Annotated in this window: 59 protein-coding genes, 2 tRNA genes and 1 pseudogene (1 of these 62 only partly in view); 18 read left to right on the forward strand and 44 right to left on the reverse strand. The window is 64.2% G+C overall.

The features are described 5' to 3' along the window. Position 1 precedes the first annotated feature (1 nt). Positions 2-77, forward strand: a tRNA-Glu gene (locus BW38_RS11390). A 63-nt stretch (positions 78-140) separates the two neighbouring features. On the opposite strand, the gene BW38_RS11385 is transcribed toward BW38_RS11390, so the two are convergent. Continuing rightward, the gene (locus BW38_RS11385; protein WP_032976173.1) at positions 141-557 is read right to left on the reverse strand and encodes a GNAT family N-acetyltransferase; all 417 of its coding nucleotides are present in this window, start codon (positions 555-557) and stop codon (positions 141-143) included. Positions 558-635: 78 nt separating this feature from the next. Here BW38_RS11385 and BW38_RS11380 point away from each other — a divergent pair, with 78 nt between their 5' ends. Continuing rightward, positions 636-1592 carry an SOS response-associated peptidase family protein gene (locus BW38_RS11380; protein ID WP_032976174.1) on the forward strand — a complete coding sequence of 319 codons (957 nt, stop codon included), beginning with the start codon at positions 636-638 and terminating at the stop codon, positions 1590-1592. Positions 1593-1601: 9 nt separating this feature from the next. On the opposite strand, the gene BW38_RS11375 is transcribed toward BW38_RS11380, so the two are convergent. Next, complete coding sequence (locus BW38_RS11375) at positions 1602-1982, reverse strand: response regulator (RefSeq protein WP_032976175.1); 381 nt, start codon at positions 1980-1982, stop codon at positions 1602-1604. Positions 1983-2120: 138 nt separating this feature from the next. Between BW38_RS11375 and BW38_RS11370 the strand changes: the two genes are divergently transcribed. Beyond that, positions 2121-2206 (forward strand) — tRNA-Leu (locus tag BW38_RS11370). 103 nt (positions 2207-2309) lie between these two features. Here the strand turns inward: BW38_RS11370 and BW38_RS11365 are convergent. Beyond that, the gene (locus BW38_RS11365; RefSeq protein WP_235189951.1) at positions 2310-3395 is read right to left on the reverse strand and encodes a retropepsin-like aspartic protease; all 1086 of its coding nucleotides are present in this window, start codon (positions 3393-3395) and stop codon (positions 2310-2312) included. On the opposite strand from BW38_RS11365, the gene BW38_RS11360 reads away from it, so the two are divergent. Next, the gene (locus tag BW38_RS11360) at positions 3394-3636 is read left to right on the forward strand and encodes a hypothetical protein (RefSeq protein WP_032976177.1); all 243 of its coding nucleotides are present in this window, start codon (positions 3394-3396) and stop codon (positions 3634-3636) included. The genes BW38_RS11365 and BW38_RS11360 overlap by 2 nt on opposite strands. 657 nt (positions 3637-4293) lie before the next feature. Here BW38_RS11360 and BW38_RS11355 read toward each other — a convergent pair. Both BW38_RS11355 and BW38_RS11350 read right to left on the reverse strand, forming a co-directional pair. Continuing rightward, positions 4294-6129, reverse strand: a complete 1836-nt coding sequence (locus tag BW38_RS11355) for a methyl-accepting chemotaxis protein (RefSeq protein ID WP_032976178.1) — start codon at positions 6127-6129, stop codon at positions 4294-4296. A gap of 254 nt (positions 6130-6383) precedes the next feature. Then, a complete protein-coding gene (locus BW38_RS11350) occupies positions 6384-6677 on the reverse strand; it encodes a hypothetical protein (RefSeq protein WP_032976180.1) in 294 nt (97 codons plus the stop codon). A 160-nt stretch (positions 6678-6837) separates the two neighbouring features. On the opposite strand from BW38_RS11350, the gene BW38_RS11345 reads away from it, so the two are divergent. Then, complete coding sequence (locus BW38_RS11345; RefSeq protein ID WP_032976182.1) at positions 6838-7926, forward strand: DUF5694 domain-containing protein; 1089 nt, start codon at positions 6838-6840, stop codon at positions 7924-7926. Positions 7927-7956: 30 nt separating this feature from the next. On the opposite strand, the gene BW38_RS11340 is transcribed toward BW38_RS11345, so the two are convergent. From BW38_RS11340 to BW38_RS11295, 10 genes are all read right to left on the reverse strand, one after another. Then, the gene (locus BW38_RS11340) at positions 7957-8196 is read right to left on the reverse strand and encodes a hypothetical protein (protein ID WP_025879248.1); all 240 of its coding nucleotides are present in this window, start codon (positions 8194-8196) and stop codon (positions 7957-7959) included. A 64-nt stretch (positions 8197-8260) separates the two neighbouring features. After that, positions 8261-10462, reverse strand: a complete 2202-nt coding sequence (locus BW38_RS11335; protein ID WP_032976183.1) for a PAS domain S-box protein — start codon at positions 10460-10462, stop codon at positions 8261-8263. Between the two features lie 199 nt (positions 10463-10661). Beyond that, a complete protein-coding gene (locus BW38_RS11330; protein WP_032976184.1) occupies positions 10662-13055 on the reverse strand; it encodes a Tex family protein in 2394 nt (797 codons plus the stop codon). 207 nt (positions 13056-13262) lie between these two features. Next, positions 13263-13478, reverse strand: coding sequence for a hypothetical protein (locus BW38_RS11325; RefSeq protein WP_025879252.1), 216 nt, complete (start codon positions 13476-13478; stop codon positions 13263-13265). A gap of 718 nt (positions 13479-14196) precedes the next feature. Next, on the reverse strand, positions 14197-14649 hold the full coding sequence (locus BW38_RS11320) for a hypothetical protein (RefSeq protein WP_025879253.1): 453 nt from the start codon (positions 14647-14649) through the stop codon (positions 14197-14199). After that, a complete protein-coding gene (locus tag BW38_RS11315) occupies positions 14646-14849 on the reverse strand; it encodes a PspC domain-containing protein (RefSeq protein ID WP_025879254.1) in 204 nt (67 codons plus the stop codon). The genes BW38_RS11320 and BW38_RS11315 overlap by 4 nt, the downstream gene beginning before the upstream one ends. A gap of 50 nt (positions 14850-14899) precedes the next feature. Next, on the reverse strand, positions 14900-15268 hold the full coding sequence (locus BW38_RS11310) for a YfeK family protein (protein WP_032976185.1): 369 nt from the start codon (positions 15266-15268) through the stop codon (positions 14900-14902). Next, positions 15265-16332 (reverse strand): class III poly(R)-hydroxyalkanoic acid synthase subunit PhaC, encoded by a 1068-nt coding sequence (locus tag BW38_RS11305; RefSeq protein WP_032976186.1) that lies wholly within the window; start codon positions 16330-16332, stop codon positions 15265-15267. The genes BW38_RS11310 and BW38_RS11305 overlap by 4 nt, the downstream gene beginning before the upstream one ends. 3 nt (positions 16333-16335) lie before the next feature. Then, positions 16336-17409, reverse strand: coding sequence for a class III poly(R)-hydroxyalkanoic acid synthase subunit PhaE (gene phaE / locus BW38_RS11300; protein WP_032976188.1), 1074 nt, complete (start codon positions 17407-17409; stop codon positions 16336-16338). A 22-nt stretch (positions 17410-17431) separates the two neighbouring features. Continuing rightward, on the reverse strand, positions 17432-18046 hold the full coding sequence (locus tag BW38_RS11295; RefSeq protein WP_025879258.1) for a phosphatidylcholine/phosphatidylserine synthase: 615 nt from the start codon (positions 18044-18046) through the stop codon (positions 17432-17434). Positions 18047-18391: 345 nt separating this feature from the next. On the opposite strand from BW38_RS11295, the gene BW38_RS11290 reads away from it, so the two are divergent. Then, complete coding sequence (locus BW38_RS11290) at positions 18392-19042, forward strand: class I SAM-dependent methyltransferase (RefSeq protein WP_032976190.1); 651 nt, start codon at positions 18392-18394, stop codon at positions 19040-19042. Between the two features lie 95 nt (positions 19043-19137). Here BW38_RS11290 and BW38_RS11285 read toward each other — a convergent pair whose 3' ends face one another. The 3 genes from BW38_RS11285 to BW38_RS11275 all read right to left on the reverse strand — a co-directional run bounded on the left by BW38_RS11285 (position 19138) and on the right by BW38_RS11275 (position 21172). Next, the gene (locus BW38_RS11285) at positions 19138-19626 is read right to left on the reverse strand and encodes an 8-oxo-dGTP diphosphatase (protein ID WP_032976191.1); all 489 of its coding nucleotides are present in this window, start codon (positions 19624-19626) and stop codon (positions 19138-19140) included. A gap of 40 nt (positions 19627-19666) precedes the next feature. After that, positions 19667-20179 carry a DUF1249 domain-containing protein gene (locus tag BW38_RS11280; RefSeq protein WP_032976192.1) on the reverse strand — a complete coding sequence of 171 codons (513 nt, stop codon included), beginning with the start codon at positions 20177-20179 and terminating at the stop codon, positions 19667-19669. 171 nt (positions 20180-20350) lie between these two features. Continuing rightward, entirely contained in the window at positions 20351-21172 is an 822-nt protein-coding gene (locus BW38_RS11275) for a pyruvate, water dikinase regulatory protein (RefSeq protein ID WP_025879262.1), read from the reverse strand. 145 nt (positions 21173-21317) lie between these two features. On the opposite strand from BW38_RS11275, the gene ppsA reads away from it, so the two are divergent. Both ppsA and BW38_RS11265 read left to right on the forward strand, forming a co-directional pair. After that, a complete protein-coding gene (gene ppsA, locus BW38_RS11270) occupies positions 21318-23696 on the forward strand; it encodes a phosphoenolpyruvate synthase (protein ID WP_032976195.1) in 2379 nt (792 codons plus the stop codon). 150 nt (positions 23697-23846) lie between these two features. Then, on the forward strand, positions 23847-24740 hold the full coding sequence (locus tag BW38_RS11265) for a mechanosensitive ion channel domain-containing protein (protein WP_025879264.1): 894 nt from the start codon (positions 23847-23849) through the stop codon (positions 24738-24740). Positions 24741-24815: 75 nt separating this feature from the next. Here BW38_RS11265 and BW38_RS11260 read toward each other — a convergent pair whose 3' ends face one another. The 4 genes from BW38_RS11260 to tadA all read right to left on the reverse strand — a co-directional run bounded on the left by BW38_RS11260 (position 24816) and on the right by tadA (position 28258). Beyond that, entirely contained in the window at positions 24816-25931 is a 1116-nt protein-coding gene (locus BW38_RS11260; RefSeq protein WP_032976196.1) for an alkene reductase, read from the reverse strand. A gap of 167 nt (positions 25932-26098) precedes the next feature. Next, positions 26099-26971, reverse strand: coding sequence for an EcsC family protein (locus BW38_RS11255; RefSeq protein WP_032976197.1), 873 nt, complete (start codon positions 26969-26971; stop codon positions 26099-26101). 114 nt (positions 26972-27085) lie between these two features. After that, positions 27086-27658 (reverse strand): oligoribonuclease, encoded by a 573-nt coding sequence (gene orn / locus BW38_RS11250; RefSeq protein WP_025879267.1) that lies wholly within the window; start codon positions 27656-27658, stop codon positions 27086-27088. Between the two features lie 75 nt (positions 27659-27733). Continuing rightward, a complete protein-coding gene (gene tadA, locus BW38_RS11245) occupies positions 27734-28258 on the reverse strand; it encodes a tRNA adenosine(34) deaminase TadA (RefSeq protein WP_032976199.1) in 525 nt (174 codons plus the stop codon). Positions 28259-28416: 158 nt separating this feature from the next. Here tadA and BW38_RS11240 point away from each other — a divergent pair, with 158 nt between their 5' ends. After that, positions 28417-28854: an acetyltransferase gene (locus BW38_RS11240; protein WP_032976321.1), complete on the forward strand. Its 438-nt coding sequence runs from the start codon at positions 28417-28419 to the stop codon at positions 28852-28854. A gap of 30 nt (positions 28855-28884) precedes the next feature. Here BW38_RS11240 and BW38_RS11235 read toward each other — a convergent pair whose 3' ends face one another. After that, complete coding sequence (locus tag BW38_RS11235; RefSeq protein ID WP_032976200.1) at positions 28885-29388, reverse strand: N-acetyltransferase; 504 nt, start codon at positions 29386-29388, stop codon at positions 28885-28887. 335 nt (positions 29389-29723) lie between these two features. Here BW38_RS11235 and BW38_RS11230 point away from each other — a divergent pair, with 335 nt between their 5' ends. Further along, positions 29724-30377, forward strand: coding sequence for a hypothetical protein (locus BW38_RS11230; protein WP_032976201.1), 654 nt, complete (start codon positions 29724-29726; stop codon positions 30375-30377). Continuing rightward, positions 30374-31693: an XVIPCD domain-containing protein gene (locus tag BW38_RS11225; protein WP_032976202.1), complete on the forward strand. Its 1320-nt coding sequence runs from the start codon at positions 30374-30376 to the stop codon at positions 31691-31693. Before BW38_RS11230 ends, BW38_RS11225 begins: the two co-directional genes overlap by 4 nt. A 61-nt stretch (positions 31694-31754) precedes the next feature. On the opposite strand, the gene BW38_RS0120650 is transcribed toward BW38_RS11225, so the two are convergent. From BW38_RS0120650 to BW38_RS11145, 19 genes and pseudogenes are all read right to left on the reverse strand, one after another. Continuing rightward, entirely contained in the window at positions 31755-32609 is an 855-nt protein-coding gene (locus BW38_RS0120650) for a hypothetical protein (protein WP_235189943.1), read from the reverse strand. 654 nt (positions 32610-33263) lie between these two features. Continuing rightward, positions 33264-34280, reverse strand: coding sequence for an XVIPCD domain-containing protein (locus BW38_RS11220; RefSeq protein ID WP_032976204.1), 1017 nt, complete (start codon positions 34278-34280; stop codon positions 33264-33266). A gap of 57 nt (positions 34281-34337) precedes the next feature. Then, a complete protein-coding gene (locus BW38_RS11215; RefSeq protein ID WP_032952144.1) occupies positions 34338-34874 on the reverse strand; it encodes a hypothetical protein in 537 nt (178 codons plus the stop codon). A gap of 321 nt (positions 34875-35195) precedes the next feature. Beyond that, positions 35196-35720 carry a DUF4189 domain-containing protein gene (locus tag BW38_RS11210; protein WP_051585002.1) on the reverse strand — a complete coding sequence of 175 codons (525 nt, stop codon included), beginning with the start codon at positions 35718-35720 and terminating at the stop codon, positions 35196-35198. 402 nt (positions 35721-36122) lie between these two features. Further along, positions 36123-36584 (reverse strand): DUF4189 domain-containing protein, encoded by a 462-nt coding sequence (locus tag BW38_RS21460; RefSeq protein ID WP_081794558.1) that lies wholly within the window; start codon positions 36582-36584, stop codon positions 36123-36125. Between the two features lie 212 nt (positions 36585-36796). After that, on the reverse strand, positions 36797-37315 hold the full coding sequence (locus BW38_RS21465) for a DUF4189 domain-containing protein (protein ID WP_081794559.1): 519 nt from the start codon (positions 37313-37315) through the stop codon (positions 36797-36799). An 11-nt stretch (positions 37316-37326) separates the two neighbouring features. Further along, positions 37327-38484, reverse strand: coding sequence for a type IV secretion system protein (locus BW38_RS11205; RefSeq protein ID WP_032976206.1), 1158 nt, complete (start codon positions 38482-38484; stop codon positions 37327-37329). Between the two features lie 75 nt (positions 38485-38559). Further along, positions 38560-39387 (reverse strand): hypothetical protein, encoded by an 828-nt coding sequence (locus BW38_RS11200; protein WP_051584992.1) that lies wholly within the window; start codon positions 39385-39387, stop codon positions 38560-38562. A gap of 25 nt (positions 39388-39412) precedes the next feature. Further along, positions 39413-41860, reverse strand: coding sequence for a VirB4 family type IV secretion/conjugal transfer ATPase (locus BW38_RS11195; protein ID WP_032976207.1), 2448 nt, complete (start codon positions 41858-41860; stop codon positions 39413-39415). An 84-nt stretch (positions 41861-41944) separates the two neighbouring features. Further along, entirely contained in the window at positions 41945-42253 is a 309-nt protein-coding gene (locus tag BW38_RS11190; RefSeq protein ID WP_032976209.1) for a VirB3 family type IV secretion system protein, read from the reverse strand. Then, on the reverse strand, positions 42246-42671 hold the full coding sequence (locus tag BW38_RS11185; protein WP_032976210.1) for a TrbC/VirB2 family protein: 426 nt from the start codon (positions 42669-42671) through the stop codon (positions 42246-42248). The genes BW38_RS11190 and BW38_RS11185 overlap by 8 nt, the downstream gene beginning before the upstream one ends. Positions 42672-43239: 568 nt before the next feature. Continuing rightward, positions 43240-43704, reverse strand: a pseudogene (locus BW38_RS22195) (lytic transglycosylase domain-containing protein); the annotation flags it as partial. A 15-nt stretch (positions 43705-43719) separates the two neighbouring features. Then, entirely contained in the window at positions 43720-44763 is a 1044-nt protein-coding gene (gene virB11 / locus BW38_RS11175; RefSeq protein WP_032976212.1) for a P-type DNA transfer ATPase VirB11, read from the reverse strand. Positions 44764-44776: 13 nt separating this feature from the next. Then, positions 44777-46024, reverse strand: coding sequence for a TrbI/VirB10 family protein (locus tag BW38_RS11170; protein WP_032976213.1), 1248 nt, complete (start codon positions 46022-46024; stop codon positions 44777-44779). After that, entirely contained in the window at positions 46021-46800 is a 780-nt protein-coding gene (locus BW38_RS11165; protein WP_032976214.1) for a TrbG/VirB9 family P-type conjugative transfer protein, read from the reverse strand. Before BW38_RS11165 ends, BW38_RS11170 begins: the two co-directional genes overlap by 4 nt. Next, on the reverse strand, positions 46797-47843 hold the full coding sequence (locus tag BW38_RS11160; protein WP_032976216.1) for a type IV secretion system protein: 1047 nt from the start codon (positions 47841-47843) through the stop codon (positions 46797-46799). The genes BW38_RS11165 and BW38_RS11160 overlap by 4 nt, the downstream gene beginning before the upstream one ends. A gap of 89 nt (positions 47844-47932) precedes the next feature. After that, a complete protein-coding gene (locus tag BW38_RS11155) occupies positions 47933-48379 on the reverse strand; it encodes a hypothetical protein (protein WP_025878721.1) in 447 nt (148 codons plus the stop codon). Positions 48380-48795: 416 nt separating this feature from the next. Beyond that, positions 48796-50475 carry a type IV secretory system conjugative DNA transfer family protein gene (locus BW38_RS11150; RefSeq protein ID WP_032976218.1) on the reverse strand — a complete coding sequence of 560 codons (1680 nt, stop codon included), beginning with the start codon at positions 50473-50475 and terminating at the stop codon, positions 48796-48798. Between the two features lie 36 nt (positions 50476-50511). Continuing rightward, a complete protein-coding gene (locus BW38_RS11145; protein WP_025878723.1) occupies positions 50512-50769 on the reverse strand; it encodes a hypothetical protein in 258 nt (85 codons plus the stop codon). 122 nt (positions 50770-50891) lie between these two features. On the opposite strand from BW38_RS11145, the gene BW38_RS11140 reads away from it, so the two are divergent. Continuing rightward, positions 50892-51344, forward strand: a complete 453-nt coding sequence (locus BW38_RS11140; RefSeq protein WP_032976219.1) for a phosphohydrolase — start codon at positions 50892-50894, stop codon at positions 51342-51344. 77 nt (positions 51345-51421) lie between these two features. Continuing rightward, a complete protein-coding gene (locus BW38_RS11135; protein ID WP_032976221.1) occupies positions 51422-52630 on the forward strand; it encodes an MFS transporter in 1209 nt (402 codons plus the stop codon). A 91-nt stretch (positions 52631-52721) separates the two neighbouring features. Here the strand turns inward: BW38_RS11135 and BW38_RS11130 are convergent, their stop codons facing one another. Then, positions 52722-53009 (reverse strand): barstar family protein, encoded by a 288-nt coding sequence (locus BW38_RS11130; protein ID WP_032976222.1) that lies wholly within the window; start codon positions 53007-53009, stop codon positions 52722-52724. A 177-nt stretch (positions 53010-53186) separates the two neighbouring features. On the opposite strand from BW38_RS11130, the gene BW38_RS11125 reads away from it, so the two are divergent. From BW38_RS11125 to BW38_RS11115, 4 genes are all read left to right on the forward strand, one after another. After that, positions 53187-53435 (forward strand): hypothetical protein, encoded by a 249-nt coding sequence (locus tag BW38_RS11125; protein ID WP_025878727.1) that lies wholly within the window; start codon positions 53187-53189, stop codon positions 53433-53435. A gap of 9 nt (positions 53436-53444) precedes the next feature. After that, the gene (locus tag BW38_RS22010) at positions 53445-53621 is read left to right on the forward strand and encodes a hypothetical protein (protein WP_200867503.1); all 177 of its coding nucleotides are present in this window, start codon (positions 53445-53447) and stop codon (positions 53619-53621) included. Between the two features lie 144 nt (positions 53622-53765). Next, entirely contained in the window at positions 53766-54035 is a 270-nt protein-coding gene (locus BW38_RS11120) for a hypothetical protein (RefSeq protein ID WP_032976223.1), read from the forward strand. 128 nt (positions 54036-54163) lie between these two features. Continuing rightward, a complete protein-coding gene (locus tag BW38_RS11115; RefSeq protein WP_032976225.1) occupies positions 54164-54412 on the forward strand; it encodes a hypothetical protein in 249 nt (82 codons plus the stop codon). Positions 54413-54450: 38 nt separating this feature from the next. On the opposite strand, the gene BW38_RS11110 is transcribed toward BW38_RS11115, so the two are convergent. Then, positions 54451-55986: an FAD-dependent monooxygenase gene (locus tag BW38_RS11110; RefSeq protein ID WP_032976226.1), complete on the reverse strand. Its 1536-nt coding sequence runs from the start codon at positions 55984-55986 to the stop codon at positions 54451-54453. An 82-nt stretch (positions 55987-56068) separates the two neighbouring features. Here BW38_RS11110 and BW38_RS11105 point away from each other — a divergent pair, with 82 nt between their 5' ends. Further along, positions 56069-56232: the 5' end (the start) of a TetR/AcrR family transcriptional regulator gene (locus tag BW38_RS11105; protein WP_081794560.1), read on the forward strand. Its footprint extends 541 nt past the window's final position; the window shows 164 of its 705 coding nt (coding positions 1-164); its start codon is at positions 56069-56071; its stop codon lies beyond the right edge, outside the window.

Genomic DNA, 56232 nt, shown 5'->3' on the forward strand with positions numbered 1-56232 from the left:
CGTCCCCATCGTCTAGAGGCCTAGGACATCACCCTTTCACGGTGGCGACCGGGGTTCGAATCCCCGTGGGGACGCCAATCTTTGAAACCCCGGCTTCGGCCGGGGTTTTTCTTTGCCTGCGATTCCCTGGTGACCGCGTTTCAGAACCGGCGATACATGCCGATCGAGGCTGGCGCGGTCGCCTCAAAGCCAAACTGCGCATACAGCCGATGTGCCTCGCCATCGGCCAACAGACTCACATACGCCGACGGCGGCAGGTTGCCCTGCATCCAGTCGCTCAGACGCTGCATCACCGCCTTGCCCAGACCCTGCCCCTGCAGGCGCGGCAGCACGGCGATATCGCAGACCTGCAGGTGGCAACCACCATCGCCGATGATCCGGCCCATCGCTACCAGCTCGCTGCCCTGGTAGGCACAGACACCGAAAACGGTATTGGGCAATGCCCGCGTCGCCGCCTCATGGGTCTTTGCACTGAGCCCGGCCAGCGCACGCAGCTGGCAGTAGTCTTCAACCGTCGGCACCGCCTGACGGAACTGGATCGTCTCTGGATCATTCATGCAACGTCTCCTGGAAGGTCGAGCTATCCTGCCGCATCCATGTCGCAGCCGCTGCGACCCATCTTCCGGCAGAGTCCAATGTGCTATTCCGCCCTGATCCGCGCCGACTACGCCAAGCTGGTGCGCGAGTTCGGCGCCGTCCTCTCCCTGGAGGAGTTCGCCGAACTCTATGCGCATGATCCCGGCAAGAAACGACCGAAAACGCCGAAAGCGATGGACGACGGATTTGCCGGTGCGCGCACCGAACTGGGCCGCGACATCGTGGCGAAGATCCAGCAATGGCATGCACAGGAGCGGCAACAGCTGCAGGCTGAGCTGGAGCGGCAGCTTGAGCGTCGCGACATCGCCAATGCAACCCTGGCCACCCGTCCCACGCAGAAAGCGCGCAATGACCTGCGCGTTGCCGGCAACCGCATCGACCGCGCGCAGGCACGGCTGGACGACCTGCATCGGGAACAGCTGCTGCCACGCGACAACCGTATTTTTCCTGGCACCTACGCGCCGGTGATGGTCAGCGAGAATGGCCGGCGCGTGATCAAGCCGATGCGCTATCAATGCCGGCTTCCGGACAAGCCCGCGCGCAACGATGTCCTCTATCCCGGCACCTACAATGCGCGGCGGGACAGCCTGGAAGGCTATTGGCGCGGGGCCTTCGGACTGCGCCACGGCGTGGTGGTGGTACAGGCCTTCTACGAGCACGTTCCTCGCCACACCATTGCCGGCCGCACCCTGCACAACGACGAGAAGGAACAGGACGTGGTGCTGGAGTTCCGCCCTGATCCGCCGCGCGACTTGTTGCTGGCCTGCCTGTGGGCGGAATGGGAGGGCCCGGAAGGACGCCTGTTGTCGTTCGCCACCATCACCGATGGACCGTCAATCGATGTTGCCGCTGCCGGCCATGACCGGGGCGTACTGCCGATCCGCGCCGAGCATCTGGACGCATGGCTCAACCCGGACCCGGACAACCTGCCGGCGCAGTACGCCATCCTCGACGACCGCGAGGAGATCCGTTATGTCTACGAAGAAGCCGCCTGAGCGGTTGGATCAGGCGTTGGCGCTGGAACGTCCCACTGCGCGGACCAATGCCTTGGACAGTTCCGCCGACAGATAGGGCTTGATCAACAGTACCCCCGATCGCATCGCGACCGGCAGTTGTTCGGCGGCCATGCCGGTGGCGAGCACGAACGGCACCCCGCGCGCGGCCAGCGCCGCAGCGACTGGTTCACTGGTCTCGTTGTGGGCCAACCGGTAATCCAGCAGGGCCACGTCAGGGTTGGCCTCTTCCAGCAGGCGCAGTGCCTCGGCAACGGACGCGGCAAGACCAACGACCAGAGCACCGGAATGCACCAGCTGCATCTGCAGCAGCGCCGCACTCATCTCGTCGTTCTCCACTACCAGCACCCGCAGGTCCTGCAACGCTGACATAGGCTATCGCTCCGTGCCTGTTAAGCGTTGCCAGTATAGCCAGCAGTCGGCCGATACCGACAATTTGAAGCCATTTCGGCCCTGTTCGCCCGCACCTCTATGAACGCCCGCCCGGCTCGGGTACACTAGCCCGCTGCTGCCGGTGTGGCGGAATGGTATACGCAGCTGACTCAAAATCAGCCGGGGGTGACCCCATGAAGGTTCGAGTCCTTTCACCGGCACCACAAGCCTTGCAACGCGAGGCTTCCAGAAGGAATGGCGGAATGGAGTCGTGAATCAGCCGACTCCGGCCAATTCTCCTCCCCACTTCCCCTCTCGATCGTCCTGTCACCGCCGCAGTTGCTGCAGCACCGCCCTCCCGTTGGGACGCAGATAGACGTCGCCGGTCTTGGTGTCCAGCAGGATGTTGAAATTCCGAAGAACTTCACTTCCGATCGTGCCATCGCCACTGGAGCCGTCTTCGTCGATGGTGAAAGACACCTTGGGCTGGTCCAGACGAATCCCCTGAATATCCGCCGAGGGAACGCGAACGTCGACCGCGCGGATCTTCCTGCCTGCGCTCCCACTGAACTGTGACGTTCCGATCTTCTTCGTAAGAACATCCTGGAGGTTGTGTCGGGAACTGTAGGAATACCCCAGGTCGATGGTCCCGTTGCTGCCGGTATCCAAAGAGAGCCACGCCTGGAGTGATGCGTTCTCCGCATGCAACGTCACTTCGACAGCGGGAATGTTGTCGATCCATCGCGTGTTCATCCTGGTGTATCCCGCCGTGCTGGGCAAAGTGCCATGCACGAACAGGGTCTTCTTGTCGTAGTCGATCTCGACAACGCTCCCCTCGAAGAATTTCCAGCCGAGAACTGCATCGAAGGGCCGATTCTGGTAGTCGATTACTGCGGCGCCCAACATTCTGCTGGCACCGCCGAGAGCGACCGTGTTGTTCGTACTGTAGTCAACCAACGTCGTGCCGTCCGCGCCGGTGTTTTCGGATTGATCGTCGATTTTCATACCAGCCAGTTCGCTTGTAGCGACCGACACGGCCATACCGTCCGCCCCCGTGTCCACCAGGAAACGGAGGGGGCGCGAATGATTGATCGTGCCTTCGGCATATATTCGATGGTCCTTGCCCAGCTCGAACGGGATCGCGATGGTCTCCGCGGAGACGGCAGGAGCCCCACAAAGGGCAGTCACCGCGAGAAGGGCAAGAAACCGGATACGGCAGATCCTGGACATTGGCAGTTTCCGTTGGGCAAGGCATGAGTCCATGCTCTGCCTTGGATGCGCCACCGGGCCAAATGGCTTAATGCGAAGCCTGGCTTGGCCGCGATCGCGAGCCGGCGTATAACGCAAAACTCCGGCATCAAGGAAGTTGTAGACTTCGGCTCCATGGAAAACGGGCGTTAAGGATTCGAGCATGGCCGACACCGGATTGTTCCTCCTCAGCGATGTTTTCGGGCAGGAAGACGACAGCGGCCGTCTGCTGCAGGTAACCCAGGTGGTGTGTCGTTGTCTGGAATGCTCGTGCCGGTTCACCGGGCGGCCCAACGAAGGCCTGATCGATCTCCCCGGTGGCGCAATTCTCAGTTGCCCCAAGTGCCCCAATCGGCAGGCTATCAGCCTGGCCAGATTCGCAGACTTTCTGCAGAAGAACGTTTGACGCTCGGGCGTCCAGCGCTTTGGCCGGTCCTGGTTGATCAAGCGGCGATTGCACAAGGGTCGACCAGCGTCCTCAGCCTGTCCGTTTAGGCAGAATCCATAGCGCTTCAGCTCCAAAACTCTTGCTGAATCCGCACTCTCGTCACAAGATCAACCCGCTCCACCCTGCAGCATGCATTGACTCTTCGGTACACGGCCATGCCAGACACAGGTCTTTTCTACGTTCTCAACATCGACCCGATGCGCGATCAGCAGGGGAACATCCAAAGCGTCATCGCAATCAGCGTCCGGTGTAACAGTTGCCAGCACGTCACTCACTCGACAGGCCCCGACCTCCAATCCATACCGGGCGGTACGCTGCTCGCTTGTGCCCAATGCGGAGGGCGCCAAGCCGTCAGCAACGCCCGCTTGGTCGAGTGCGATCACACCTTGGCCGCCAGAGCGGACTCATCAATCAGTCCGATGCCTGGGTAGGCCCTTCCCAGCCATCAAGGTACCTGGCTAAATCGTCGAGAACGTCGACCACGCGCTGCCGATAGGGACACGGTGACTGAGCAGTGACGGGCGAGCCCGGAGTTTACTGCCGTTCCAGAGCAAGCCACCGTTGCGTTGGCCGGGGCGGCCCGCGCCGCCTCATAAGCCAGCGCGCGCCGGCGCCCTACACCACCCGCAGCGCCGGGGAATGCACGCCATGACCATGCCCTGCCCCCGCGTGCACACGGAACCCTGCCACCGTCTGCAGCAGCTGCGAAGACTGCTCTTCCATGCTGCGCGCGGCCGCTGAGGCCTCTTCCACCAGCGCTGCATTCTGCTGCGTGCCCTGATCGATCAGATCCACCGCGTGGTTCATCTGCTGGATGTCATCGCTCTGCTGTTGCGCAGCCGCACTGATCTCGGTCATCAGGTCGCTGACACGCCGCACGTCGACCACGATCTCGTCCATGGTCCGGCCGGCGCTCTCGACCTGCGCCGTTCCGGCACCGACGTTGGCAACAGACGCATCGATCAGCTGCTTGATTTCCTTTGCCGCACCCGCCGAGCGATGCGAGAGCTCGCGGATCTCGGTGGCAACCACGGCGAAACCACGACCATGCTCACCGGCACGCGCCGCTTCCACCGCCGCGTTCAATGCCAGGATGTTGGTCTGGAAGGCAATGCCATCGATCACACCGATGATGTCGACGATGCGACGCGAGGAAGCATTGATCACCTCCATCGTCGAGACCACGTCATGCACCACCTGGCCACCCCGTGCGGCCACATCGGCGGCGCCGCCGGCCAGTTGGCTGGCCTGGCGCGCGTTGATCGCGGTGCGCTGCACGGTCTCGGCCAGCCCCTTCATCGACACGGCGGTTTCTTCCAGAGAGGCAGCCTGCTGTTCGGTACGCTGGGAAAGGTCGTTGTTGCCTTCGGCGATCTCGCTCGCACCGACCGCAATGGTGTCTGCGGCGAACTTGATCTGACCGATGATGGCCGCCATCGCCTCGACCAGCGCGTTGACGCCACCGCATAGCTCGGCGATCGGGCCCGTCTTGTCGGCCATGCCGATGCTCCGGGTCAGGTCGCCCTCCTTTGCCGACGCCACCACTTCGCGCGTCTGCGCGACGGCGTGCTGCATTGCCTGGCTCTCATGCACCTGTGCGGTGATGTCGGTGGCGTACTTGACGACCTTGAACGGCCGGCCACCGGCATCGAGGATCGGGTTGTACGACGCCTGGATCCACACTTCACGACCGCCTTTGCCCAGCCGCCGGTACTGGCCTGCGTCGTACTCGCCGGAGCCGAGTTTTTCCCAGAACCGCCGATACTCGACACTGGCCCGGTAGTCGGGCTCGACGAACAGCGAATGATGCTGGCCACGCACCTCTTCCAGCGTATAGCCGGTGGCGGCCAGGAAGTTCGCATTGGCCGCCAGGATGCGGCCATCCATGCTGAACTCGATGACCGCCTGCGATTTGTCGATGGCGGCCAGCTGCCCCGCCGATTCGGCTGCCTGCTGCTTCTGCGCGGTGATGTCGGTGGCGAACTTGACCACCTTGTACGGCCGACCGTGCTGGTCAAGCACCGGGTTGTAGGAGGCCTGGATCCAGATTTCGCGCCCGCCCTTGCCGAAGCGCCGGTACTGACCTGCATCGAACTCACCGCGGCCCAGCCGCGCCCAGAAGTCGCGGTATCCGGTGCTGCGCGCGTCCTCGGGATCGACGAACAGGGAATGATGCCTGCCCTGGATCTCATCCAGGCGATATCCCACTGCCTGCAGGAAGTTGTCATTGGCCTGCAGGATGGTGCCGTCGAGGGCGAACTCGATGACCGCCTGCACCCGGTGCAATGCGGCCACCTGGGCCTCAAGCTCGACGTGCCGCCGATGCTGCTCGGCCACCTCCGTGGCGCGGCGCTGCCTGCCCAACACTCCCTGCAGCGCGCGCAGGGGAGACCAACGGGTGAGCACTTCGACCGGCGCCTGAGCACCTTCCATGGAGCCTGAAATAAGCATCGTCTGATCCTCGGTGTCCGGGTAGCGGTTGCGACCCGCCGGGCGGGATGCCCGGCGGCAACTTCGATTGCCTGGGACTGCAGACGCCGGAAGGCGTCACTCGAGCGACTGGCAGGAACAGTACGGCAGCTGCGATCGTCATCAAACAGCGGCGGAGCACACGGCACGGGCCGCCCATCGGAGGCAGCCTCGGGTCCGGCGGCGGGAGCCTGCAGCGGGCTCCAGAGAAGGTAACGGCGCGACGGCCAGCAACTTTAGGGGGCCAGCCCCTGGTCGGCAGCGCGCCGCAGAACCCAGCGCAGCAGTATCGTTGCCAGCACCGCCGGCAGGTAGCCCAGACTGCCGCAGACGACCAGCAGGGACGGCCCCGCCAGCGGCCCGCCGCCGCCCAGGATCCAGCTGCGGGTAGCGAGGATGTACAGCGCGAACGGCACCAGCAGCAACGGTGCCAGCCGCAACAGCTGCCACCGCCACCTCCCCGGCCCGATCCAGCCGGCCAGTGCACCCAGCACGGCACCTGCAGCTGCGATGGTGGCGATTTCATCCATGACGCGCTTCCGGAAGTCTTCCAGCCACCATTCTGGACCAGCGCCGACGGAAAGGGGATGCGGCAGGCACACAGAAGGTTGCAATGACCATCGGGACATCCCTTGCCTGCGCGCTGCCGGCAGCATGCGCCCACTGAATGGATTTTTCCTGGGAGGCAGCATGCTTCGACGCTTGAACGCCATCATCTTCCTCAGCCTGTGCAGTGCCGGCGCATTGGCCAGCGACGCGGGCTTCCGCCCCAGCTTCCATCCCGACCAGCTGAAGGGGCCACCCGCCGGTCGCCACAACGAAGTACTGGTGCTTGGGACAGCACATCTGTCGGAACTGCCAAAGACCTTCGAGCCGGCCATGCTGGAGCCGTTGTTGCAGCGCTTGGCACGTTGGCGCCCGGAGGCGATTGCCACCGAAAACCTGTCCGGCCTGCAGTGCGACTTCATGCGTCGCAATCCCAGCCGCTATGCCGAAAGCGTCGAAACCTACTGCTTCGACACCGACGCGGCCCGCGTCGCCACCGGCTTCGACGTGCCCAGCGCGAACGCCGAAATGGGACGCCTGCTGTCGGCATGGCCGGCAAGCCCGACAGCCGCGCAGCGTCGGCACTTGGCCGCGGTGTTCCTGGCCGCTGGCGAGCGCGGATCGGCGCAGGTGCAATGGCTGCGCCTGCCTGTGCAGGAGCGCGTCGCCGGCGACGGGCTGGATGCTGCGCTGGTCGAGATTCTCGACAAGAGCCTGACCCGTCGCAATGAAACCAACCTGGTGGCCGCAGTCCTCGCTGCCCGGCTGGGACTGGAGCGCCTGTGGGCAGTGGACGATCACACCGCCGATTCGGCAACCCCGCCCAAGGACGAGAAAGCAGCACGCGAAGCGATCATGTCGGCCTGGGACAATCCGCACGCAAACGCACGGCGGGACGCCGACGAGCCGCTGTATGCCAACATCGGCAAGGTCGATGGCGTGCTGGACCTGTATCGCGCCTACAACCGCCCCGGCGTCGGCCTGCAGGCCTACCAGGCCGATTTCGGTGCTGCGCTGGTCGAACCCTCACCCCAGGGCTTTGGCCGCAACTACGTGGGCTACTGGGAAACCCGCAACCTGCGCATGGTCGCCAACATCCGCGAAGTGCTGGGCCAGCGCCCGGGAACGCGCCTGCTGGCCATCGTTGGCGCCTCGCACAAAGGCTACTACGAGGCCTACCTCAACATGATGCACGACGTGCAGCTGGTGGATGCCGAAGAGGTGCTGCGCTGAGGCCCGCACCTGATCAACGCAGCAGATCCGCTACCCACGTTGCTGCGCATCGCGACGCCCGGCGCGCCAGATCATCACGCTGGCAGCGACGATGCAGCCCAGGGTGACCAGCAGCATCAGCGCCACGCCCCACTGCACCACGGGGACCAGCATCCGGGCCTGCTGGTCGTTGCGCAGCTGCTCCAGCCGGAGCCAGCCGGAGAGAGCCAGGGACCAGCCGACAACGGCCGGCGCATAAGCACGGACTGCACTCAGGTTCCAGGACGTCATGTTGTTTTCCTGCCAAGGTGGGGCGTTGGCGCAGTATTCGCCGCGCCCCTCTCACAGGCTGAGATCAGCCGTCGCTGAGGTCGCCGCCGTCCGCCGGCGAGCTACCGGGCAGTTCGCCGGTTTCGCCCTGCACCTGCACATTGTTGCGCCCCATCGCCTTGGCCCGGTAGCACTGGGCATCGGCGGCGGCGACGGCCTGGTCCACGCTCATGCCGGCGGCAAGCGGTGCGATGCCGATGCTGGCGCCGATCCGCAGCTGGTGCTGGTCCCACGGAATGGACAGGTTGGCCAGGGTATGCAGCAACTCGCCGCCGATGCGCGCCGCTCGCCGCGGGCTGCACCCGGACAGGATCACCGCGAATTCGTCACCGCCCAGGCGCGCCACCACATCCGAGTCGCGCACACCATGGCGCAATACGCTGGCCACGGCCCACAGCACGGCGTCGCCGGCCAGATGACCAAAGGTATCGTTGACCGGCTTGAACCGGTCCAGATCGATGTACATCAATGACGCCGCCTGCCCGGTCCGCTCGACCCGGGTGATCGCCTGCTGCAGATGCACTTCGAAGCCGCGGCGATTACCCAGTTCGGTCAGTGGGTCCATCTCCGCCAGGTGCCGTGCCTCGCGCTCGCGTGCACGCTGCTGGGTGTCATCGCGCAGGACCCACACCGCACCACGCACCTGGCCCTCGTCGTCGCGAAGCCAGGCCCGGGTCAGGTCAACCGGCACCACGGCGGTACCCAACTGCAGCAGCAGATCGGCATGCAGATCCACGGCGTTGCTTTCCGGATCCAGCAGCACGCTGACGTCGAGCTGCGATTGCGGCGCGTATTCGGTGGTCAACGACAGCACGTCCTGCACGAGATGCCCGGCCAGCGACAGCGCTCCATCGCCGGCAAGCATTCGCACGGCGGCCGCGTTGGCATATTCGATGTGGCCATCCAGGGCCACGCTGAGTACCAGGTCGGCAACCGCATCCAGGGTGATGCGGCTGCGCTGCTCGCTTTCGAACAGGCGCTGCTCGCTGCTGCGCTGGGCGCTGACATCCTGGATCTGCGACACGAAATGCAACGGTTCACCGCGCTCATTGCGTACCAGCGATACCGACAGCCGTGCCCAGATGGTGTTGCCCTCACGGCCCAGGTAGCGCTTTTCAAGGTGATAGTGCGTGCGTCGCCCCGCCAGCAGGTCCTGCACCAGGGCCAGGTCGGTCTGCAGATCGGCCGGATGGGTCAACCGCTGGAAATCGACCTGCAGCAGTTCCTCGCGCGTGTAGCCGAGAATGCGGCACAGCGCATCGTTGACATCCAGCCAGCGCCCTTCCAGCGATACCAGCGCCATGCCCAGTGCCGCCGAAGTGAACGCTCCGGCGAACTTTTCCGCCGCAAGACGAGCCTCGGCGCGCGCCTGCAGGATCTCGGTGATGTCGATGGCCATGCCGACATAGCCGATGCGCTCGCCATTGGCGCCATCCATGCGGCTGATTGACAGGCGTACCTGGCGACGCTGACCGTCCTTGCGCAGCAGTGTCCACTGCCGCGAATACGTCTGGCCCTCGGCACGTGCACTGAGTGCCTCGAACACACCCGGAACCTGTCCATCAGCGGTCGCCAGCGGTCGCAACCACGCCTGCAGTTCAACCGGGTCGTGGAAGGCATCCAGGCGGCGCGTACCCACTACTTCAGCGGCGGTGTAGCCGAGCAGGCGCTGCGCGCCGGTATTGAAAATGGTGATGATGCCATCGGTGTCGGTCGCGATCACCGCGACTTCGTCTGAAGCATCCACCATCGCCTGCAGGCGCTGCCGCATTTCGGCCGCGTCCTGGCGCGCCTGCTGCAGTTCGGTGACGTCGGCATGGGCGCCGGCCATCCACAGTGGCCTGCCCTGCCCGTCCCATTCGAATACCCGTCCGCGATCGTGGATCCAGATCCATTCGCCATTCCTGTGGCGCATCCGCAACAGGCAGACATAGTGGTCGGTGCGGCCATCGAAGTGGTCCTGCAGGGCCGCATCGGACAGCGCCAGATCATCCGGATGGACCAGCGCGATGAAGGTCTTCTGGCAGATCGGTTCAAGTTCGTCCAACCGGTAGCCGACGATCTCGGCCCACCGTTCGTTGACCCGCATCTGCCCGCTCTGGACGTTCCATTCCCAGGTGCCGGCCGCGGTGCCCTCGATGATCATCGCCAGGCGGCGGCGCTCTTCGGCCAGTTCCTGCAGCCGGCGCTCCAGCAGTGCGTTGCCGCTGTTGCCCTGATCGGCCATCAGCCGCCTCCCCTGCCGACGCAGCTGCCCGCAGGCCGTGGCGAGCCACAGCGGTCACGGAACAGGGCGGATGGTGCTGACGGCATGGCCTCCCCAGCGACAGCAGGGGCCCAGGCGCCCCTTCCGGCGCAAGTGTGCGCATTGCCGGGGAACATCGACAAGTCCCCCACCCGGCAGCGCCGGGAGGGGGACGGCGGACTCAGCTGCGCTTGGCCCGGGCGAACGCCTCGGCCAGGGCATTGTTGGCTGGCGGCGCGGCCTGTGCCGGGCGTCCGCCATTGCCCGGGTTGCGCCCCTGGCCACGTCCCTGCCCGGGGTTGGCAGCGTCGCGGCGCGGCGCCTGCCCCTGGCTGCGTTCGTCACGGCTGCCCGGGCGGCTGGTGGCCTGGCCGGGCGTGTCGTCCAGACGACGGGTCAGGGCGATGCGCTTGCGCGGCACGTCCACCTCCAGCACCTTCACCTTGACGATGTCGCCGGCCTTGACCACGTCACGCGGATCCTTCACGTAGGTATCGGACAGCGCCGAGATGTGGATCAGGCCGTCCTGGTGCACGCCGATATCGACGAACGCACCGAACGCGGCCACGTTGCTGACCACGCCTTCCAGCACCATGCCCTCGCGCAGGTCCTTGATGTCCTCGACGCCATCAGCGAAACGGGCCGCCTTGAATTCCGGGCGCGGATCACGGCCCGGCTTTTCCAGTTCCTTGAGGATGTCGCGCACCGTCGGCACACCGAATGTCTCGTCGGTGAACTGCTCGGCCTTCAAGCCGCGCAGGAAACTGCCGTCGCCGATCAGCGCCTTAATCGGGCGCGCGGTGCTGGCGACGATGCGCTCGACCACTGGATAGGCTTCCGGATGCACCGACGATGCATCCAACGGCTCATCGCCATCGGCGATACGCAGGAAACCTGCACATTGCTCGAACGTCTTCTCGCCCAGGCGCGACACCTTCAGCAGGTCCTTGCGACGCTTGAACGGACCGTTGTCATCGCGGTGGCGCACGATGTTCTCGGCTACCGTCGACGACAGGCCCGAGACGCGCGACAGCAGTGCAGCCGACGCCGTGTTGACGTACACGCCGACGGCATTCACGCAGTCCTCCACGCGCGCATCCAGTGCGCGCGCCAGGCGGTACTGATCCACGTCGTGCTGGTACTGCCCCACGCCGATCGCCTTCGGCTCGATCTTCACCAGTTCGGCAAGCGGGTCCTGCAGGCGACGGGCGATCGATACCGCACCACGGATCGACACGTCCAGGTCCGGGAATTCCCTGGCCGCCGTTTCCGACGCCGAATACACCGACGCCCCGGCTTCACTGACCACGATCTTCTGCGGCGCGTTGTCACCCAGCGCCTTGATGGCTTCACCGGCCAGCTTGTCGGTCTCGCGGCTGGCGGTGCCGTTGCCGATCGCGATCAGCTGCACGTTGTGCTTGGCACACAGCTGCTTGATCGTCTGCAGCGACTGCTCCCACTGCCGGCGGGGCTCGTGCGGGTAGATGGTGTCGGTGGCGACCAGCTTGCCTGTGGCGTCGACCACGGCAATCTTGCAGCCGGTGCGGATGCCCGGGTCCAGGCCCAGCACGCTTTTCGGGCCGGCCGGTGCGGCCAGCAGCAGATCCTTGAGGTTGTCACCGAACACCGCGATGGCTTCGGCCTCGGCTTTCTCGCGGGCCTGGTTGAACAGGTCCAGCAGCAGGTGCATGTGCAGCTTGGCCCGCCAGGTCAGGCGGCAGGCGTCCAGCAGCCAGCGATCAGCGGGGCGCCCCGCATCGCGGATACCGGCGTTGTGCGCCACGCGCCCTTCGGCGTACTGATGTCCGGCCTCGGCATCCTTGCCTGGGTCCAGCTCCAGGAACAGGATCTCCTCGCGGCGCGCACGGAACAACGCCAACAACCGGTGCGAGGGAATCTTCGCCAATGACTCGGCGTGCTCGAAATAATCGCGGTACTTGGCGCCCTCGGTTTCCTTGCCCTCGGCAACGCGGGCACGGATCACGCCCTGCTCGCTCAACCAGCTGCGCAGCTCGCCAACCAGCGTGGCGTCCTCGCCCCAGCGCTCCATCAGGATCGCGCGGGCACCTTCCAGCGCGGCCTTGGTATCGGCTACGCCCTTGTCGGCATCCACGAACGTGGCGGCAAAGACCTGCGGGTCCTGTGTCGGATCGCCCAACAGGCCGTCGGCCAACGGCTCCAGTCCTGCTTCGCGGGCGATCTGCGCGCGGGTGCGACGCTTGGGCTTGTACGGCAGGTACAGATCTTCCAACCGGCTCTTGGTGTCGGCGGCGAGGATCTCGTTGCGCAGCTCATCGCTGAGCTTGCCCTGCTCACCGATGCTGGCCAGCACCGCCGCACGGCGGTCTTCCAGTTCGCGCAGGTAGGTCAGGCGGGTTTCCAGGTTGCGCAGCTGGGTGTCGTCCAGGCCGCCGGTGACTTCCTTGCGGTAGCGGGCGATGAACGGAACGCTGGCGCCTTCATCGAGCAGGCCGACAGCGGCGCTGACCTGGGCGGTCTGGGCACCGATTTCATCGGCGATGGTCTGGGCGATCTGCTGGGCGAGCTGGCGCTGGGCGTGCTTGGCGTCGTGCATTGTTTCCGGCCTGGGCCGCATTGCGGGAAAGGCCCATTCTTGCAATGCGCGGGCGGCAGGGACAAGGCGTTGACAGAGCGGCGGTTCAGGCGGTGGGTCCGGATGGGACGCCGGCATCCTGGCAAAAGGGGCTCGGACTGGCCCCGGGGCTGGGATGCCGGCGCGGACGCGCGATGGTGGAGCGCGTCCTGCCGCGTACTGCGAAGGTCAGCGGTAGTGGCGGGCGGCACGCTGCATGACGATGTCGTCACGCAGGCTCTCCAGCGCCATCAGGCGGACCTTGCCGACACCCTGCAGTTCCATGAACCGCTCCGTGTAGAACTCCGGCCCCAGCGCGGTATCGGCGCGGGATTTGCTGAAGCCGTAGGGCACCACGCCCTTCTCGCCATCCTTGCTACCACCGACATAAAGAACGATTGCCATGTGATGTCTTCCTCCAAATTGCTACTGCGTACTGCACACGATGAGCGGTACTTGTTGGCTCATCGGGATAGAGCTTACCGCGGCCAAGCTGACTGGAACGTCACGAAGACTAATGACGATCCGTTGCATGCAGATGACTGCGGGATAGCAGCAGAACGCTTACGGATCTTTAACTTCCGGCTAACGAATCCGCGGGTTTCAGCCAACGGCGCAGCCCCTCGTGGGTGGGTGTGGTTGGTCGCGGAATGCAAAAGCCGCAGGTGGGTCGGCCGGGTTGGGTTCGCGGGGGACGCCGTGAATCCGTCCCTGGAGGCTTGGCCGCGGCATCCATGCCGCGGACACCCCCGCGAACCCAACCCGACCGCCCTCTGACAGATTTCTGCGGTCTGCCACCCACGGAAAAGAAAAAGAAGATCAAAAGCAAAAACGGCCCGGCCGGCCGTTTCCTGTAGAGCCGAGCCCATGCTCGGCTCTATACGAGCAAGCGCAGCGCGCGACCCGCTGTTGCTGTTCTTTTTCTTCTCCGTGGCTGGACGCGCGCGGAAACTGTCACGGGCCGGGCAGGTGGGTTGCGCAGGGGCGTGAGCCGCATGGATGCGGCGACCGAGCTTACAGGGACGTACTTGCAGCGGCCCCTGCGCAACCCACCCCGCCCGGCCCAATCACATGAATCGCATTTCGCGACCCACCCACGAGGGGCTGCGCCGTTGGCTGGAATCTACGGCCACCAGCCGTGCCCGAACCGCGCGTAATGATCGGCCGCACGCTCGAACGGATTGCGCGCACTGACACCACCACACAGCAGATACACCGGCAGGTACAGCGGCCCCAGCACCAGATACTGGTACACGTGCGCACGCTCATGGTCATCCAGCCGGATCAACGGCTCCACGCCCCACCCCGCCTGATGCGCGTAGGTACGACAGCACATGCCCAGATCGTGGCCGGTGTGCAGGATCACGTTGCCCAGGGTGATCGCTCCGCCCGGGCCCCAGGGCCAGTGATCGAAAACCACCGCGCAATCACGACCGCTCCAGCGCATCTTCGCACCACCCAGCAACCCGGCCAGACCGCCAAGCAGGCCGATCAGGGTATTGGGCACGGTCCACAGCGCGCCCAGCACCTGCAGCGCGCGCAGCCAGATCGGCCAGGGCCGGGACGCGGTGTTCAATCCGCCTCGTTGGGGATCAGCAGCCACAGCAGCAGGTAGACCAGGATGCCGGGGAAGGCGGCCGACGCCAGCGAGACCACCACGTACAGCACCCGTACCAGGGTCGGGTTCCAGCCGAAACGATGGGCGATGCCGCCCATCACCCCGGCAATCATGCGGTCGTTCAGCGAGCGCGACAGGGTGCGCGGCACAGCGTTCATGGCGAGGTCTCCCGGCTGACTGGCTGTTGCCACTGTAGCGCCTGCAATGTCTACGGCGTGCGTTGGCGCAAGGCCTGCAGGCGGGCGCCGAACCACGCCGCGGAGGTCTGTTCGGGCTGGCCGGGGCAGCGGATCCGATACGCCTTGCCACTCATGCTGCTCTGACTCGCGGCACGCTCGATGAACTGCTCGGCGGTGTCGACCATGTCTTTCTTCAGCAGGTAGTCGTACTTGCGCTGCAGGTGGGAACGCGCATCGGCGGGACCGTACCAGCTGCCATTGCGCTGGAACTGGCACTGGGAGCCATCCAGGCTTCCGATCAACTGCGCGATCTCGCGGCGCGCATCGGCGCTCGGCGCAGCGCTGGCGACGCCGGGCGCAAGGGCCAGGGCAAGCGCAAACAGAGGGGAATGTTTCATGGCGTGCGTTCCTTCAGCCAGTTGTCGATGGTCGCCGGCACTTCGCGCTGTGCGCGGCCGGAGACGTAGATGCCGATATGCCCACCGCGGAAACTGGATTCGGTGTAGTCCTGTGTGCCCAACCGGCCACGCATCGCGCGCGATGCATCCGGTGGCACCAGATGATCCTGTTCGGCGTAGATGTTCAGCACCGGCAGGGTCACCTGCGACAGATCCACCGCCTCTTCGCCGATGCGCACGGTGCCATTGACTAGGCCGTTGCCCTGGTAGAACTGCTTGATGAACTCGCGGAAGGCTTCACCCGCGAGGTCCGGCGAGTCGAAGATCCACTTTTCCATGCGCAGGAAATCCTCCAGCGCGGCCTTGTCATCGAGGATGTCGAGCAGGCCCACGTACTTCTGCACGTTCAGGCGGAATGGCTTGAGCATCAAGTAGCTGGCATTCATCAGATCGGCCGGGATGTTGCCCAGCGTATCCACCAGCAGATCCACATCCACCTGCTGGGCCCAGTGCGACAGCATGTTGTCGGCGGTCTGGAAGTCGACCGGGGTGACCATGGTGATCAGGTTGCCCAGCTTCTGCCGCCGCAGTGCGGCGTAGCACAGGGCGAACACGCCGCCCTGGCAGATTCCCAGCATGTCGACGGGGCCTCCAATGCGTGCGCGCAGCGCATCCACCGCGCCATCGATGTAGCGCAGCAGATAGTCCTCAAGCGTCTGGTAGCGTTCGGAACGGTCCGGATAACCCCAGTCCAGCACATAGACGTCCTGGCCCAATGCCAGCAGCTTCTGCACCAGCGACCGATCGGCCTGCAGGTCCACCATGTACGGGCGGTTGACCAGTGCGTACACGATCAGCAGCGGTGTGCGCCGCACCGGAGCGTTCTCGCCGACGAAGCGATACAGCACCACTTTGCCATCGCGCCAGACTTCCTCGCGGGCGGTGGCGCCATAGTCGACGTCCTCCACCTGCGGCAGCAGCTTCAACCCCTCCATCAGCTTGCGCTGCATGGCCAGGGTCTCCTGCATCAGGTCATCGGCATTGAAGCCCAGCGGTCCTTTCATGGCTTACGACTTCCGCGTGGTCGCGCGGGTGGTGGCCTTCTTCGCTGGCGCTTTCTTCGCAGCAGCTTTCTTCGCAGCAGGCTTCTTCGCTGCAGCCTTCTTCGCTGCAGGCTTGCGCGCGACGGGCTTGACCCTGGCAGGCGCTGGCTGGGCAACCGGATCGACGGCATCGGTACCGGCAAGCGCCGCCACCTGTGCCTGCACCCGGCGCAGGCTGCGCTCGAGCTCGGCAATGCGACGGTGGGCGGCATCCATCTCGCTGCGGGTGGGCAGGCCGATACGTTCACTCATCTGTTCAACCTCGCGCTGCAGGCCTGCGCGCAGGCGCATCTGTGCGTTACCCAGCGAGGCATACACCTGCTGGAACGGCTCGGACATGGCGACCTTGGCGTAGGCCTCCTCGGCCACTTCAATCCACAGATCGAACATCGCCCGGGCGCTGGTCAGCTGGCTGCCGGGCTGCTCGTGTTCGGCCAAGCGCTGTTCGAACAGGTCGAACGCCTCTTCCAGTGCCTGCTTGATCTGCTCGACATAGGCCTGCGAATGCTGCTGGTACTCCTCCTGCGCGCGCAGCAGGGCCTGCCACCGCGCCTGGTGCTCGCGGCCGGGCCCGAACGCCGGGCTCTGCAGCCAAGGGCCAGCCAGCGTCTGCAACTGCTGGAACCACGCCGTGAACTCGGGCGGAGCAGCGTCCACACGGGTGCTGCCGCGGGCCCCCTGCAGCATCCACTGCAGCATGCCGTCGCCCTGCCCCTTCACCGCTTCACGCCAGGCCTGGGCAACCTCGGCACTGCTGGCATCGCGGCCCGCAAAGCGTGCAGCGACTTCCTGCATGGTGCCGTACCAGCTGCCAGCTTGATCGCGGAACCGCCGCACTGCCTCTTCGGGCGCGGCAGCACCGGTCCCGGGCAGCAGTTGGCCCCACCAGTCGAACAGGCGCTTCCAGCTGCCCGGGTCGTCGCCAGCCGGGGTTCCCGGCACGGCTGCATGGCGCAAGGCATCACCCCAGGCGCCGAAGTACTGGCGGGCCAGATTCTCGAAATCGCTGCTGCCGGCGTCGTTGGCCGAGCTGGTCATCGCGCTCCTCCGCAGGGCTGGGTCATGGCTTGGGAATGCGCAGGGTCTTGCTGATCATCAGCGACCCGGACAACGCGAACAGCAGCACCAACGGATGCAGCTGCCAAGGGCCAATCTGCCACTGGCCCAGCCACAGGTCGTGGCCGATGGCATCGGTGCCGGCGGCGATCGCCAGCACGATCACCAGCGCCAGGCTGGTGGGAATCGGCGTTCCCTCGAAGTACTTCACCTTGCCTTCGTCACCGCTCATCGCCTCGGCGGTTACGTTGTAGCGAGCCAAGCGGCTGACGCCGCAGCAGACGAAGTAGCTCAGCACCAGCCAGTCCCAGCCCCCCTGCATGCCACAGGCATAGGCCAGCGCTGCGGGCGCGACCCCGAAGGAAATGACGTCCGACAGCGAGTCGAGCTCGCGGCCCAGGGTCGAACTGGATTTGCGCCAGCGCGCGATGCGGCCGTCCAATGCGTCGAAAATGAAAGCCAGCGGGATCAGCGCCATGCCGAACAGCAGGTAGCCGCGCTCGCCATCCTGCAGGAAACGCATTGCGGCAAACACCGCGCCGGTGCCGCAGAAAGCGTTGGCGAGGGTGAACCAGTCCGCCAGATGGAACTCGCGCAGCATCGAGAAGTGACGTTTCATGAAGTCTCACGGGGCATCAAGGCCCACAGGGTACCGCGAGCGCCGCCACCGGCAACAGCGTGGGCTGCCCCTGTCCTTCACCCGTCACTCACCGATCCTCACCAGCGGTGAATTTTTCGCCACCCATCTTGACAGCCTAGGGGGGTGGCGCCTGTCAGCGCTTATCCACAAAGTTGCCCACGCGTAATCCACACCCCCTGTGGACAACTGGTTCTCACCGACTGCGACGTTGGACATTTCCTCATCACCACAAGCCGGGGTTTCCCTACTTCCCAAGCCGATCCGCCAGCGCTATGGTCTGCGGCGGACCCGCCGCCGCCACGTCCGACTCCTTACCGACGGACGATGTTGATGCTGGATGCACGCACCCTGGCCGCGCAGTTGCGGCAGCCCCATGGCGAGGCCGCGCTGGCCGTGGGCGAATCGATGAACCGCAGCAACGACGCCCTCAACCAGGCGGCGATCGCACTGCTGGCCGTCGCTGCCGGAGAGCAGGTGCTGGAAGTCGGTCCTGGCAACGCCGCCTTTGCGCCGCTGCTGCTGCAGGCCATTGGCAGTCGCTACGTGGGTGTCGAGCTGTCCAGTGCCATGGTCGACGCCGGCAACCAGCACCTTGCCGCCAGCGGCCTGGCTGGCCGTGCCGCGCTGCGCGAGGGTGATGCCCATGCCCTGCCCCTGGCTGATGCCAGCGTCGATGCTGCGCTGGCGGTCAACACCCTGTACTTCTGGCCGGACCTGGCACCGGTACTGGATGAACTGGCACGGGTGCTGCATCGCGGCGGCCGGCTATGCCTGGCCTTCGGCGATGCCGGATTCATGCGCAGCCTGCCCTTTGCCGCCGACTTTGAGCTGCATGAGCTGGACGCAGTGGAGCTGGCGCTGCGGGTGTCCGGCTTCACCGTCACGGCATGGCGCTCGCATCGCGAATGCACGGCCGGCAATGACGGCCAGCAGCGGGAAAAGCACTTCCACCTGCTGCTGGCGCGCCGGCGCTGAAGCTCTCCCCGCCGGGCATGGCCCGGCGCTACCGAGGCTGCGCCGGATGGTAGCGCCGGACCATGTCCGGCGAGCGCAGCGGCCTCCGGAATGCCTCAAAGCCGGCTGAAGGACCAGCTCTGCATGCGTCCATCCCGGTATGGCATCACTCCGTGGAACGGGCGCGGATCGGCATCGAACACCAGCGGCAGGAAGTTGCGGTCACCCTCCCACATCGGCAACTGGTCGAGCTTGTCCACGTCCACCCACTCCAGGGTGCCCTCGTGATTGCCGCCGTGCGGGGCACCCTCAAAGCTGTCGATGACGAACACGAAACCGAACCAGTCTTCACCGTGCTTGCCGAAACCCGGCCAGCTGATGGTGCCGCGCAGGCGCATGGCCGTGCAGTCGATACCGGCTTCCTCGGCGATTTCGCGGCGCATGCCGGCGGCGATGTCCTCGGTCGGCTCGACCTTGCCGCCCAGGCCGTTGTACTTGCCCAGATGGTGGTCGCCCGGCCGGGTATTGCGGTGGATCATCAGCACCTGGTGGCGATCGGGCGAGAGCACATAGCCCAGGGTGGCGACGATCGGGGTATACGGCATGTGCGGGTCCGGCGGCGGGTCAGCCGTGGATTATGGCCGATCAACGCACCAGCGACAGGCGACGGTCGCCGGCACCCACGGTGTTGCCGTCTGGATCACGGCGCAGGGTGGCCACGCCGTGGCCGCGTTCGGCCAGGTATTCCAGCCATTTGCCGAGGAAGGTGTTCATCCGCATGCGATGGCTGATCAGCTCGGCCGGCGGTGGGTACAGGCCCATCGTGTCCTGCCAGCGGCGGCCGACGTAGCAGTGGGTGGTCTCGGCTTGGCGCGCGTCCCGGTACAGGCGGACGAAGGCCGATGGGTCCGGTTCACCGGTCACCGGGTCGGACAGGTCATAGGTCAGGCGCAGCTCGACCGTGTAGCGGTGGCACTCGATCACGTCCAGGCGCACATCCAGGCCATCGCCCACCGAAGAGACATAGCTTCCCGCCACCAGCTCGGCCGGCGCGAACAGGCGCACCAGGTGACGGTAGTTCTCTGCGTACAGCCCCATGAGCCAGCTCAGCCGGCTCAGGCGGGGAATGCGCTCGGTACGGGGCAATGCTCGGGCCATGGGCTGATCCTACACGTTGGCCCTTCAACGTGGGGACTGATCGGCCCCGGCCAAAGGGGCCCTGTATCGACCAACGGTCGATACCCACCGCGCAGGTAGACCACGACCGTGGGTCGTAGCGCACCCGTCAACCGCGCAGGTAGACCGCGACCGTTGGTCGTGGCGCCCCCGTCAATACAGCTCGCGCTGCAGCCCCAGCGTACCGAGCACCTTGCTGGAGATCTCCTCGATCGAGGTATGGGTGGTGCTGAGGGTCGGGATGCGTTCCATCTGGAACATGACCTCCGCCGCAGCCACCTCGCGCTTGCAGGTGTCCAGGTTGGCGTAGCGCGAATTGGGCCGGCGCTCCTGGCGGATCTGCTGCAGGCGGTCGGGGTCGATGGTCAGGCCGAACAGCTTGCGCCGGTAGTTGCGCAGGCGGGGCGGCAAGCGGTCGCTCTCCAGATCCTCGTCGGTCAACGGGTAGTTGGCCGCGCGCACCCCGTAATGCAGGGCCAGGTAGATGCAGGTAGGCGTCTTGCCCGCCCGCGACACCGCCACCAGGATCACGTCGGCATCGTCGTAGTTCACCGCGATGCCATCGTCGTGGGTCAGCGCGAAGTTCATCGCGTTGATGCGCCGGTGGTAGGTGTCGAAGTCGACCATGCCGTGGGCCTGGCCGACCCGGTTCAGGCGCGAGCTGGACAGTTCGCGCTCCAGCGGCTCGATGAACGGGGCGAACACATCCAGCATCAGCGCCCCGCTTTCGGCCAGGATCAGGCTCAGGCTCTGGTCCACGCAGGAGTTCACCACGATCGGCCGGACCTGGTAGCGCTCCCCCGCCGCCTGGATCCGGGCACAGGCTTCGCGGGCTTTTTCGGGGTCATCGACAAATGACATCCGGTCGGTAATGAAGCTGAACCCGGAGAACTGGGTCAACAGGCTATGCCCAATGGTTTCAGCGGTGATACCGGTTCCATCGGAAACGTAGAACACCGGACGGATGGTCGACATGCGCGCATTTACCCCCTACGAAGCCTAAAAGGGCCGCCAACACAAGCTTGTGCCGACGGTGGTCTGCCCGGCATCATATCGACTTCTTCCTACGGACGCGGCCATCAAAGCCCGCCTCGGGCGATGGCCAAACGGAGCATCGCGCTTGAACGAGAACATCCTGTGGTTGCACGAACTGCGTCTGGCCGACCTGGCCCGCGTAGGCGGCAAGAATTCCTCGCTGGGCGAGATGATCGGCAACCTTGCCGGTCTGGGCGTCTCCGTTCCGGGGGGCTACGCGACCACGTCTGAAGCCTTCAAGGACTTCATCGCGCACAACGACCTGTCCAAGCGCATCTTCGACAAGCTGGCCACGCTGGACGTCGAGGACGTCAACGCACTGACCGCAGCCGGCAAGGAAATCCGCGGCTGGGTGATCGATGCACCGCTGCAGCCGCAGCTGGACCAGGACATCCGCACCGCCTACGCCAAGCTGAGCGCCGACAACGGCGGCGGCGACGTGGCCGTGGCCGTGCGCTCCTCGGCCACTGCCGAAGATCTGCCCGATGCCTCCTTCGCCGGCCAGCAGGAAACCTTCCTCAACGTCACCGGTGCCGACGATGTCGTGCACAAGGTCAAGGAAGTGTTCGCCTCGCTGTACAACGACCGTGCCATCGCTTACCGCGTGCACCACGGCTTCAAGCACGAGGACGTGTTCCTGTCCGCAGGCGTGCAGCTGATGGTGCGTTCGGGCGTGGGCGCGTCCGGCGTGCTGTTCACCCTGGACACCGAGTCCGGCTTCCGCGACGTGGTGTTCGTCACCTCCTCGTTCGGCCTGGGCGAAATGGTCGTGCAGGGCGCGGTCAACCCCGACGAGTTCTACGTCTACAAGCCCACCCTGCAGGCCGGCAAGCCGGCGATCCTGCGCCGCTCGCTCGGCAGCAAGGCGATCCGCATGGTGTACTCGGATGTCCCCGGCGAGCGCGTCAGGATCGAGGACACCCCGGCCGAACTGCGCAGCACCTTCTCGATCAACGATGAAGACGTGGCCGAACTGTCGCGCCAGGCGCTGACCATCGAAAAGCACTACGGCCGCCCGATGGACATCGAGTGGGCCAAGGATGGTGTCAGCGGCAAGCTGTTCATCGTGCAGGCGCGCCCGGAGACCGTGAAGTCGCGCAGCCATGCCACCCAGATCGAGCGTTTCGCGCTGACCGAGAAGGGCGGCAACGTTCTGGCCGAAGGCCGTGCCGTGGGCGCCAAGATCGGTGCCGGCGTGGCGCGCGTGGTGAAGACGCTGGAAGACATGAACCGCGTGCAGCCGGGCGACGTGCTGATCGCCGACATGACCGATCCCGATTGGGAGCCGGTGATGAAGCGTGCCTCGGCGATCGTCACCAACCGCGGCGGCCGTACCTGCCACGCGGCGATCATCGCGCGCGAGCTTGGCGTGCCGGCCGTGGTCGGTTCGGGCAACGCCACCAAGGTCATCGAGGATGGCCAGCTGGTCACCGTCAGCTGCGCTGAAGGCGATACCGGCTTCATCTACGAAGGCAAGCTCGGCTTCGAGCGCACCACCACCGATCTGGGCAACATGCCGCCGGCACCGTTGAAGATCATGATGAACGTGGCCAACCCGGAACGTGCCTTCGACTTCGGCCAGCTGCCGAACGCGGGCATCGGCCTGGCGCGTCTGGAAATGATCATCGCCAGCCACATCGGCATCCACCCCAACGCGCTGCTGGAATACGACCGCCAGGATGCGGCGACGAAGAAGAAGATCGACGAGAAGATCGCCGGTTATTCCGACCCGGTCGGCTTCTACGTGGACCGTCTGGCCGAAGGCATCGCCACCCTGACCGCCTCGGTCGCGCCAAACCCGGTGATCGTGCGACTGTCGGACTTCAAGTCCAACGAGTACGCCAACCTGATCGGCGGCAGCAACTACGAGCCGCACGAAGAGAATCCGATGATCGGCTTCCGCGGCGCCAGCCGTTACGTCGATCCGAGCTTCTCGGCCGCCTTCGCGCTGGAGTGCAAGGCCGTGCTGCGCGTGCGCAACGAGATGGGCCTGGACAACCTGTGGGTCATGATCCCGTTCGTGCGCACCCTGGAAGAAGGCCGCAAGGTCGTCGAGGTGCTGGCCCAGAACGGCCTGAAGCAGGGCGAGAACGGCCTGAAGATCATCATGATGTGCGAAGTGCCGTCCAACGCACTGCTCGCCGATGAGTTCCTGGAGATCTTCGACGGCTTCTCGATCGGTTCCAACGACCTGACCCAGCTGACCCTCGGCCTGGACCGCGATTCGTCGATCGTGGCGCACCTGTTCGATGAGCGGAACCCGGCGGTGAAGAAGTTGCTGTCGATGGCGATCAAGTCGGCACGTGCCAAGGGCAAGTACGTCGGCATCTGCGGCCAGGGCCCGTCCGATCATCCGGATCTGGCCGAATGGCTGATGCAGGAAGGCATCGAGTCGGTGTCGTTGAATCCGGACACCGTGGTCGATACCTGGTTGCGCTTGGCCAAGTTGAAGGCCAAAGGTTGACCTGTTGACGTGTGATGGCTGACGTCGCTTTCATCGACGCCTGCCCATACTGAAGCTGCACGCAAGCCCCGCCTCTGCGGGGCTTGCTGTTTCTGGCGTCCGCGTACGCCATGTTTCCGTCGCACCTGTTCCCGTTGCAAAGGAGTCCGCATGATCGCCGCTGCCCCACCCTCCCCCGCCACGACCTCCTGGTTCCGCTCACTCGACTGGGAACGCCTGCTGGAGACCTACGGCGTGCCGTTGCTGGCCGCGATCGTGGTGCTGCTGGTCGGCATGTGGCTGGCACGACGGCTGTCCAATGCCATGCCGCGCGCCACCTCGCGCATGGGCGTGGACCCGATGCTGGGCAGCTTCCTGCGCAACGTGGTCTACGCGGCCTCGCTGGTGATCGTGGTTATCCTGGCCATCGGCACGCTGGGCGTGCAGATCACTCCGCTGCTGGCCGTGCTCGGTACCGCCGGCCTCGCCGTTGGCCTGGCGCTGAAGGATTCGCTGTCCAACATCGCCTCCGGCGTGATGCTGGTGACCCTGCGTCCGTTCCGCGTAGGCGACGTGGTGACCATCGCCGGGCAGACCGGCACGGTTCGCGAGGTACGCATTTTCCAGACCGTGATCACCGGCGCGGACAACCAGCACACCACCATTCCGAACACGCTGATCACCGCCGCACCGATCATCAACCTCACCGCAGAGCCCACCCGCCGCGTCGAGCTGGTGGTGGGCATCGGTTACGAAGACAACATCCAGTTGGCGCGTGATACCGCACTGGCCCTGATGAAGGCCGACCCGCGCGTGCTGCAGACGCCGGCACCGGACGTGGTGGTGTACGAGCTGGGTGCGCACGCGATCAACCTGGGCATCCGCTGCTACGTGAAGTCGGCCGATCACTTCGGCACCAAGGTCACCCTGCTCGAACAGATCAAGCTGGGCTACGACAAGGCCGGCATCAACATCCCGTATCCGCAGCAGGACATGCACCTGTACCTGCATGGCAAGGATGGCGGCGTGGTCGAGGCAGACGCACTGGTGCGCGACAAGCCCTGATCGGCAGTGCCGACCACCGGTCGGCACCCATCCGCCGTCATCGGTAGCGCCGGGCCATGCCCGGCGGACGCTGCTTCAGGCCTCGACTGCCTCTTCCAGCACCGGATAGTCGGTGAATCCCGCCGCGCCACCACCGAAGTACGTCGCGCGATCGGGCGAATTCAACACCGCGCCGCTGCGCAGGCGCTCGGGCAGATCGGGATTGGCGATGAACGGCCGACCGAAGCCGATCAGGTCGGCCCATCCCTCCGCAAGCGCCTGCGCGGCACGCTCGGCGGTGTACTTGCCGGCGTAGATCAACGTGCCCGGATAGATCATCCGCAGCGCCTGCTTGAACGCGACCGGCATCAACGGGGCATCCTCCCAGTCGGCCTCGGCGATGTGCAGGTATCCCACACCCAGCTCGCCCAGCAGATGCGCGGCAGCCAGATAGGTCGCCTGCGGCGTGTCATCCACCGCCCCCTGCAGCGTGGTCAGCGGTGCCAGACGCACGCCGACTCGCTCGCCGCCAGCGACATCGACCACCGCCTGCACCACCTCGCGCAGGAAGCGCAGGCGATTGCGCAGCGCGCCGCCATAGCCGTCGGTACGCTGGTTGGCCTGCGAGTCGATGAACTGGTTGATCAGGTAGCCGTTCGCGCCGTGCAGCTCGACGCCATCGAATCCGGCAGCCAGTGCATTGCGGGTGGCCTGCGCATAGTCGGCCACGATGCCCGGAATCTCGTCCTCGCCCAGCGCGCGCGGCATCGAGTGCTGGATCATTTCGCCCACGCCGGATTCCGGACCGGCGCCGGTCGGGTCGACGAAGACCTTCACCCCTTCGGCCTGCAGTGCCGAGGAAGAGACCGGCGCCGCGCCGTCCGGTTGCAGGGCCACATGGGAGACACGGCCGACATGCCAGAGCTGGGCGTAGATGCGCCCACCCGCCGCGTGCACGGCATCGGTGACCCTGCGCCAGCCCTGCACCTGTTCGTCGCTGTGGATGCCCGGGGTCCAGGCATAGCCCTGGCCCTGCGGGCTGATCTGGGTGCCTTCGCTGACGATCAGCCCGGCACCAGCGCGCTGGGCGTAGTACTCGGCCATCTGCGCGGTGGCGACATTGCCGGCCGCCGCACGCGAGCGGGTCATCGGTGGCATCACGATACGGTTGGGCAGCGTCAGCGCGCCCAGGCGGTGGGGGGTGAACAACATGGCGGCACTCTCTTGCGGGGGATTGCCGGCAAGGATGGGGATGGCGCTGCGCGCGCAACAGGCGCGTCCGCGCAAAACAGTTGTGCCTGGCAGGCAAGGGTCAGAGCCCTTCCCTGCGGCGGTCGGGGTCGGATCCCTTTCCGCAGGAAAGGGCTCCGACCCCATCGTTACAACGTCGGCTCGATCAACGCCCCGCCGTGTGCGATGCGGTCGTAGCAGGCGCGCACGACCTCTTCGCCGTACTTCAGCTCCAGCCGGCGCACGATGAAATGGCCGCGGGCCAAGTCCTGGTAGTAGTCGGTGAACATGGTGTTGAGCGTCGCGCCGGCCGCCGCACCGACGATTGGTACCGCCTGCGCGGCAAACTTCTCGGTGACCACCACGCCGAAACGGGCGGCGACCTTTTCCACCAGCTTGGCCAGCAGCTTGCCGGCTTCCTTCGGCGCCACGCCCAGGGTCAGGTCGCGCCCGGTCACCACGCGCCCGGCCAGTTCGGCCGAGAGGTGGCGCATGACATCGGTGGTGAAACCACGGGCGAGGTAGTAGCCGGTCTCGCTGGCATCGTCGCGCGGCGAATTGCCACCCAGTGCGAACACCTCCAGGCAGGCCTGGCGGGTGCTGAACTGCGATAGATCGAAGCCTTCGCTGCGGGCGACGTCGGCTACCGCGCGCATCATGATCGTGGTCGATACCGGCAGCTCGATGAACAGCGCAGCGAAACCGAACGCCCCACCCACCGCACCGGACGTCGCCGCCGCCAGCTTGTGCCAACGTGTCGAGGCGCCCTTGCCAGGGGTGTTGTCCATGCTCCACAGCGCGGCCTGCACGGATTTGGACAGCGCCGCCTGCACCGCACCGTGGATGCGGTTGGACACCGAGGTGGGAAGCGCCTTCACCGCGAACTCCAGCGGCGTTCCGACCAGGTTGGCCATGCGCGCGGTGATCGTGGGTGCTTCCAACAGTGCTACCGCCCGCTGCAGGTCAGACCAGTCACCAGCGTCGTGGGCGATATCGCGGGGCAGCAGGATGGGCTCGTTCATGCGGCCGATCTTAGCGCCAGGGAGTTGAACGCAGGGTGGTGCCGGCCGCTGGACGACAACCCTGCGCCGCCGGCTGGGATCAGGCCATTGCCGGCCAGCGGCCGGCACCAACCCTCACGGGCTCGGCAGCCCCGACAGCGCGCCCATGAACTGGCGGTAGTGGCGCAGCTCGTTGATCGAATCGTGCACATCGCTCAGTGCGGTGTGGTTGCTGTTCTTGCCCACGCCCGCAGCCACGCTTGGCGCCCAGCGCTTGGCCAGTTCCTTCACCGTGGACACGTCCAGGTTGCGGTAGTGGAAGTACTTTTCCAGCCGCGGCATCTGCCGGTGCAGGAAGCGGCGGTCCTGGCAGATGGAGTTGCCCGACATCGGTGACACGCCGGCCGGAATCCACTGCGCCAGGAAGGCCACGGTCTGCGCTTCGGCCTGGCCAAGCGTGGTGGTGCTGTCGATGACGCGCTGCCACAGGCCCGAACGACGATGCTGGTTGCGGTTCCACTCGTCCATCGCTTCCAGCGTTTCCAGCGGATGATGGATGGCGAACTCCGGGCCCTCGGCCAGCACGTTGAGCTGGGCATCGGTGACCACGGTGGCGATCTCGATGATCGAATCGTTGTCGGTATCCAACCCGGTCATTTCCAGGTCGATCCAGATCAGCCGCTCGTTGGCCGCGCCGTTCTCTGCCATCGTGTCGCCTCGTTGCTGGGCAGGCACGAGGCCGGCCGGTAATGGAAAGTGGCGGCCATCATACCCTTTCGCCACTCAGCCCTCGCCAGCGTGGTCCTCCAGCAGCAGCGGCGGCTTGCCACGCTTGGCCCTGAAGTAGTTGGTCAGCCGGTTGCCCGCTTCCTTGGCCAGCACGCCGGCATGGACCTCCACCCGGTGATTGTGGCGGGCATCAGCGACCAGATCGAACACGCTGCCGCAGGCGCCGGTCTTGGGGTCGCTGGCACCGTAGACCAGGCGCGCCACGCGTGCGTGCACGATAGCCATCGCACACATCGCGCACGGCTCCAGGGTGACATACAGGGTGCTGCCGATCAGGCGGTGATTGGCCAGCATCCGCCCGCCCTCGCGCATGGCCACGATCTCGGCATGCGCGCTGGGATCGTGCGAGGCAATGTTGAGGTTCCAGCCCTCGCCCAGCAGCTGACCGTCGGCACCCACCAGCACCGCACCGACCGGGATCTCGTCAAACTCGCGTTGCGCACGTTCGGCCAATGCCAATGCGTGGCGCATCCAGTGTTCGTCGGCGTCGTGCACGGGCACGCCCAGGGTGTCGGTCATGGTGGTTCTCGAATTCGAACAGTACGGCGCGACCGCAGTGTAGCGCAGGCCTCTGCGACCACGTCGACCGCGCCTCGCAGGCCGCCTCCAAACGGCATTTCCCCTCCAATTCCGGCCGCTATACTTGGGTGCACTTGCGAAGCACCTTGGACATGCCCATGACCACCCTGCGCCCCTCCCGCGCCACCGATGGCGACGCTCTCGTCGATCTCTGGCGCCGCGCCGTCGACGCCACCCATGATTTCCTCAGTACCGAAGACCGTCGGGCTATCGATGCTGAAGTTGCCGGCTTCCTGCCACAGGCCCCGATGGTCGTGGCCGTCGGCGACCAGGACCAGCCGCAGGGTTTCATGCTGATCGACGGCTCGCACATGGAAGCGTTGTTCATCGATCCCGACGTGCGCGGAACCGGTATCGGCCGCCAGCTGCTGCAGCATGCGCTGGCACTGCAGCCGCAACTGACCACCGACGTCAATGCGCAGAATGCGCAGGCCGTGGGCTTCTATCGGCGCATGGGTTTCATCGAAACCGGACGCTCGCCGGTGGATTCGCAGGGTCGTCCGTATCCCCTCATCCACCTGCGCCATCCAGGCTGATCGGCGGTTGGAACGCCGGCCGTTCCCCGGTCAGGCAACCACGTCGAACGCCGGCGAGTAACGCACCTCCCCCTGTGCCATCGGTGGCTGCAGGCACAGGGCCTGGAAATACGCCGCCGGCACGCCGGGTAGTACCAGATCCGGCACGGCACGGAAGCCGAAGCGCCCGTAGTAGGCCGGCTCGCCCAACAGCACGCAGCCGCGCGCGCCCCTCTTGCGCAGAGCCTCGATCGCGGCCCGCATCAATGCCGTGCCCACGCCGCGCCCCTGCTGCTGCGGCAGCACCGAAATCGGCCCGAGCCCGAACCAGCCCTGGCTGTCGTCCTGCACGCTGACCGGGGACAGCGCGACATGACCCACCAGTTGGCCCGCATCCTCTGCCACCAGCGAGATGCTCAGCTCGCCACGCTCACGCAATGCGTCGACGATGTGGTGTTCGGTGTGGCTGCTGTGCAGCGCGTTACGGAAGGCCGCCTCGGTCAGGAAGTGGATTCCAGCAGCGTCTGCGGGCAGTTCAGGGCGGATGGAGAGCATCGTCGGCACGTCGTCGGAACGGAGTAAGCACCTTGATCATGCCGCATCGAGGAAGCAACGGCCCGCGCCTGATGCCCGTACCCCACCTGTGAAATCCGGATACGAATCACAGTTCGCTGCATCCAATCCAGTTTGATAGCGTCAAAATTTCGACTATTTCACTTTTCCGCCGCGAGAATCGCGCAATCTAGCCTTCCCGGGTCCGGGATCGTGGTCACCAAGGAAAGGAGACATGCCGTGATTGCCCGTCTTTCCTCGCCAGCGCGGCGCGCACTTTCGTCGCCCGCAGCGTGCCCCGTCGCGAACGCGCTCACTCCTCCGACCGGAGGCTGACGGTGCGCCGCACATCCCTCCCGTGTCTTGCCTTGCTTCTACTGATTGCCTGCAGCCCGGAGACCGCCATGAACCAGGAACTTGCTTCCGCCGAGTCCGACGTCGCCCAGGGAGGACGTGGCCTGGCCAAGCTCAACCCCTCACCGCGCAAAGCCTATGAACTGGTACTGCGCCTGCACAACCCGCCGGGCAGCTTTGCCGTGGTCGAAGGCGTTGCCCAGTACGATGTCAGCAACGAAGCGCAGTGCGGGTACATCGAGCCCGCCACCGGCGCTCCCGCCCGCATCACCAGCCAGGAGCCGGTGACGCTGCGCAGGGTCACCGACAACGAGTACCGCGGCACCGTCTACCTGGACCGCATGCTCGACGAGGACTACTACGGCCGCGGCGTCTGCCATTGGGCCTTCAGTGGCGCCGGCGCGATGTTGAAGGCGACCGGCGCCGATGGCGAGACGCGCTTCCTGTCCTTCATCGATGCCGATCCGTTCGTCAAAGGCCAGGCTGAGACGCGCCATTATCCGCAGGGCGACTACCCACGCGTGGCGGACCTGCCCGACTATGGCGCTACCGGCCAGAAGGACGCCAGCCGGTTCCGCCCGGAACTGCAGGACACGCTGTTCTCTGCCACCTTGACGGCCGATGAGGTGCAGCCGTGACCCTCGGCAGCCAGGACTACGCCGCGCTGTCCAACGATGCCTATCGCGACCTGAAAGTCGGTCGCCGCGCCCCCGGACAGGAAGAGCATGTCTCCCTCAACGGGCATGACTACAAGGTGCTCGAGCACGTCAGCAACCGCTTCAATGGCTATCAAGGCACGATCTACCAGCGCGTGGACACGCAGGAGATCGTGGTGTCACATCGCGGCACCGAGCAGATCGCCCGCGATGGCCTCCTCGCCGATGGCGGCATGGTGGTCGCCCGCTACAACGTGCAGGCCGCCGATGCGCTGGCACTGACCCAGCGCGCCCTCGCGTACGCTGCAAAGGAAGGACGCGACCTCGGCCAGGCACCTGAGGTCACCGTCACCGGGCATTCGCTCGGCGGCGCGCTGGCCCAGATCAGCGCACATCACTACAACCTGAAGGGCGAGACCTTCAACGCTTATGGCGCGGCCAGTCTTGGCTACCGCATTCCCGAAGGCGGCACCAGCGTTGTCAACCACGTCATGGCAGCCGACCCGGTCAGCGCCGCTTCGCCGCACTTCGGCCAGGTGCGCGTATACGCCACGCCCCAGGAGATCGACACGCTGGGCGACTGGGGCTTCAGCAACAGCCGTCTGCGCATCCTGATTCCCGACAGTGCACTGGGCGCGGCCGCCAACTCCCTCGGTTCGCACAAGCTGGTCAATTTCCTCGGCGAAGACTCGGTGCTGGGCAGGCCGGAGACGCAGGCCTTGGCACGCGACAACGTCAAGATGATCGACGAGTACCGGGACAAGATGGAGCTGCTGCGCAGTGGCGTCACCACCGGTACGCGCGGCCTGCCGGGCGGCGTCAAGGATCTCTTCGACCATCTGCGTGGCCCCCTGGAACCGGGCGAACCCGCGCGCCGTGAAGCCGAAAGGCAGGGCCGCCCGATCGGCATGCTGCGCATCGACGACGCCGGCCACGTCGGCAACCCCTTGTTCAATGATGCCCTGCGCGGCGTGCACGCACAGGACGCCCGCGTCGGCCGCACACCCGATGGCATGAGCGCGCAACTGGCAGGCTCGCTGGCTGCGGAAATGCATGCCGCCGGCGGACAGCGGATCGACGAGGTACTGATGAGTGCCGACGCGTCACGCAGCTTCGCCCTGCAGGGTGAGGGCGGCGACCCCGGCCATCTGCGCGTGTCCGTCGACACCACCCGCGCGATGAACACGCCGCTGGAGCAGAGCAGCCAGCGCATCGAGCAGCAGGCTGCCGGCCAAGCCCTGGCACGCGAGCAGCAGCTGGAACAGACCCAGGCGACCCAGCGCAGCCTGCACGCCTGAGACGCTTGCTGGAATGAAAACGGGAGCCGGCACTGCCGGCTCCCGTCATTTCCGAGGTCGATCAGGGGCTGGAAACCGCCGGGTTTGCCGCCGGCCCTGCCAGCACGTACGCATCCGGGCCCGAGTCCGGGAAGCCGCCGCAGGCCTTGTCGCCCGGCGCCACCGGATCACACGGCCACTGCGCGCGCGTTACGGTGTCGCGCAGCTCGAAGCGGGTGCCGTTCCAGACCACGAAGGCCAGGTGTTCGCGGTTCCAGTCACTGAAGCTGTGCGGACCGGTCTTCTGCGGTGATTCCGGGTACTGCACGAACCAGCGCATGGCCGGCCCGTACTGCAACTTGCTGTGGTCCAGGCTGATCCTGCCTTCGCGGGTGCGGTGGCGGGCACGATCGGCCTCGGCGATCGACGGTGCCGCCGGCATTGCCATTGCAGTGATGTCCTGCGGGACGCCATCGCTGCCCACCTGGTACACGCGCTGGCGGACGTAGGCCTGCCCGCAACTGCCGGCTGCGAGTCGGACGGGCTCTGCGGTGTTCTCGTTTGGCAGTGCGCCATCGGCACAGTCGAACGGCGCCGAGACCAGGTAGGTGGTCGTCGACGCATCCGCGCCTTCAAACGAACGCACCCAGATGTCTCCCAGGCGGGCGATGAAGTCCGGGCGCTGGCCCACGCCGGCCACGGCCTTGAACCACGCCTTCTGGCGCACTTCACGCTCGCGCCAGCTGCGCGGCAGGTGGATGTCCTGCTCAGGCAAGGCCACCAGCAGCGCCGCCAGGTGCGGCGGCAACGCGCCCTGGCAGGCGCCGATCATCAGATCGCCCTGCGGTGCCAGGCGACCGGCCAGATCGACCGGGCAGCGCGCACCGAGCTGGCGCTCCGCGGCCTGGTCTGGTGCCAACGGGATGATCGGTGCCAACGGGATGATCGGCGGTGCGACGGGGGCCGGCGCAGAGGCTGGCGCGGTGTCGGGCGCCTGTGCGACCGCGGGTGCCGGGGCCGACACCTGCGCGGGAGCCGGTGGAGGAGCTGCGACAGGAGCCGTTGCGACAGGCGCAGCATTGGTGGAGGCAACGTCGGTCGGCGGTGCCATCGTTGCTGCCGCAGGTGCCGGTGCACTCGCGGGTTCGGCAGAGACGGCTTCCGGAGCGACGCCCGTCGCCGGTTGCGGCTGCGGTGCGGGTTCGGGCGCCGGGGGCATGGACGGCACAGGTGCAGCTACCAGGGCAGGCACCGGCTCAGCCGCGGCGACGGGAGCCAGTGCAGCTACGGCATCAGTTGCGGCGTTAGCGGGCGTCTGCGCGTCCGCCGCGGCCACTACCGGTGCTGGCACCGCCTCCTCGACGGCGGGAGCCGCCGGGGCGTCGGGTGCCTGCTGTGCGTGGGCCATGGCGGCAGCCAGTCCCAGCGGCAGCAGCCACAGTGCCGGAGCGCGGCCACGCTGGGCCGCTTGGGAACGCAGGAAAGTGTTTCGCATGTTGTGTCCTTACAAAGAGATCCATGTAGGCACCCGAGGGTGCTCGGTGTCGTGCGATGGGCCCGCCGGTCTCCGACCTGCCGGGCGGTGCCCAGATTACAGCGATCGCGGGCGATTCTGATCCTGCTCGCGGATGACCGAAGCGGTCTGTTCCTGGCGGGAAGAGGCTTCGGCCGCCAACTGCTGGCTGCTCTGCTCGAGCGGCAGCTGGGCAGCGGCCTCACGCTGCACCATCGAGCGCTGCATCGCCGGGTCCCCCATGACGCCCTGCACCGCAAACAGCGCCCTGCCGTCGGTACCGGCCACCACGTGATCGATACGGCTCATCCCTGCCTTCTGTGCGCTCAACGCCAAGGCCCCGGCCGTATTGTCCAGTTCCTGCTGGCTGCGCAGGCCACTCTGCGGCCCCATCTGCTGCAGATGACCCCGCGCCTCGGTAAACAACCGGTTGCCGGCATGGGCCGGATCGGACATATCGCGCGCGCGCTCAGGCAACTGTGCAGGTTCGCCCACTTCGCCGCGGGCAAGCCGGTCCATCACGTCCGGGGTCAGCTTCTGCTGCCACGCCTCGAAACGCTTGAGCCGGTCCTCCACCCCGTTGACAGCACCGTTGATGGCATACGTAGCCTCGCGCACGTCCTCGCGCGCGTGTTCCGGCACACGGTTCTGCCATTGCCACACCGCGATGCGACCTGCGTGTTCCGGCTCCGATGCCAACTCGGGCTGGTTGACCAGATCCAGATCCAGCGCACTGCCGGCGCGCTCGTAGCTTTCCTTGCCGGTCAGCGGCAGATAACCGCGCCCGTGGTACTTGAGCGCATCTCCGGGCGCGTCATTGCCCATCCGGCCGCCATACATCAGCTCAGCCAGATCATCCGGACGCCCTCGCAGGGCTTCCTGGCGCGCGGACTCCAGCGCCTCGGTGCCATTGCGCCACGCCGCTTCGACCGGGATCTGCGAGATGCCCCGGGTATAGTTGAAACTCTCGTTGAGCCGGCTCAGGCCGCGCGACTCGTGCCCTGCCTGGGCCATGAAATTGGCCAGTTCAAGGGGGGAGTCGATGCCGGCTTTCGTCGCCTGCCGCAGCAGTTGCGACTCTCTATCGGTCGACACAGTGCAACTCCTGGATGTTCATCAGCGCGGATTCCTTTCCGCCGGTTGGAGCTTGGCTCATGGAAGCGACACCTCGGCGACACTGGACGGATCGAAGTCCTCGAACCGCACCCTGCCCAGTTCCGCCACCGAGAAATCCCGGATGTTGGTCGCCTCGGTCTCGATATCCACGACCTTGCGTCTCACCCCATCCACCCAGCACGCCTTGTCCGCCGATGCGTAACGGAACCGGTACGTGCTGCTCCAGCGCTCGCGGCTGCCGCCGTTGGTGATCACGCTGAAGGTGTCTTCCTCAACCATTGCATACGCAAAAGGGTCGCCAGCCAGGCCACCGCGGGTGGAACATGGCACCAGCTTGTCGTTGCGCGCGGCCAGCTGCCAGCGCCCGCGCCCGTCACCGCGCAGCAACAGCAGCACCCGGTTTGGTCCGTGCTGGCCGGGCACCAGCCCTTCCGGCGTCGGCTGGTCGATGACCAGCAGCTGGTACTCGATGCCATCGCCGTTGAGCTCGCCCCTGACGGCTTCCAGCAGGTTCGCACCGGACGGAACGAATGCCAAGGCATCGTCCATGTGTGCGCCAAACCTGTCGTCCATCCCCTCCCACTCCTTCAATGTCGTCTTGCCGATGCCCGCCTCCCTGGCCGGTCGGAACGCGGTGTCCCGGCTCGCCCGCGCCTGCGCAGATGCGGATCATAGCCCCGCGCACGGCGTGGCCGCGATAGTGGCAAGCGTCACCCGTCGGACGGGCGGACAGAGTCCTCATTGGACGGAAAAGCTCCTGCGTTCGGTGGCACTGGCGCGTCATTTTTATGACGCGCGGGGAGCTTACCGCGAGGAGCTTTGCCGCGTCGAAGGTCGGGAGAAGCGAAAAGCGGAATTGATCACATAAAAACTGGGCTTAACGTGAATGGTGCCCTACCTGATGAACAGATCCGCCGTGCAGGCCGTGTTGGAGATCCTGCATTGATCCTGTGGCATCTGCCTCCATGCGGCCTTCGCGCTGCATTGCTGCATCGCGACAATGACCGCACCCTGTTCGGACATGGCTGTGACGACGCTCGTGGTTTCAGTCCCCAGCCCCGCGTGGGCGACCGCCACGCACTGCGCCTGGAACAGGGTCGCCAACGTGCATTCGCCCTTGCCGAATTCCCTGCACTCCTTCATGGACGCGCGCTTGGCCTTGCCCCGCGAACGCATCGAATTGCTGATGAACGTGTCGCCGCGAGCATCCATCGCCACGCCGCGCACGGTCTGCGCCCAGTTGGGGCGATTGTTGTACGGCGAACCTGTACTGCTCACGGGGATGGGCGCGCAACCCTGTACACCTTGGCCACCTATCGGATACATGCCCGCGGGGCAATTGCCTTCAGCCAATGCACTGAACGGCAGCAGGCCTGCCATCAGCAGGCACAGGAGGAAAGCATGGTGGATACGTTTCATGGTGACACCCATTGCTTTGCTGCCCAGTTCGAGGGGTGGTACGACCTGAGCAGACGATCGCTATCCACACATGCCACCCGGATCGGGAAGGCGTTGCAGAGGCCCAAGCCCGCCGAGTGCCTGATCATTGGAGAGCTCGGCGATCGCAAGCGGAACGCACGGCAAGGGCTATGTTCTCGAAGTGACACTGAAGACTCAAGGTCAATCGCGTCAAAATGTGCATCAGCGCAGGCTTGATCGGATTAAATCACTCAATTGACAGGCGACCTGATCACAACACACTACGGACAATCAGATAGACGCCTTTCCCGCCAATATCAACTACACGTCGGCAGCGCCAAGCCTGCTCTTGTCGTGAGGAGTCAACACGTTCTGGAGCACTGCTGGTTGCGGGCGTTGTCGCTACAACGCCTCATAGACCGGCTCAGAACCCGCTGAGTAGGCGATCTTGCATTGCGTCCCTGCAGGATCGATGCAGATCTTCTGCGCCTGCACGATGGCTTCCTTCATGTCGTGCCCGCTCGCAGCGCCACTACGCGCGCCATTGCTTTTGTTGTGAGGAACCACCCAGGCTGCGCACTGGTTTCTGTATGCGATGAGTATTCTGCAATCGCGAGCAGCGTGCATGCCGCATCCCTCCAGAGCAACACGCTCCGCGTCCTCTTTCGTCGCCTTCCCTGTCGCAACACCTGCTTCAGACGTACTCGGCGAGGAAGCAATGGCGCCCCACGTCTTTATGCCACTGCGCAGCGGGTTCCGGCTCACGGGCGGCTCCCCCGGCCCCGGGAATCGGAGCACATCCGCCGACTCCTTGATCGCCGATGGGGTACTGGCCGGCTGGGCATCGGCCCTCGGCATTCGCATTACCGGTAACGACGAGAACGGCAAACGCCAGCGTCAAGGCCAAAGAAATTGCAGTACCGCTCAAAGGCGTGAAGTCGGCCATTGCCAAGACTCTCCCAACATCGCTTTTGATCACCCTTTAACCTGATGCTCCGCGCCCGCAATTCTCCTTGAAGCCCTCCGCAGTACTTCGAGCGAATTTCAAAGAACCGGAGGCAGCAAAATTCGCCCGTTCAGCCCTCCTGAAAGAAAGGCTTGGTGCAGTCCGAGTGGAAAACAGAGCATTCCTGACTTCCCAAGCCCTTGCAATCCTTCACTGCCCGCTCCTGCGCCTGTTCTTTCGTGGCGCCGGTGTTGAACCTCATACCATTCTCCGGTCGTGCAGCCCGGACAACCGCATAGCACTGGTTGTAGTAGGTAAAAACGACTGTGCAGTCCGTAGCTCCGCCTTGCCGGCATCGCTCGACGGCTTGGCGCTCTGCCGAAGCCTTAGCCTGATGCCCAGTAGCTGAACCTGCATCTCCACCAGGGGAGCTGGCGACAGCACCCCATGTCTTGACCCAATGCCCGGGATTCTCCTCAGGGGCGCTTTGTCCTGCGCCTGGTATGGGAGCGCAACCACCAACGCCTTGGTCGCCAATCGGGTACTGACCAGGAGGGCAGCGCCCTTCAGCGAACGCCGAACTTATGTGTACAGAGCCCAGCAGGACCAAGGATAGACACAGATGCTTCAAGGAGGCGGTTAGGTTCATCAGCTGAATCTCTAGTTTCCATGATTCGGATTTGCCGCACCGCGCTGACCGGGAATTGCTGAACCCGGGCCTCCGGTACCATCAAACATCTTACCCATCACCGATTGCTGACCATGGGAGTTTGAGCCAGAAGACGACTCTGGGGCCGTCGGCGGCGGCGCCGACATACCCGGCGGACGACCATCGGCACTCGGCGAGGCACTGGCGCCGCCACCTATCTGCGAATATGCCATGAAGGTGCCCAGCGTGCCCTGGAAGAACATCGCCGCCATTGGGGGTGTAGTCAGGATCAACGCGGTGAGGATCAGACCCATGCCACCCTGCTGCATTGCCTGACTGGTCATGCCGTCGGACATGCTTTCCTTGAGGATGAACTCCTGTACCAATGCGGTCGTCCAGAATGTCGCGGCCACACGCACCACCATGTCCAGCGCAATGGAGACCATGGCAGCAAGTACGGCCATGGAGAACATCGTGCCGATCCCGTAGAAGAGCCAGCGTTGGAACAGTTGTTTGGTCTGATCAAACAGCAGGCAGAGGATGAACAGCGGACCGAAGCCAATGAACAGCGCCATGGCGATTTCATACAGCATCAGCATCGCGCCAGCAGTGATGGCTGGGCCAGCGGTGCCCATGCCGATGAAGAACAGCGCCCGCTTCTTGTCCTCAAGCAGCTCCCCGTCATTCATGATCTGGATAGCATCAATACTGGAAAGGGCAACCTGCATCCATGCCAGACTCTTGTCGATCTGCTCTTCGGGCGACTCGTTGGAGCCAGTAACGACCTGGGTAATCTCTTCCTTGACGTCGTGGGTGAGGAAGCGATGCAGGTTGGTGCCGAACATCCCCATCGTGGTGGCCACACTGACGATCAACGCCGCGCGGGCCATGTTGGTCACCAACACCATCATGGAATCGCGGCTGCGACCGGTCACGATGCGGAATCCTTGCACCAGCACCCAGAGCGTCATGAGTGTGAGGGCGATGCCGCCGACCCACTGCATCATGTGCCCCATCATGTCGATGCCGAACTTGTTTATCTTGCTTCGCAGGAAGTCGAAGATGAACTTGAAGAACACGAAATCCCCGATCGACTGGACACGCGCCACGTGCCCCATCAAATCCTGGAATCCGCCATTGAAGTCAAAATTGGCAATCGACCTGATCATTTCCGCAATCCCTTGATGTATCCCTACCGGACAACTTCATGGAGCAGGTGCATTTTGCACCTGCCCCGAGTGACGTCAGTCGATGCTCAATGCACCCTTCAGTGCAGCGGTCTTGACCAGCTGCGATATCACACCCGGCTTGCCCTTCAAGGCCACTCGCGCCAACACGCGCTGATTTGCTTTCATTGATTCCTCATAGGCGTCGTAGGACCGCATACGGGCCTCCCATTCCTGTTGCAGCTTGGCGATGTCGTTCGCCGTACGCAGCGAGTCGCTGTTCACCGCAGACACGGTGCCTGCCTCATTTCCGCCCGCACCAAAGCGCCATCCCATGATCTCGCCCAGTGTCGAATTGATGCTGGGGATAGTCTTTTCAAGGAACTCGACCGTCTCGTTGCGCTTACGGTTCTCCATCATCTGAATGTTCACGCAGAGCTGCTGCTGCTGCGCATACAGATCGCCAGAGGTGTCGAGGACGAACTTCTTCAGTAGGCTTCCTGCGCTGAAGCTTGCCGAAGTACGGCAGACTTCAGCAACCATGTAGTCATCTGGAACACGCTCGAGTGTTGCCCCGGGCGGCAAACCAAAGTTGTTGATCAGACCTTGAATCTTGACCAACGCATCGCGGTATTCCTGCAAGGTGCGATTCCATCGCGATACCTGCTCGCCGTACTCCACCGCATCTGCGGCGAGTTGCTCCTTGTTCTGCGCGAACTCCTTGAGAGCCTGGAGCAGGCCGCTCAGGTCGAATACCGGCCAGCCACTGGCGCCGGCTGGAGTGCTCGAAAACACCGCCATGCTGCCCAGCAGGATCGCAGCCAAGCGCTTCTGGCGCAGGCTGCGGCCGGATTTGCGGGTGTGGGTCGCGTTGTTCATGTCGTTCTCCACGGGAATGGAAGTCATCATTGTCATCCTTGTTCTTCGACCGTCAGGCAGCATCGGTTTCGGCAGGCAACTTGGCCTTGCCCGAGCCTTTTCGATTCTTGTAGAAATCTTCCAGCCACTGCTCTGGGGTCAACTCGTCCACAGTGACGCGGGCGCGTACCGCTGCTGTCTGCAGCACGCGGTGCATGATGTCGATGTTGTCGGTCGACGCCGAGATCACCGACAGGATGTCATCCATGCCGCGCAGGTTGAGCTGACACACGCTCGAAGCGTGACCCTGCTTGACCAGGAAGCAGCGCGAGCGCTCGTCCAGCGCGGTGACCACCTTGAACTCGGCCTCGGTCAGCTTCAGGCCCTCCATGTAGTCGCTCTTGCTGGCATTCGGGTTCGGCAGCAGGATCAAGGTGGCAGTCTGTTCGATCAGCGCGGCGGAGATATCGCTCTTCAGCGCATCCTCCGGACTCTGTGTCGCAAAGATACCCATACCATTCTGCTTTCGGATGGTCTTCTGCTTGTTCTTGGCGAACTCCTTCAAACCACCCTCACCGTCCAGGATCTTCCAGAACTCGTCCATCACGTAGATCAACGGGCGACCGTCGATCAGCGACTCCAGTCGGTGCAGCAGGTAATTGATGACCGGCACGCGCACTTCAGGGTTGTCGATGATGTCGGTGTAATCGAAACCGATGATGTTGGCCTTGCTCAGATCCACGGTATCGACCGGATTGTCGAACACCCAACCCAGCGAATTGCCCGAGGTCCAGCGGCGCATGCGCGCGTACAGACCATCGTCGCCCATATTGGGCAGGCTCTTCTGGAAATTGGTCATGCTGCGCAGGTGCATCGGCGTGTCGAGCATGCTCTCCACCGCGCGATAGATGTCCTCTTCCTCGCGGGCGCTGTACTCGCGCTTGCCGGCCAGCACCTTGATCAGGTCCGCCAGGAACTGCACGTTGCCTTCGTTGTTCTCACACTGGAACGGGTTGAAGCCGGTCGGCGCACCGTTCTCGAGGGCCAGGTAGTTGCCACCACAGGCGCGCACGAAGATCTCCGCACCTCGGTCCTTGTCGAAGAAGAAGATGGTCGGCGACGGCTCGTACTTCTGCACCTGGCTGAGCAGGAAGTTGATCAGCGCAGTCTTACCGGTACCTGACTTACCGATCACCATTGTGTTGGCGATCGCCTTCTCACCCAGCGAATTTTCCGACGGGTGGGTGGCATGGAAGTTGAAGTAGTACGGCTGGCCGTTGGTCGTCTGCAACGTGGTGACGCAATCGCCCCACGGATTGTTGTGCTGCTTGCCGGTGGCAAAATTGTGCAGCGGCGCCAAGCCCAGAAAGTTCAGCGAGCTCACGTTCGCAAGGCGGGTACGGAAGCGCCAGTTGGCCGGCAACTGTGAATAGAACGAAGAGGTGACCGCAAGGTCTTCCTTGGTGGACACGAAGCCGGCATTGGACAGTTCGGCACGGGTCGTAGCCACGTTCTGCGACAGCTTGGCCTGACTGTCGCCATACACCGCCATGATGAAGTGGTACTCGCCCAGCACGAAGTTGCCCGAAGACAGGTGGTCCATCGCCTGGTCGAGTTCGACGATCTGACTGACCGCCTTGTCACCGGAGGAAATCATCATGCCCTTGGTGCGGTCCAGCACCTTCAGTGCGTCCTGACGCCCCATCGGGCTGAACGAATGAGTGATGACGTACTCGTAATCCAGGTACTTCAGCCCATTGAGAATGCCTGGGTATGTACCCTCGGCATACTCCTTGATATTCAGGATCGCACCGAAGTGGTTGGCACCGTTCGGCGTATTGATGACGAAATCACCGGTTTTGGCTGAGAACATGTGCCGACTGACCGGCAAATAGTCCTTCACCGGCGCAGACAGCACCGGCACCGGCTCGTCGATGCGGTTGATCAGATAGCCGAACAGCTCAAGCGTCTCGGAAAACACCACGCCATTCTTGGCTTCGTACATGCCGAGGCGATACGGTGCGTAGTCGCGGATGACCGCCTCGACGTTGCCCGCCAGTTCCATCAGCTTCTCGACGGCCTGCTCCTGCTCGGCGCGAAGCTTGTCGACGTTCGCTGACTTCTCAACAAAGCGCTTACCCGCGACCACCGGACGATAAATCATCGTCAGGTAGAGCTCGTTCTGCATGATGCGCTGGGAGGAAAGCATGCCCATGTACTGATCGGACACGTCCTGGTTGAACCGTTGCTTGTAGTAGCTCTTGCCCTTCAGGGTGCGACGGCGGCGGATGTCATGCACCCAGAAGGCAACATTGACGAAATCCGGTGCGCGCAGCGTCTGCAGCAACCGATTAAAGGTGTTGTGCCGATGTTCGAGCTCCCATTCCTCCCGCCCCACGAACGGCAACCCTTCCAAGTGCCAGGTCAGCAGGTAATCGCCGCCGGTGGTTTTCACCACGTTCGGGGCTACATGCGACGACAGAGGAATGAACTCGCTGATGGATGTGTCTGGACTGAACATACGACTGCTTCCAAAGGGTACTGCCGACGAAAATTCGGAGTTGACCGCGCGGGCGATGGACGCCCGCGCGGCCGGATCCGGCCCTCAATCCATTCGGGCTGGCTTGTTGCGATAGTGATTCGGGTTGAACACCCACATACCATCGTGTTCCTGCACATTGCGGACCCGTAGCTTGAACATCAGCCGCAGCCCCAGCAACCGGAAGATCATCTCGTCACGCTTGGCCATTTGACGCATGATGAAAACGGCCACAGGGATGGTCAGCAGGAACCAGAAGTTGGTATACATACTGAGGAGCAACAACCCACCTGCCACCATGAAAAATGGCAGGTAAGGCACGCCCAGGAACATCGCTGGGCGCGTGCACCCCCGGAACAGAACGTTCTTATGCACTGTAGTACTGAACGGCGTGTTTGATCATTTCAAACGCCATACCAGCACCCTCTGTGCCACCGCCAACGTTGTCGCAGTTGCCCGCTTCCTTGCCGAGCAGCATGCGCGCAATCTGGCCCGCAGCGCCGATCAACACGCCGCCGATCAGGATCGGGGCGACATCACCAATGCGCTTGTGGGCAAAGGCGATCTGGTAGCCGGCAAAGATAACGGCGATCGTCACGACTGCGATCGAGGCCATGTTCAGCAGGCCATTGATGTTGGTGAAGAAGCCGCAGACCTTGCCGTCGGTACCACCGAAGTCAGGGCCGCCTGCCAAGGCCTGCGGAGCAAATACAGCGCCAGCGAATGCGACGGCCATCAGCATGGTCTTCAGCGTACGCTGGGCCTGGACGAGGTCGAGATTGAATCGCTTCATGGATTGATTTCCTTGTTGATGGACTAACACAGCTGAATCGACCAGCCGGGGGACCGGTCGTACCACGACTTCGTCAGAACACGAAGGCCGCATCCCCTGGGGGAATCTGTTGCGCGGGCATGGGCTGCGCCGGCGCGTTGTACATGTTGTTGGCGGCCGCGGCGGGCGTCTTCTGCTCGCCCCACCGCTGGAGCATGACTGGGCTTTCTCCGCCACCGGCCGTTGCGCCGGGCAGATGCTGTGGCATCTTCTGCGGTTGACCAGCCTGTGCTGCAGCAGTCTGCTGCGGGTAGCCCTGCTGCTGCGGGTAGGCGCTCTCCGGCTGCGCCAGCGGCTGCATCATGCGGTCGACTGAGCCCAGCACGACCCGCGACAATGCCTGGTCGGCAAGATTGACCAGACTCCCGCGCGCCATCGCACCGGTAGACGGATAAACGGTATAGGCGCGCGCCGGGTCGTTGGACGGCACATAGACGGCACCATTGGCCTGGGCGACGATTCTCGCCTGTGCCGGTGATGCGAGCTGTGGATGGTGCTCGACCTTGACGGTACGCCGCTCGCCACGGGCTACGACGTCGATGGGTGCCACGCCATTGGAAGCAACCTGCTGCCCACGACGGATCGAGTCATAGACTTTCTGCACATAGCCGTGGCGGAAGCCGGTTTCGAAGTTGCCCGAGTAATAGCAACTGAAAGATTTGCCCCAATCCTTGCCTGAGCGCTTGTAACACTCAGCGAGGATGCGTGAGCCTGCCTGCAGATTCGGGCATTGCTGGAAGGCTTTTTCGTACGAGTCCAGACCGTACTTGGCCAGATTGTAGCGATTGACCTGGGCCAGGCCGATGGAGAAGTTGTAGCCCTTCTCTTCAAGCATGCGAACGGTAGCCAAGGCCTCGTCGAGGGCCTTGGGCTGACGCACCAAGGCACCACCTACCACGCCGATGGCGTAGGGGTTGCTCGAGGATTCCACGTTGATGACGTGCTGCATCACGTCCATCGAGACGGCCATTTCCGGGCACGCCATCATTTCCAGTCCTGGCAGCATTGTTCAGCCCTCCTGCCCCTGGGCACGCCCAGGATTGAAATCGATACCGGTGATATAGCGCGAGCCTGCGTGCGCCTTGATATGCACGACGATGTCAATGGTCATCATCAGCAGGCGCTTGATGACATTGAATTCCAGACCCGACCCTTCAGTAGATGCTTTCACCATCAGCGCCAGCTGGTCCCAAGTCTGTTCCGGGCTGCCGGCATGGCAACTGGTGATCGAGCCGGGGTGACCTGAGGCGCAGTTTCGGATGAAGTAGAACGCTTCATCACCACGCAACTCAGCAAGGATGATCCGCTCAGGTTTCATGCGCAGACACGCTTCCATGCAGCTCTTAGCACTGACGTTGCTGGTGCTCTGTCCACCCTTGGAGTACAGCAGATGCACCACATTGGGCTGGGTCAGGAACAGTTCGCGCGCGTCCTCGATGGTGACCAAGCGCTCGCTATCGGGAATGTGATTGACCAGCGCCTTCATGAAGGTAGTTTTGCCGCTGCCGGTGGCTCCGGACACAACGATATTTTTGCGATACATCACCGCGCGACGGAAGAACTCGGCGTATTCACGCTGCTGCCGCAATTCAAGCAATTCGCGATCCTGCTCACTGAGGCTTCCATCCTGCTCAAGGATCTGGTTGAAGAAGCCATCCTCGTGGTACTGCGTCAGCGACTTGGTGTGCTTGGATGGCAGGCGGATGGTGATCGACACCTTGCCAGCATCGCACGCCGGCGGGATCACGAACTGAGCACGCTGCCCGGTTGGGAACGTGAGCGACACCACCGGATCGGCATCGGTGATGCGTTGGCCCGTGTTGCTTTCGTTGACCACCGCGGTACAGAACTGCCGCGCGCGTTCGAACGTCAGGCTTGGCACATCCACCCGCTGCCACCCTGCCCGCGTCTCCAGGTACAGCTCACCCGGACGGTTGATGCAGATTTCCGTCACTTCAGGTGAAGTCATGTACTCGGCGATGCCCAGCACTTCGTACTGATAGCGCAGGAAGTCGCTGGAGACGAGGGCGAGAGGTGACACTTCGGCGTCCATGGTCGCTCTTGGATTACCTGCGGGCGTTCAGCACGCTGGTGAAGTCGACGTCTTTTGCGACGTAGACGTTCACGATCGTGCCTTGATTGATAGTGACTGTCGGCGGACGACGGCCGCTGGTGAGCGCCTCGTTGGCCAGACGCTCCATGGTACGTGCGGTAGCGCTTTCATATGGCGACTGGATGGTCATGCCGTTGTTGGCCACGGTGGTCGTTTCCGGACCATGCTCGGCAGCAGCGTATTTGAATGCATCCGCGACCAGACTGATCATCAGTGCCGAAGCGATACGTGCACCCCAGTGCGCGCTGTACTGCCCCGGGTGACCCGCACCACCCAAGCCATCTACGCCCGGGCTGGACATAGCGACGTCCAAACCATTCGGAGTCGTGATCCGATCCCAAATGACTTCCACGCGCTTTCCGGCCGGACCGCCACCATAGGCACCATAGATCTTGGAGCCCTTGGGCAACAGCAGGGTACGGCCGTTGATGGAATAGACCGGCTCGGTGAGCAGGCAGGAGGTATAGCCAGCCAGGTCGGTAATAATGCGGGTCTCAAGCACGCAGCGTAGATAAGTGCCACGCACCAGCAACGCATCGGGGCTGCGGATATAGGAAGCGTTGGAGACGTCTTCCACGTCCGGACCGCGACGCACTTTGGCCGGCGTTGCGTTGCCGTTCTGAGCCTGCAATGCAGCCAACGTTGCCTGCAGATAAGGATCGTCGTTGCCCGCGGCTGCGCCTTGACCCGAAGCGTCACCGGTACCGACGCCTCCACTGCCGGCGATGCGACGGTCCAGCAGGCTGGGACCGCGCTGGATGTCACGTTCGGGTTCGGCACGTGGAATGTAGGTGGGGCCAATGGCTTCCTTCGGCGGCGGTGGAAGCATCGGAATCGGCTCAGCGGTCTCCTGCGCAGCAGAAGGAATGACAGGCGGCGCCATGTTCGGCAGATCCGGAGTGCTTGAGCGTGCCACCTGCGGTGGTGCCTTGGCGTCGGCCTCGTCATCCTGGCCTTTGCGCAGCAGCAGGAAACCCATGGCCAACAACAGCAGCAAGATGCCGCCCAGGAACAACAGTGCCTTACGGTTCAGGCGCTGCTCTTCAGCCGAGCGGAGCTGCGGAGCGCTGGCATCCAGATCGGGCGTGGTTTCGGACTGCGCGGTCCCGTAATAAGGATTCGTCGACGGTTCATGACCCGCAGGGCCCTGACCGTACGGAGACGGATTTGGATCGTTGTCCGGAGTGTTCTGCTGGCTCATTTCTTCACGTTCCTTCGCAGGCCGACGACAAAGTCGCCATGGCGGATGACCAGGTACGGGTAGGTCCCGTGCACGATCAGCGTATTGCCCTCAACTGTGGTGTTGACCACGAAGTCCTCGCCGTACTCTTTCTCGCGACCGAATACGGCCGGGAAGATGCCCGTCTTGTATTCGGGAGAATTCGGCAGTTTCAGGTAGGTGAAACTCCCATCGTCGTACGCGTTGACCGGAATCAACCACCCCATCTTCTTCGCCTTGCTGGTCGAATAGGAGTAGTTGAAGTTGTACTGGCGATCCTTGGCCAGCTCCGTACTGAGCAACGGCTGGGCTTCTTCCTCCACCGCCTCCTGCGCGACGCCGAACACTGTGTCATTCGGGTAGATAAAGGCGATCTTGTACTGCACGCCGGAACGACGCGCCTGCTCCAGCTGGCGCCAGTCAGTGGCCACCACCTTCAGCTCGAAGATGTACGAATGGGTCTCAGTGCGCACCATCATGTTGGTGTCGACGTCGACATTCTTGGGTTTAAGGTAGAACACATTCTCGCGACGGGTGAGTTCCCAACCACTGCTGAAACCGGTGCTGTAGTCGAGGATTTTCTCGTTCGGGCTCAGCTCGATCTGGGTGGTGAGACCCAGGCCGGTGCGCACCGGGTAGATGCGGTCCTTCTCGTACTCGTAATGGTCCACCGCCTGTGCCATCGCCGAGGTGGAAAACACCAGCGACAGCAATGACAGCAGCGCCAATGCGCTCCCTCTGACTTTTCGACTACTCATCGGTTGCTTGCTCCATCAGCATTTCCGGTGGAATTGTTCTGCATCGGCCTCATGGCCGGCTGCGCTGGGATCGCCTGCCCAGGCACTACCTGCCCTTGAGTCGGCTGACCTTGAATGGATTGACCCTGTACCGGCTGCATCTGACCATTGGCCGGTACAGCCACAGGCTGGCCAGTTGCGGGATCGATCATGGTGGCTGCTGCGGGATTGTTCGGGTCGTAAATGCCCTGCGCCTGTTGCGCGGCAAGCTGCGCCTGCTGGGCAGCATCCTGAGCCTGCTGCTGCATTGCACTGTCATCCGGCACCGGCACGCCACGGGCGTAATCGTTATCGACGCGATACTCGGTAACCTGGAAAGCTAGCGGATTGAGTACGCGATCCTGCTCGGACAGCGCAAGATTCTGGTTGTACTGGAAACGCATCGTCACCAGCTGGTTATCCAGATAGGTCGCAGCACCCGTGCGCTTGTCCAGCAGGCTGCGCTGTATGCGTACCGATGCGCCGCGGAAGCCACCATTGGCCTGCTGGGCCAAGGGCGTGATGCTCAAGATCTTGACCCGGATCGCCTTGCCGCGTCCGTACATCACGAACGGGTTCTGCGGATTGTTACCGGCATAGCGCTGCTTCATGCTTGCGCCGACAGGATCACTTGACATCACAAACACCAGCTCCCAGTCGCGCAGGCCCATCACCGCCGAGTCATACGACTCACGCGCCAGCACATACTGGGCGACGTTGCTGCGATTGACCGCTTCATTGGTGGTGATCGTCTCGCCCTGGAACGTGCCGCGCAGGCGCGCAACCGTGGCCGTACCCGTATAGGCATCAGCCATCACCAGGAACGGCACCTTCTCCTTCAACGGCAGCATGTAGTAGTAGCCACCGGCCAGCGCCAGCGACATCAGCAACGAACCGGTGGCGACCCACCAGGCACGGCGCTCGCTGCGCCGGGCCATGTCGGCCACGGTGATCTCGTAGCTGACCGCCTTGGCGACCGACTGCTCGACCTTGGGGCTGTTGCCTGCATCCTTCTTGCGGAACATGGGTTCTTCCGTACTGCTGAAACATCAATGGGCGCGACGCCCCTGCGCCAGGCGCGGGGTGCGGCACGTTCGATGATTTCGACGCGGTCTCAGCTGCCGCTGCTGGCTTCAGGATCCTGGGCCGACGCGGTCGGCGTCGATCCAGCGCTCTGCACGACGATCTGGTTGCCGACGATGGAGACGGAAACGCCCTGCGCCGCATAGGCCGCCGTGAGATCGATCACGGCCTGCTGTGCGTTGGTGGTGTCGATCTCCGACACCGCGCCATACAGGGTGAAATCCGAACTGAGGCGATAGTCCAGCGTACGGCCGGAATCCTTGGCCCAGCGCTCGAGCATGGCCTTCAGCGTGCGATCCATCGGCGACGCCTGATAGACGTAGCTGGAGTACAGCGGAATCTCGGTCGGAGCCGTCGCGAAACGGTTGACCGGCTTCCAACGCCCTCCAAAGTCGGGTGCGGGCTTGGTGGCACAACCTGCCACCATCAACGCCGCCACTGCGGCGATGGACATTTTTGCAATAAACGCCTGATTCATACGGGCTTCACTTTGACGTACGAAAAAGCAGTCCCGATGTTGGTCCCTTGGTCGTCCGGCACTGCGCGATGCACGCCGGAAACGTAACGAATGCACTGCTTAACAGCACATGGGCACGGTTCCCCTGCAGCTCGAAAGCTGCCAACCAAGTCGCGTGAAGCAACCTCATCCGAGGCCCCTCTCACGCACCCTCACCAACGTCGGAACCATCCCTGTTCCCATGGCTGAAACTCCTGGCCACTCTGAAAGCATGACGAATCACACAGATCCGCAAGCCACGCATAGAGTCGCACAACTACGCGTCAATTCGATGTCAGACAAATCTGAATTTTGACCAACGTATGGCGTTTCTTTGACGCGCTTCACTAATTCACCTCAATGAATGCGTGCATGCGTCACACTTTCAAGTCTGCAACTTAGACATCAAGCATCGGCACGTCAACCTTTGGCAGTAGACGTGACGTGAAATAGCGGTCCTTGTAATAGCGAATCTTGTCGCACTTGACCGGATGCGGGATGCCTTCGTACAGGAACACCTCCTTGTCCGGCCCCATCGCCTTGAGCTCCTGCGGCAGCATCAGCGCGCGACGCTCCTCGGTGAAGCTGTGGGTCTTTTCGCGCGCGTGGGTGACGTTCTTCTTGCGGATGGTGGTGTAACCCAGCATGTCCGAATAGTCGTTGGCGTCCTGCTGCTCGCGTGGTGCGTACAGGATCTGCAGCGCATGGTTGGTGATGATCGTGCGCGAGACCTCGCGGCCATAGGTGGCATCCAGCTGCGACATGCTCTGGATGATCGGCAGCAGGCGCACGTTGTAACCGGCCATGTAGGACACCGCCGAGGCGATGATTTCGACCTTGCCGATCGAGGTGAATTCGTCCATCAACAGCAGGCACTGGTACTTCAGGTCCGGATTGGACTTGGGCAGTTCCTTGGTGTTGAGGTTGATCAGCTGACTGAAGAACAGGTTGATGATCAATCGGCTTTCGGCCAGCTTGTTGGGCTGGATGCCGATGTAGATGGTCATCTTCTTCTTGCGCACGTCGGTGAGCAGGAAGTCGTTGGTGCTGGTGGCCTTGTCCAGGACCGGGTTGATCCAGGGGTTCAGCGGTTCCTTGAAGGTACCCAGGATCGAGGCGAAGGTCTCGTCGGCCTGGGACAGCATGTTGGCAAACGCCGAGCGCGCGTTGCTGCTGAGGAATGGGCGCTCGGACAGGCCCTTGAGGAACTTCTTCAGGTCACTGCCATCGCCGGAGGACAGGCGGTACACCGCACCCAGGGTCGGCGTGCCCTGCCCGCCTGGGAAGCCGCTGCTGCGCTCGTCATCCCAGTTCTCGAACAGGTACAGGGTGAAGGCGATGAAGGCATTGCGCGCCTGGCTGATCCAGAACTTCTGGTCTTCCGAGCCATCCGGATACAGCATCGCACCGATGCTCATCAGGTCCGAGACACGGAACGCCGGGTCGTCGGAGACATAGCTGAGCGGGTTCCAGCGATGGGTGCGGCGATCTTCGGCGAAGGGGTTGAACAGGTAGATCTCCTGCCCCTGGCTGGCGCGCCAACCACTGGTCAGGTCGAAGTTTTCCTGCTTGATGTCCAGCACCACCAGCGATTCGCCGTACTCCAGCAGGTTCGGGATGACCACGCCGACGCCCTTGCCCGAACGGGTCGGGGCCGCCAGGATCACGAATTGCTGGCCGTCCAGCCGCACCAGCTTGCCGCCATGGCTGCCGACCACGATGCTCTGGCCGCTCTTCTTGAACATGCCATGCTTGGCCAGATCGGCGCCGGTGGCAAAGCGCGCGTCACCGTGCAGCGAACGCTTGTCCTTCTTCAGCAGCACGACCAGGCCGACGATGGCCAACACCAGCAGCGGCAGGCCGAAGCCGAGGTAGCCGGCCCACTTGATCTTGCCCACGAACGGGGCAACCTGCGGCTGGCCGAGGGCGTGGAAATACTGGTAATAGGTATTCCAGGTGAGCAACTTGGTATCCAGACCAAGCAGCAGCAGCGTCAGGTAACCGGAAAGCACGAACCCAAGCAGCAGGGTCGCCAGCGTGATGATGGCGATGAGCAGATACTTCTTACTGGACAACACCCGAATCCTCCATGATGCGCCCGAGGGCGCGACGGCTTAGCGGCGGCGTCGCTGCGACGCCTTCCTCCGCAGGTTGACTTCATTCTCCAGCCCGGGCTCCACGCCCTCTTCCCGCACCAGTTCCTCAAGGTACCGGCGCGCATCGGCCAACGACATCAGGTCGGTCAGACGTTCCCCACCGTCGACGATGACCGCATGGCCGACCACATCGCCGGGAGCGTACACCGGCTCGTGGGTCACCGCTACCAGACGGAAGCGGCCGCGTAGTTCGAGCTGATGGGTGTATTCCTGCATGTCTCATCTCCCTGATGGAATCCAGATGCCATTCCTGCAGCGTCCGATGATGCCTGCACGGCCGTGGTGGCGGCATGCAGACAGTCCGTACGACAATACACGCTTGCACCGGGGAGATCGCAATGGACTGGGTAGAACGTGCACGCATGCTGGCGGTGGAGGCCCATGCCGACCAGGTCGACAAGGCAGGGCACCCCTACATCGGCCACGTTGGCCGGGTGGCCGCTGCCGTGCGCGGCGATGATGAAGCAGAGGCGGTGGCCTGGCTGCATGATGTGATCGAGGACTGCCCGGCCTTCGCTGGGCAGGTGCAGGCCTTTCCCGCCCCGTTGCAGGACGCGGTCCGGCTGCTGAGCCGGACGCCTGCGGCGGATGCCGACACGTACTACGCACGAATTTCGGCGGATCCGCTGGCACTGAAGGTCAAGCTGGCCGACATCGCCGACAATGCCGATGAAGCGCGGCTGGCATCGCTGGATGCCGCCACCGCCGAGCGCCTGCGTGACAAATACCGACGGGCCTTGGCGGCGCTTGGCCAGCAGGCCACGCCGGCAGCACCACCCATCGAACACTGATTTACCCCCAGCCCGGCTGATGCCTGTTGCGGTGCAGCAGTACAATGGGGCGCCTCCCCGCCCCTTTGCGCCCCCGAATGAGCCCCAACTCCCCTCTGGCCGCTCGGCTGACGCCGCGCCAGCGTACCCTGATCATCCTCGCCCTGTCGTTGGGCGGCTTCGCCATCGGCACCAGTGAATTCGCCAGCATGGGCCTGATGCTGGAGATCAGCCGCGGCCTGTCGATCAGCGAGACGCAGGTCGGCCACCTGATCAGCGCATACGCCATCGGCGTGGTGGTGGGCGCTCCGATCCTGGCCTTCGTCGGCGCCAGCTTCCCGCGCCGCAAGCTGCTGCTGGCGTTGATGGGGTTCTATGCCGTCGGCAATCTGGCCAGCGCGTTGGCGCCGAACTACGGCACGATGCTGGTGGCGCGCTTCGTCGCTGGCCTGCCGCATGGCGCCTACTTCGGGGTGGCGATGCTGGTGGCGGCAGCGATCAGTCCGGCCGGCCAGCGCGGCCAAGCAATGTCGCGCGTGCTGTTGGGGCTGTCGGTGGCGATCCTGATCGGCAATCCGCTGACCACCTGGCTGGGCCAGCAGCTGAGCTGGCGTACCGCCTTCGCCCTGGTCAGCGTGTTGGCCATCGCCACAGTGGCGATGATCGCGCGCTTCCTGCTACCCGATCCGGATGAGGTGCGGACCTCGCCGATGCGCGAGCTGCGCGCATTCAACACCCCCCAGGTATGGCTGGCGCTGTCTATCGGTGCGGTGGGCTTTGCCGGCATGTTCTGCGTGTTCACCTACCTGGCACCGACACTCGTGCAGGTGACCGGCGTGGCCGAGTCGTGGATGCCGCTGGCAGTAGGCGTGTTCGGCATCGGTGCGATCATCGGCAACATCGCTGGTGGCTGGCTGGTCGACAAATTCCACTTCAAGGCCGCCGCCGTGGTGCTGGTGTGGTCGATCGTGATGCTGCTGCTGTACCCGCTTGCTGCAGAATCGGTGTGGACCATCGGCCCGATGATCATCACCGTGGGCACGATGGGCGCCCTGGCTGCGGTGTTGCAGACGCGCCTGATGGACGTGGCCGGCGAGGCGCAGACCCTGGCCGCCGCCTCCAACCATGCGGCGTTCAATACCGCCAATGCGCTCGGCCCGTGGCTGGGCGGCATGGCGATCAGCGCCGGCTTCAGCCCGGCCACCACCGGTTACGTAGGTGCGGCGACGGCGGTCGGCGGCCTGCTGCTGTGGTGCGTGTCGGTGATGCTGGAGAAGCGCAGGATTGCCATCGCCGGCAGCCGCTGAACTGCGCACGGTTCGTCAGCCGTCGCCCAGGCGACGGTGTTGCCCTGGAGGCAACAGGCAGCACCACGCTGGCAGCGGCTGCACACCGCACCTACCGCAGGCAATAGCTGAAGCGTTCGTCCAGTGCCATGGCCTCATCCTGGCGCTGCACCCGCTCAAGTACGTCGACGATCTGCTGGAAGCGAGGCCCCAGCGCCTCTCTGGAAACCTGATGGCCGTTCCAGGTCAGCTGCAGCGGGCGCTCGACGCTGGCACTCAGCAGATCCCAGAGGGCGTCGAGATTGTTCCCATAACCGCGCTCGACACCCAGTGCGAGCGCCAGCGTCTCGTGGAATGCCCGCTCGCTGTGGATGCGGTTGCCGTCCAGTTCGATGTCCATTGCGAGCTACTCCGTTGCCAGCGGCGAGTGGAAATTCAAACTGCATGCTATCCCAGCCGCATGCGCAGTCCTGAAGCGTAGCAGCGGACCTCGTTGACTTCGCCACCGCGCTGGCCTGACAGCCTCATCACGGTGGGAAAACGAGGATGGAGACACCTGTCTGCAACCGAGAACACCATGCCGGACACCGGCCACTTCGCCATCCATGCCTTCGAGGCCGCGTTCAATATTTCCGGCGACGTGGAGCGAATCATTTCGCTTACCGTGTCATGCCGTCATTGTGCGGAAATCACCTGCGCCCAGGATGCAAACCTGTTGCACCTGCCGGGCGGTACGCTGTTCCGTTGTGATGCCTGTGGCTGCCATCAGGCCATCAGCAATGCGCGCCTTTCGGACTGGCAACTGCCGCCCCTGCTGGGCGTATGAGGACGTACCATGCCGTTGACTGAAGAACAGTTCACCATCCTGCGCGCCATTGCCGATGCGCGCCCTGTAGGAAGCGATGCGGCGACGTGGGCCGTGAAGAAAGGCCTGGCGGTGCAGGCGGAAGATGCGGATATCGATCTGACCCCACACGGGCGCGACATGCTGGCCTCCCAACCGGCGCGCTGACCGGGCAGCACTGGCATTCAGCATGCACATGCCGTGGTGAGCTCATCACGGCATTTGCGCGCTGGCGGTGCGACGAACACGCGGCGTAGATCCGCCTTGCTGCAGAGTTGCGCACGCCAGCTCCCAAAGCGCGACACAGCCCTCATGCACCGCCAGCTTTCCCCCACCTGCCACGATGCGATTGCCCTGCGGGCCGGCGCGCTGGGCAGCGTGCTGGGCGTGGCGCTGTTCAAGGTCTTTGCGCTGTCTGCCGCAGCGGCCGGCTCGATGATGACGGTCGGGCTGTGGCTGCTGGGATGTGCACTGCTGGCGGCCTGGGCGTTGGCGGCCTGCCTGACCTGCCTGGCCTTGAGCCGGCGTGTGTTCGTGCTGATGCTCGCGCTGTCGACGATATTCCTGATCTGCATTGCCTGATTGGCAATCGCCCGCCTCTGAGCGTTCCCACAATTGTTACTCAATAACAAGTGCTGCCAGTCGGATTGCGCGTGAGCCAAGTCACGGATTGAATTCGATGGCCAGACCGGCCCTCTTGAGATCTCCCCATGCGCCTGCTGCAGCCCCTGCTCCGCTCCGCTCTCTGTTTCCTTGCTCTCGCTTCCATCAGTGGCTGTGCCACTTATGACGATTCGGCCATGCACGCAGCCTGCCAGGAGTCGCCGCATGTGAAGGACCTGCCGCCTGAGGTTGCCGCCCGCGAAAGCCGATGCAGCAAGAGCGTTGAGGTCTGGTCGAGCGAGCGCAAAGGCAGTGACCAGCCGCTGGACCTGAGCGGCAAGAAGAAGGATCTCTGAAAGATGGCGGCGCAGCCCTGCGCGGGCTGCGCCGGAAGTCAGGCAATCGCTTCCCTGCCAGCTGAGCTCGTCCATTCCTGTACCGCCCGCGCCAGTCCTGCCGCATCGGCGCCATCACTGGCCCAGGCGACAATGCCGTCCGGACGAACCAGCAGCGCCGACAGGCCCAGCGAATCGACAGCGGGCTGCGCGATGGACAGGATGCGGGCCCGTTCAACATCAACCGCCTCGCACAACGAGGCAGCAGCATCGAACACCAGCAGCACCGCCTGCCCTGCCCGCAGTAGTTCACCCATGCGGCGACCATCGACCAGCAGGAAATCCGGCGTGCTGCGGCCCACCAGCGGATGGGTATGGCCGAGGTCCAGCTGCTGGCCCACACCCCACACGCGCTCGGCGAGATACGTGGCGCCATCACGTGTTTCTGCCAGATCGGCGACGATGGCAGCCAGTGCACGTGAGCCCGCGCTTGGGCGCATCAATGCGACCTGCGCGCGCGACCATTCCAGCACGCGCGCGCCGATCGGATGGCGTTCGGCCTGATAGGTATCCAACAGCGCATCAGCTGCCTCGCCGCGCACGACGGCGGCGAGCTTCCAGCCAAGGTTCATCGCATCGCCCAGGCCCAGGTTCAGACCCTGCCCACCCAGCGGCGAATGCACATGTGCGGCATCGCCGGCCAGCAGCACGCGGCCACGACGATAGGCGGTGGCCTGCCGTGCGCCGTCGGTCCAGGTGGTGGCCAGATGCAGTGCGGTGATCGTTGCTTCGCGGCCGGAGATGCGGCGCAGCAGCGCCTGTGCCGATTCGCGATCAAGTGGCTGGCGGTGGCCCGCGCCGCCGTCGAAGTCGGCCAGGGCGATCGTGCCCGGCGGATTGAAGTTGCACATGCCCTGCGCGGTGGTGTGACGCCCCGGGCTGAGTACCGTCGGATCTTCCAGTTCAACACTGAGCGAGTGGCCGGTGAACTCTGGATCGGTACCAGCAAAGCTGAAACCGCACTGCTTGCGCACGGTGCTGCGGCCTCCATCGCAGCCGACCAGCCAGCGCCCGCGGAAGGCCTGTCCGCCCGCCTCGACCTGGACCTCGCCGGCCCCCATCTGCACGCTCTGCACGCCTGCACCACGCAGGATCACTGCGCCCAGCGCCTGCGCGCGCTCGGCCAGCACGGCCTCCAGCGCCTGCAGTTCCACCGCCATCTGCGTGCCGACCGGGCTGGGCAGGCGCCACGGCCAGCGACCGCTGTCGACGTTGTCCAGTGCAAACGGAATACCCGCGAAGTGACCACCCAGCTTGCGTGGTTGCGAGAGCCAGTGCGCGGTTCCCGGCGGCGGCGGGCCTTTCTCCGGCTTCAGCACCTGGCCGGCTGCCACCGCGTCCAGCAGACCGCGTCGGTCGAGCGCCTCCAGCGTCGGGGCATTCAAACCGCGCAGCCCGAACGGCAGGCGCTTCAGCGGCGAATCCGGCGAGGCCACCTGCTCCAGTACCAGCACCGCGCTTCCTGCCTGACGCAGTTCACAGGCCAGCAGCAGTCCCACCGGGCCAGCCCCGGCAATGACGACGTCGTACCGCATTGGCAATCCTCGTGAGCACCCGGTCGGCACTCTGGCGGCCTCAATGTTACACTCGGTGTACTTTTCCACAAGTGACCCGCCCATGCCCCCGCCACCCGGCCGCCGTGAGCAGCGCAAAGCCGAGACCCGACAGGCGATTTCCGACGTCGCCACCCGGCTGATCATCGAGCGCGGCTTCGAGGCGGTGTCAATGAGCGAGATCGCCGATGCCGCCGGGGTTTCGCGCAAGACGGTGTTCAACTACTT

This window comes from Stenotrophomonas sp. RIT309, from assembly GCF_000632045.1.
In the GTDB taxonomy this organism is placed as follows: domain Bacteria; phylum Pseudomonadota; class Gammaproteobacteria; order Xanthomonadales; family Xanthomonadaceae; genus Stenotrophomonas; species Stenotrophomonas indicatrix.

Coding starts and splice junctions, on each gene's coding strand:
- BW38_RS11385 (WP_032976173.1), bottom strand. CDS start 557: ATGAATGATCCAGAGACGATCCAGTTCCGTCAGGCGGTGCCGACGGTT.
- BW38_RS11380 (WP_032976174.1), top strand. CDS start 636: ATGTGCTATTCCGCCCTGATCCGCGCCGACTACGCCAAGCTGGTGCGC.
- BW38_RS11375 (WP_032976175.1), bottom strand. CDS start 1,982: ATGTCAGCGTTGCAGGACCTGCGGGTGCTGGTAGTGGAGAACGACGAG.
- BW38_RS11360 (WP_032976177.1), top strand. CDS start 3,394: ATGGCCGACACCGGATTGTTCCTCCTCAGCGATGTTTTCGGGCAGGAA.
- BW38_RS11365 (WP_235189951.1), bottom strand. CDS start 3,395: ATGCTCGAATCCTTAACGCCCGTTTTCCATGGAGCCGAAGTCTACAAC.
- BW38_RS11355 (WP_032976178.1), bottom strand. CDS start 6,129: ATGCTTATTTCAGGCTCCATGGAAGGTGCTCAGGCGCCGGTCGAAGTG.
- BW38_RS11350 (WP_032976180.1), bottom strand. CDS start 6,677: ATGGATGAAATCGCCACCATCGCAGCTGCAGGTGCCGTGCTGGGTGCA.
- BW38_RS11345 (WP_032976182.1), top strand. CDS start 6,838: ATGCTTCGACGCTTGAACGCCATCATCTTCCTCAGCCTGTGCAGTGCC.
- BW38_RS11340 (WP_025879248.1), bottom strand. CDS start 8,196: ATGACGTCCTGGAACCTGAGTGCAGTCCGTGCTTATGCGCCGGCCGTT.
- BW38_RS11335 (WP_032976183.1), bottom strand. CDS start 10,462: ATGGCCGATCAGGGCAACAGCGGCAACGCACTGCTGGAGCGCCGGCTG.
- BW38_RS11330 (WP_032976184.1), bottom strand. CDS start 13,055: ATGCACGACGCCAAGCACGCCCAGCGCCAGCTCGCCCAGCAGATCGCC.
- BW38_RS11325 (WP_025879252.1), bottom strand. CDS start 13,478: ATGGCAATCGTTCTTTATGTCGGTGGTAGCAAGGATGGCGAGAAGGGC.
- BW38_RS11315 (WP_025879254.1), bottom strand. CDS start 14,849: ATGAACGCTGTGCCGCGCACCCTGTCGCGCTCGCTGAACGACCGCATG.
- BW38_RS11310 (WP_032976185.1), bottom strand. CDS start 15,268: ATGAAACATTCCCCTCTGTTTGCGCTTGCCCTGGCCCTTGCGCCCGGC.
- BW38_RS11305 (WP_032976186.1), bottom strand. CDS start 16,332: ATGAAAGGACCGCTGGGCTTCAATGCCGATGACCTGATGCAGGAGACC.
- phaE (WP_032976188.1), bottom strand. CDS start 17,409: ATGACCAGCTCGGCCAACGACGCCGGCAGCAGCGATTTCGAGAATCTG.
- BW38_RS11295 (WP_025879258.1), bottom strand. CDS start 18,046: ATGAAACGTCACTTCTCGATGCTGCGCGAGTTCCATCTGGCGGACTGG.
- BW38_RS11290 (WP_032976190.1), top strand. CDS start 18,392: ATGTTGATGCTGGATGCACGCACCCTGGCCGCGCAGTTGCGGCAGCCC.
- BW38_RS11285 (WP_032976191.1), bottom strand. CDS start 19,626: ATGCCGTATACCCCGATCGTCGCCACCCTGGGCTATGTGCTCTCGCCC.
- BW38_RS11280 (WP_032976192.1), bottom strand. CDS start 20,179: ATGGCCCGAGCATTGCCCCGTACCGAGCGCATTCCCCGCCTGAGCCGG.
- BW38_RS11275 (WP_025879262.1), bottom strand. CDS start 21,172: ATGTCGACCATCCGTCCGGTGTTCTACGTTTCCGATGGAACCGGTATC.
- BW38_RS11265 (WP_025879264.1), top strand. CDS start 23,847: ATGATCGCCGCTGCCCCACCCTCCCCCGCCACGACCTCCTGGTTCCGC.
- BW38_RS11260 (WP_032976196.1), bottom strand. CDS start 25,931: ATGTTGTTCACCCCCCACCGCCTGGGCGCGCTGACGCTGCCCAACCGT.
- BW38_RS11255 (WP_032976197.1), bottom strand. CDS start 26,971: ATGAACGAGCCCATCCTGCTGCCCCGCGATATCGCCCACGACGCTGGT.
- orn (WP_025879267.1), bottom strand. CDS start 27,658: ATGGCAGAGAACGGCGCGGCCAACGAGCGGCTGATCTGGATCGACCTG.
- tadA (WP_032976199.1), bottom strand. CDS start 28,258: ATGACCGACACCCTGGGCGTGCCCGTGCACGACGCCGACGAACACTGG.
- BW38_RS11240 (WP_032976321.1), top strand. CDS start 28,417: ATGACCACCCTGCGCCCCTCCCGCGCCACCGATGGCGACGCTCTCGTC.
- BW38_RS11235 (WP_032976200.1), bottom strand. CDS start 29,388: ATGCTCTCCATCCGCCCTGAACTGCCCGCAGACGCTGCTGGAATCCAC.
- BW38_RS11215 (WP_032952144.1), bottom strand. CDS start 34,874: ATGGACGACAGGTTTGGCGCACACATGGACGATGCCTTGGCATTCGTT.
- BW38_RS11210 (WP_051585002.1), bottom strand. CDS start 35,720: ATGAAACGTATCCACCATGCTTTCCTCCTGTGCCTGCTGATGGCAGGC.
- BW38_RS21460 (WP_081794558.1), bottom strand. CDS start 36,584: ATGCGAATGCCGAGGGCCGATGCCCAGCCGGCCAGTACCCCATCGGCG.
- BW38_RS21465 (WP_081794559.1), bottom strand. CDS start 37,315: ATGAACCTAACCGCCTCCTTGAAGCATCTGTGTCTATCCTTGGTCCTG.
- BW38_RS11205 (WP_032976206.1), bottom strand. CDS start 38,484: ATGATCAGGTCGATTGCCAATTTTGACTTCAATGGCGGATTCCAGGAT.
- BW38_RS11200 (WP_051584992.1), bottom strand. CDS start 39,387: ATGACTTCCATTCCCGTGGAGAACGACATGAACAACGCGACCCACACC.
- BW38_RS11195 (WP_032976207.1), bottom strand. CDS start 41,860: ATGTTCAGTCCAGACACATCCATCAGCGAGTTCATTCCTCTGTCGTCG.
- BW38_RS11185 (WP_032976210.1), bottom strand. CDS start 42,671: ATGAAGCGATTCAATCTCGACCTCGTCCAGGCCCAGCGTACGCTGAAG.
- virB11 (WP_032976212.1), bottom strand. CDS start 44,763: ATGGACGCCGAAGTGTCACCTCTCGCCCTCGTCTCCAGCGACTTCCTG.
- BW38_RS11170 (WP_032976213.1), bottom strand. CDS start 46,024: ATGAGCCAGCAGAACACTCCGGACAACGATCCAAATCCGTCTCCGTAC.
- BW38_RS11165 (WP_032976214.1), bottom strand. CDS start 46,800: ATGAGTAGTCGAAAAGTCAGAGGGAGCGCATTGGCGCTGCTGTCATTG.
- BW38_RS11160 (WP_032976216.1), bottom strand. CDS start 47,843: ATGTTCCGCAAGAAGGATGCAGGCAACAGCCCCAAGGTCGAGCAGTCG.
- BW38_RS11155 (WP_025878721.1), bottom strand. CDS start 48,379: ATGAATCAGGCGTTTATTGCAAAAATGTCCATCGCCGCAGTGGCGGCG.
- BW38_RS11145 (WP_025878723.1), bottom strand. CDS start 50,769: ATGCAGGAATACACCCATCAGCTCGAACTACGCGGCCGCTTCCGTCTG.
- BW38_RS11140 (WP_032976219.1), top strand. CDS start 50,892: ATGGACTGGGTAGAACGTGCACGCATGCTGGCGGTGGAGGCCCATGCC.
- BW38_RS11135 (WP_032976221.1), top strand. CDS start 51,422: ATGAGCCCCAACTCCCCTCTGGCCGCTCGGCTGACGCCGCGCCAGCGT.
- BW38_RS11130 (WP_032976222.1), bottom strand. CDS start 53,009: ATGGACATCGAACTGGACGGCAACCGCATCCACAGCGAGCGGGCATTC.
- BW38_RS11125 (WP_025878727.1), top strand. CDS start 53,187: ATGCCGGACACCGGCCACTTCGCCATCCATGCCTTCGAGGCCGCGTTC.
- BW38_RS22010 (WP_200867503.1), top strand. CDS start 53,445: ATGCCGTTGACTGAAGAACAGTTCACCATCCTGCGCGCCATTGCCGAT.
- BW38_RS11120 (WP_032976223.1), top strand. CDS start 53,766: ATGCACCGCCAGCTTTCCCCCACCTGCCACGATGCGATTGCCCTGCGG.
- BW38_RS11115 (WP_032976225.1), top strand. CDS start 54,164: ATGCGCCTGCTGCAGCCCCTGCTCCGCTCCGCTCTCTGTTTCCTTGCT.
- BW38_RS11110 (WP_032976226.1), bottom strand. CDS start 55,986: ATGCGGTACGACGTCGTCATTGCCGGGGCTGGCCCGGTGGGACTGCTG.